Below are 57671 nucleotides of genomic sequence, written 5' to 3' on the forward strand. Positions count from 1 at the left end.
TTCCATTAAGGAGTGGTGGTTTATGCATCAACGACAGTTATCAATTAGTCTCTACTTGAACTATTTTGTCCATGGCATCGGCTTGATTATTTTAAAGCAAAATATGCAAGCGCTAGGGCAGCATTGGCAAACACCGTTAGCGACAGTTTCCTACGTTATTTCAGGAATCGGGATTGGTCGATTATTCGCTTACTTTATTCTGGGCAACTTATCAGACCGGTTTGGCCGTAAAGTGTTCGTCAACATCGGGATGGCGAGCTACCTGATTTTCTTCCTCGGGATGGCCGTAGTGACCAACATTCAGGTTGCTTATGGGTTGGCAATTTTAGCCGGGGTGGCGAATTCAGCCCTCGACTCGGGCACGTATACCACGTTTATCGAGATGGGTGGTCGCCAGGGTTCTGCTAATGTCTTACTGAAAGCGTTCATGTCAGCTGGGGAATTCTTGTTACCACTGCTGGTTGCCAACCTTGAAGCCCAGCAACTTTGGTACGGGTGGTCGTTCATGTTGGCGGCGGTCATTTTACTCATCAACGGCGTTTTACTTAATCGGCAGCAGTTTCCCGTTCGTAACCAAGCTAATGCTTCGGCCTTGGCCGTTCGTCAGCAAATCAGTCACGGTCGGCGTTGGCTGGCCACGATTGGGCTTGCGGGATACGGCTACACGTCGATGGCAATCATGATTCTGTACACGCAATGGATCAGCTTATTCGCGACCCGCACGTTTCATTTTTCGGCGATACTAGCACATTGGTTGTTGTCGTTATACAGCATCGGTTCGATTAGCGGCGTGCTCGTGATTTTCTGGTTATTACGCCGCGGTGTGGCGGAGACCAAATTACTAGTGGCGATGAATGTCGGATCCTTAGTTGCATTGTTGGTGATTTGTTACAGTCCAATCGCTGGACTGTCAATGATTGCGGCACTCGCATTCGGGTTTACTGCGGCTGGTGGTGTGATGCAGGTCGCACTGAACTTATTCATTAAGCTGTACCCGCAAGTTAAGGGACGCGTCACCGGTATTTACTTCACGTTTGGCAGCATTGCGTCCTTCACGATTCCGTTAATTACCGGCTGGCTGTCACAGCAAAACGTGGCGTTGGCAATGCGGTTCGATTTATTGATTGGTGTGGCCGGCATTGGTTGCGTGGGATTAGCGGCCTGGGCAATTCGCAGTCCGAAGTCACTGAGTCAAGAACGTCAGCGAATCAACCACATCGACCAACAGATCGTCCGTCTACTCAACGAGCGGTTTGATACGGTCACGGCAATCGGTGAATTAAAACAACAGCAGCAGTTGCCCGTCCTAGATCAACAACGCGAACAACGGGTGTTACATCAAGTTGCCGCCAAGAGCAAACAAACGGCCCACACGCCGTACTTACAAGCAATTTATCAAGCGATTATGCGCAACTCACGCGCTTACCAGACGGATTTGCACGATTTACACAAGGAGGAAATTAATCATGATTAACTACGTCACTGCCGGAGAATCGCATGGCCCGCAATTGAGCGGCATTTTAACCGGGATTCCCGCCGGACTTTCATTAGATATCGACGCCATCAATGCGGGGTTAGCCGCGCGACAGGGTGGGTTTGGCCGCGGTAATCGCCAACAAATCGAACACGACACGGTTCAAATTACCGGTGGGGTGCGACATGGTGTGACACTAGGTTCGCCGATCGCGTTAACCATCACCAACCGCGACCACGCGCACTGGTCAGCAATCATGGATCCACTTAGTCCTGCGACTGCGACCAATACGTTACGACAGGTGACACGGCCACGACCCGGTCATGCGGATTTGGTTGGTGGCATGAAATATGGGCACCGCGACCTGCGCAACGTGTTGGAACGGTCCTCAGCTCGTGAAACGGCCATGCGGGTGGCCATTGGTCAGATTTGCAAACAGTTGTTGGCGCAGTTGGACATTCAGCTAATTGGTTACGTGCAACAGATTGGCGCGACACAAATTCCAGTCGATGGCACCCTGACTGTCAGCCAACTACAAGCACGAGTGAGCCAAAACGATTTGCGGATTGAAGCTAACGATCAAGTTGAAGCGCTGCATGACCTCATCACGGCGACTAAGAAAGCCGGTGATACCCTCGGGGGCGTGATTCGCGTCGTTGCAGAAAATATTCCTGCTGGCTTAGGGAGCTACACAAATTGGGACACCAAGTTAGATGGGCAGTTGGCAGCTGCTGTCATGGGCGTCAACGCGATGAAAGGCGTCGAGATCGGTGATGGTTTTACGGCTGCTGGGCAATACGGAAGTCAAGTGATGGATGAAATCGACTGGGATACGGCTGCCGGCTGGTCCCGTTTGACGAATCATTTAGGCGGCTTTGAAGGCGGAATGACGAATGGCATGCCAATTGTGATCAAAGCCGCAATGAAGCCGATTCCAACCCTTTACAAGCCATTACAAAGCGTCGACATTGCGACTAAAGTTCGTCAAAAGGCTAGCGTTGAACGTTCGGATACGACGGCCATCGTGCCAGCCTCGTTGGTGGTCGAGAGTGTCGTCGCAATTGAACTGGCACGGGCGCTGACCGCCACGTTTGATGGGAGTAACTTGCAACGGCTGCAGCGGATGTTGGCCGACTACCGCGACGAACTTCGGCAATATTAGGACGACAATATGGAAATTCATACATTAGGTCCCACAGCGACCGATAGTTACGCGGCAGCGCGGACTTATAACCAACGTGTCTGGCAGGGGCAGGCGACGATTGTTGGCCATCCCAGTTTTGAATCGATTTTGACGAATCTGAATGCTTACCAGGGTGCGCAACTCGTGATACCCGCGGCCTTCAAATCGCCAACGCTGCATGCAAGCTGGGGTGATGTCCACTACGCTTTGCTGAATCAATTGACATTGTGCGATTGTTTTATGACCAAACTGGATCCCTTAGTGGTTGTCCAACGGTTAGATGCCGACAACCAGATTGGCTATACGCACGCCGCAACAGCACAATTGCTCAAACGATTAGTCCAGCGGGTGACAGTCCAAACTGCTGCCAGTAAATACTTAGCGTATCAGGCCTATCAAGAAAATCAGGCCGCCTACGTCTTAACCAACGAAAAAAATGTGACATTAACGCACAATGAACGCCAACTCGCGCGCCTGACACCATCGATGGTGTGGTGCGTCTATCAAATTAATTAGGGATGATGATTGATGATGAAAACATTAACTGGAGCGCCCAAAATCGGCCTCCACGGGACATTAGCGGTTCCTGGCGATAAGAGTTTATCGCATCGCAGTCTGATCTTAGGGGCCATCAGTCAGGGGACAACGACGCTCCACGGCTTTTTACCCGCTGCTGACTGTCTGTCCACTCTGACTGCACTGCAGGCGTTAGGCGTCCCGATTCACCGCGATGGGACGACGGTTACGATTACTGGGCGCGGGTTACACGGGTTATCCCAACCCAAGCAGCCGCTAGATATGGGAAATGCGGGAACGGCCACTCGGCTACTAGCCGGTTTGTTAGCCGGACAACCGTTTGCAACGACACTGATTGGAGATGTTTCACTGAGCCGTCGTCCAATGGAACGCGTCCGGCAACCTTTGCAGGCGATGGGTGCTCAAATTGAATTGACGGCGGGACATTTGCCAATGAGGATTAATGGGCAACGACTACACGGTGGTCATACCGACATGCAGGTAGCTAGCGCGCAAGTCAAAAGTGCCCTGATCCTTGCGGCATTACAAGCGGACGGCCCCAGTACGATCGTCGAACAATTACCGACTCGTGACCATACCGAACGATTATTACGTCAATTTGGTGGCCATATCGAAACTGCGGCGGATGAACGTACGATTACCGTAACGCCACAACCACAATTGCAGGGTCAAACGGTGCAGATTCCCGGCGATTTTTCTTCGGCAGCGTTTTTTCTGACAGCCGCCAGCATCGTGCCAAAAGCCCATATTCGCTTGACCCAGGTCGGACTAAATCCAACGCGCACGGGTCTACTGAATGTTTTGCAGCGGATGGGTGGCCATGTTACCGTAACGCCGTAAACTCAAACCACTGAACCAGTGGGAGATATTGAAGTATCCTGTGCGCAGTTGCATCCGATTCAGCTGACGGCTGTCGATATTCCAGCCATTATTGATGAACTCCCATTAGTGGCCTTGTTAGCTGCCACGGCGGATGGTATCAGTACGGTTAGTGGTGCTGCAGAATTGCGCGTCAAGGAAACGGACCGGATCGCGACTATCGTGACTGAGTTGCAAAAACTCGGTGTGGCAATTACGGCCCAACCGGATGGATTTACGATTGATGGTCGGGCAACTTGGCGCCAACCAAAAGAGAATTTGGATAGTCATGGTGATCATCGAATTGGCATGATGATGGCGATTGCGGCATTACGGTTCCCTCAACCGACGCAACTCGCAGGTGCCGAAGCAGTCGACATTTCATACCCGACCTTTTTTGAAGATTTAGCACAGCTTTGTCAGGGGGTGCGTGTATGACAACAGTCTTAGTCAAGGGGATTGGTTTAATTGGTAGTTCATTGGCATTAGCAATCAAACAAGCTCACCCGGAAATGCGGGTACTCGGGAGTGACTGCGATGTCGCCAGTCTGAGCTATGCCCAACAGCAAGGCATCGTTGATGCGGCCGTTAAGGATTGGCAGGCTGCCGCACTGCAAGCGGATGTCATTTTGTTGGCGGGACCGGTCAATGTCATCGTGGCAGACTTAAAAACGCTCGCGACCTTAACACTGAAACCCAACGTGCTGGTCACGGATGTTGGTAGTACCAAACAACAAGTTGTACAAGCCGCACAGCCGTTACAACAACGGGGGATCAACTTTATCGGTGGTCACCCGATGGCAGGGTCGCATAAGTCAGGGGTGACGGCCGGTCGCGCGGATTTGTTTGAGAATGCCTTTTACTTTTTGATTCCTGGTCGCACGTCCGATACCGTCGTGACGCAATTACAAACGTTACTGTCGGCGACGCGGGTTAAATGGTTGACGGTGACGGCGCGCCAACACGACCGAATCGTGGGCCAGTTGAGCCATTTGCCGCACGTGGTTGCCGCCGCACTCGTCAATCAGACCCAACAGGTGTTGGCCGATTCACCATTAGGCTTGCGACTCGTTGCCGGTGGCTTTAAAAGCATTACCAGAATTGCCAGTTCTGATCCGACGATGTGGACGGCGATTTTGGCCACTAACGCTGAACTTGTAACCAGTGAATTGCAGGGTTATATTGACCAATTGAGTGACATTAAGACGGCCATCACTCATCAAGATGCGACTCGTGTTCATGAGTTTTTTGCGACGGCCAAAGTCACCTGTGACCGACTTGGACCCGAACAACTGGGTGGGCTACCTAACTTTTATGACCTGTTTTTGAATGTGCCGGACCAGGTTGGGGCGATTGCGGATGTCACTCAACGTTTGGCAGCTGCGAAGTTGAGCTTGGTGAATATTCATATTTTAGAAATTCGAGAAGAAATCGACGGCGTTTTACAGCTGACGTTCAACGATGCCGTTGCACAAAATGAGGCGGCAACTTTATTAACAACAGCCGGATACCAGATCGTGAGGAGGAATTAATTAATGATGCAAGCAATTTTAATTGGATTTATGGGTAGTGGCAAGACAACGGTCGGCCGGATTCTAGCGCGCAGTCTAGCAACTGCCCACGCGGATTTGGATGACTTGATCGTCCAACAAGCGGGGCGGCCAATTACGACGATTTTTGCTGAACAGGGTGAGGCCTACTTCCGACAGTTAGAACACCAAACCCTGTTGCGTGCGCTTCAAGCAACCGGGGTGCTTTCAACCGGTGGCGGTACACCGACGATTGCGATGAATGCGGTTAGTCTAAAACAAAGTACGGTACCCGTCATTTGGTTAACTGCAAATGATGACACGATTATTCAGCGGGTCCAACAAGATTCCGGGCGGCCACTAGTCAATCAATTAGACCAGACAAGCCTACTCGCGCTCAAACGGCGTCGCCAAGCGTTATATGCCGATGTCGCCGACTTAACGATCGCCACCGACCAATTGACGCCCGCGCAAATTGCTGAACAGATTCAGGACTGGCTCAGCGATCAGCGTGCGGTACGGCAGGCTGAATAAGTATCACGGCTTGTGCGTCATGAATAATGGTTAAAAGATCCCAATTCTTAAGTTCAAAAGCAGCCAGCTGAGGCCCGCTGGAAACGGCTCGAGTTTACGTAAAATTTCAGCGATAGAAACGTCCTATACCGGCCTCCAGGCATTTCTGACAACGCTGGAACGCGATGGACACAGATTTAAGCCGAGAACCCACGTCTTAAATACTGGTCTTTCACGTTAGCTGCAGTATGGATGAAACGTGTTCGGGTCAGACTGGGACTGAGGATTAGCCTAGCTAGAGCGCCAAGCGGAAATTCACCGCTTAACGCTCTAGCTAGGCTAATCCTCAGTCCCAGCCCGTCTGAACCTCACACTCTGAAAAACGCTGAGCATTGTCAGAAATACCTTCCAGCCTGGATGGTATTCGAAAGGCAGATATGTGTGGACCCAACCTTTTAATGGAATGGTCGTTGACACTTAATAACAGCCATTTTGATATTCGCCGGTAAGACAAATTTCACTAATTTTCATTAATATTCAAACTGACTTATCCGTGCTGTAAAACGATGAACCATCAGCATAGCTGAACATTAACGGAACTTTCTTTGTCGACGCAACCGTTAAAACCTCAAATTCTACACTGATGGCAATTTTATCGTCTGATTTTTAGCCTAATTTCCATTGAATCAAGTGATAATCTTCAGACTTACTGGTAAATGAGCACCACAAATTATCATCAATGTTGTTGTTCAAAGTTCGCATGAAGGGCCCGTCTTTTAATATTCAATGGTCAATTGCACCCAGATAAGTGGTCGTTCATCTGCCATTCGAGTGGCTTCCCGACTGTAGGGGCTGGCGGACAATGCTCAAGGGCGAAATTCTTCTTGTCCGGGCGGGTTTCCCGGGCTAGAAGAAGACTCGTATTTGAAATTGCACAGTGGGTTTCTGCGTGAGTTCAAATCGATATCCGCCCTGTTCCAGCGTTGTCAGCCGGCCCCGGAAGTCGGACTAGGAAGCGCATCGGCTGACGAACAGTAATCCAACAAAATGGTACGTTTTAACCATCTTTAGTGCCAGCTCACAATGTATCATTGCCATTAAATGACTAATATCGATCACATCATAACCGCGCTTGCTCTAAATTAGCGCGGTTTTTGTGCGGTGAGTGAGCAACTAGGTCGGACAGTAGCTAGTAAAGGCTAATCAGTGGATACGATGAATTCACGTATTAATCCGCTTACATATTGGGTGGATGTGGTATACTGAAAAATGTCGATTAATCTGCTTTTCGTGGTGCCATGACCGCATTAGCGATGGTAGGTCAGCAGCTGACTTAGCGAGAACAGTGATTAATCCGGATGAGAACAAAATACCATTAATCTAACCGAAACGATTAAATGAACGATTATTAGAGGAGTTTTTTATGTTAAACGGGATTCTACCATTATATAAACCACGCGGAATGACTAGTTTTGACTGCGTTGCAAAAATTCGGCGGTTGTATCAAACCCGCAAAGTTGGTCACTCTGGGACGCTGGATCCAAGTGTGGACGGTGTCTTGCCGATTTGTATCGGGAATGCGACCAAGGTCGTGCAATTTCTAGTGGCTTCTGGTAAAGAATATCAGGGCAGTATTACACTGGGCTTCGCCACAACGACTGAAGACTTAGATGGTGATGAAATCGCTCGTCAAGCTGTCGATGCCCCGTTTTCTGATGCCGCGATCGATGACGCACTCGCCCAAATGACGGGGGAGATCACGCAGATCCCGCCCATGTTTTCGGCGGTCAAAGTTAATGGACGGCGGCTCTATGATTATGCCCGGCATGGTGAGACAGTCGAACGGCCGCAACGGCACGTGACGATTACTAGCTTCAAACAACGTCAGCCCGCAACTTATGATTCAGAAGCCAAGACGCAGACGATTTATTTCACGGTCGCCTGCAGTAAAGGGACCTACGTCCGCACGTTAGCCGTTGATGTGGGCCGGGCACTCGGGGTTCCAGCCGTCATGAGTGACCTGACGCGCCTCAAGAGCGGCGGTTTTACCCTTGATGAAACGGTGACTTTTGAAGAAATTGCGGCGCATGCAGATGCCGGGACAGCTGGCGAATTGCTAGCACCTATCGACAAAGCGCTCAGTCAATACCCACGGGTGACTCTGACTGATGAACAGTGGCAGCGTGTTAAGAACGGTGCCCCAATTTCAGCCGCTGAGGGGCAACAATCCGCACCAGATGCGAACACGATGGTTGCGTTAGTTTACCAAAACAGCCTAAAATGTCTATATAGTTATCGACCGGACGAACAGCGGTACAAGCCGTTTAAAATGTTTGCGGTCAATTAAGGAGTTTTTGTCATGCAGGTGATTAATTTAAAGTACCCCGTGGCGGCGAGCCAAATTCCCGCTGGGCCAATTGTCTTGGCGCTCGGCTTTTTTGACGGCGTTCACCGCGGACATCAACAAGTTGTCGCAACTGCGCGTCAAGCCGCCCAAACTCAGGGGGCCAAGCTCGCAGTGATGACGTTTGACCAGCATCCCTCGGTCGTTTTTCAGCACACGGATCCGCAACAGGTGCGATATTTGACCACGATCGACCAAAAGACCACGCTGATGGCTGAACTAGGCGTCGACATTTTATACGTGCTGCATTTTGATGCAACGGTCGGTGCCATGCCACCGCAAACGTTCGTCGATCAGCTGATTGTGGGGCTACACGCCACCACCGTCGTCGCAGGCTTTGATTACACGTATGGTCCGGCTGATATCGCGAATATGCAACGGCTCAACGACTATGGCCGCGACCGGTTTAACATTATCGAAGTGCCCAAAGCGGAATTGGATGCTGAAAAAATCAGCTCTACACGCATTCGACAGGCATTGGATGACGGCCAAATTGACGTCGCCAACCGTTTATTAGGCTATCAATATGAAACTGCCGGTGAGGTCGTCCATGGTGAAGCCCGTGGAAGGACGCTTGGATTTCCGACTGCCAACGTGGCGCATGATTCGAATACCAGAGTGCCGGGAATCGGCATTTATGCGACGATGGTCAAAACGGGCAGTCAATGGGTGATGGGGATGGCCTCAGTTGGGCGCAACGTCACGTTCGGCGATCATCGGCCGATTACCGTTGAAATTTATTTGCTCGATTTTCATGGTGACTTATACGGTCAGCATTTGACCGTTCGGTGGGGTCACCGAATGCGCGGGGAAATTAAATTTTCCGGCGCGGATGCGCTTGTCGAGCAGTTAAAACATGACGAACAAGCGACGCGTGATTATTACGACGCACACCCATTCCAAGCAACACCACGGTTACAAGTGACAGCACAATCAAATTCATTGGAGGCATAGATGATGGATACAAGCACAATTTTTCAACACGGCACACTCGGTTTACTCGTTCCTGGTTTATTTGATGGCACGATTACGGCTGGTGAACTCTTAACGCATGGAGACACGGGCATCGGGACGTTGGACGGGTTGAACGGAGAGGTCATTATTTTGGATGGCCATGCTTATCAGGCACGTGAAGATGGTCAGATCCGCGAGATTGCGGCTGATGAGACCTTGCCATTTGCATCGGTGCACTTTGAAAAGCCAACGATCAGTGCACAACTTGCTGACCTGAAGCAAGCTGACTTTGAACAACAAGTGATTCGTGATTACCGGTTGACCAACGTCTTTGCTGCGATTCGTGTCGACGGGACGTTTGCTAAGGTCAAGACCCGGGTTGCGCCACGGCAGGAACCGCCTTACAAGACATTGGTTGAAGCAACGGCGACCCAACCAGAATTTACCGGTGAAAACGTCGATGGCACGATCATTGGCTACTATGCACCACACTTGTTCCAGGGCGCGACGGTAGGTGGCTTCCATTTGCATTTTCTCAGTGCTGATCACCAATTAGGCGGCCACTTACTGGGCTTTGAAATTGCGCAAGCGACGTTGAAAGTGCAACATTTTGCTGATTTCCACGTGCACTTGCCAATTGATAATGAAGCTTATTTACAAGAACAATTTGATAATGAAACGATCGACCACGCCATCAATAAGGCGGAACGCTAGACTAGTCAACGACGGCGCTTGGTTGAAATCAAGCTCAACTCTCGGAAACGAATAATTTCTGGGAGTTTTTTAGTTGGCGCTTTGTTTGAAGGTTGGCTTGCTAATTTAAAATTGCTGATAATGCTTGAACGACCGAGACAAGCGGTGCGTTTAAGACCGTCAACTCGGGACCGACAAACTAGCAAACACGATACAGGCATCCCGCTTGCATTGCCTAATTAAAGGGTGTATATTAGCACTCGAAGGTTAGGAGTGCTAAAGCTGATCAAGGTGAAGCCAGCCTTTACATGGCAATGGTTTTTGAAATGAAATCAGTGACATTCTTTTCCAGAAATACTTTGTCTTCCCTTGACTTTCGTCGGGGGGGTTGTTATATTAGTAATTGTGTTAGCACTCCATTAAGTTAAGTGCTAAAAAGAGGTGATGATCACGTTAACTGAACGACAAAGCCTAATTTTAACGGCAATTGTCCGTGACTATACCGAGGGCGGTAATCCAGTCGGCTCCAAAACGTTGGTTCAAGAACTACCGATGAAGGTCAGTTCGGCAACGATTCGTAATGAAATGGCGCATTTGGAAGACTTAGGGTTAATCGTCAAAACGCATTTGTCTTCAGGTCGGATTCCATCGATCAAAGGGTATCGCTACTATGTTGATCATATTTTGAAACCCGAAAAGGTTGATAGCCAAGACTTGAAGGTGATTCAACATTCGCTAGGTGGCGAGTTTCATAAGATTGATGAAATCGTGGCTCAGTCAGCGGATATTTTATCACAGCTCACGAGTTACACGACTTTTACGTTGCGACCAGAGTTAAAGGACAGTCGCTTAAGTGGATTTCGATTGGTGCCATTAGGTAATCACCAGGTCATGGCTATTCTGGTGACGAATAACGGTGATGTCGAGAACCAGACGTTTACGATTCCTAATGATATTTCGGGAGACGAGCTCGAGCCAGTCGTTCGCTTTATCGATGATCAACTGGTTGGCCTGCCGTTACAAGACGTCCTCCGTCAATTGAATCATGAGATTCCAATGAAGCTTGCACAGTACTTGCAAGATCCAGATGGGTTCTTAGATATCTTTGGCAGTGTGTTGTCCAAGGCAGCTTCTGAGCGCTTCTATGTTGGCGGTAAGTTGAATCTATTCAACTATACTGACCAGCAGAGCCCTAAGGAATTAAGGTCATTGTACTCGTTACTGGATCAAACAGATCGCTTAGCTAATGTGATTGGCCCACCTGGTCAGCACATTCAAGTGCGTATCGGTAATGAGATCACCAACGATTTGCTGAAGAACTACAGTTTAATCACGGCGACTTACGATGTTGATCAGCACGGTCAAGGGGTCATTGCACTGCTTGGACCGACTGCAATGCCGTACTCGCGGATGATTGGACTGATGGGCGCGTTCCAGCGTGAACTGGCCCGCAAATTATTAGATTACTACCGGTACTTTGACGAGTGACGGACAGGGAGATGAAAACATTGGCAAAAAAATCAACGCGTGCGACGTCTGAGGAGACTCAGTCGACGTCCACTGATTCAGCGACAACTTCAACTGCCAGTGAAACTGCAAAGGCAGCAACGAGTGCAACTGAGCAAGCCGAGCAAACTGCAAAAGCCACTCAAGTTGACCCACAAGCGCAGCAAATTGCTGATTTAAAAGCGCAGTTAGCTGATAAAGACGATCAATTACTACGCGCACAGGCCGAAATCGTTAACATGCAAAACCGCAACAAGAAAGAACAAGCGGCGTTGCTCAAGTATGACGGTCAGGCTCTCGCAAAAGACGTTTTACCCGTTCTAGATAATCTGGAACGGGCGTTGGCAACTGAAGCGGACGATGAAGCGGCCCAACAGTTGAAGAAGGGTGTTGAGATGGTCTATGGTCATCTACAAGATGCTTTGAAGAAACATGGGGTCACTGAAGTTGCGGCTGCGGGTGAAAAGTTTGATCCAAACGTTCACCAAGCTGTTCAAACAGTGCCGGTCGATGATGATCACCCAGCTGATACGGTGGTTCAAGTCTTACAACGGGGTTACCTGTTGAAAGATCGGACCCTCCGTCCAGCGATGGTCGTTGTGGCACAATAAATCAAAAAATAAAATTAATTTAAAAGAGGTTTGTTAATTTATGGCAAGTAATAAAATTATCGGGATTGACCTCGGGACTACTAACTCTGCGGTAGCGGTTCTTGAAGGTACAGAACCTAAAATTATCACGACTCCTGAAGGTGGCCGGACGGTGCCATCAGTAGTTGCTTTCAAAGATGGCGAAACTCAAGTTGGTGAAGTTGCTAAGCGGCAAGCGATCACCAACCCAAATACGGTTGCTTCAATCAAGCGTCACATGGGTGAAGCAGGGTACAAAGTTTCTATCGAAGGTAAAGACTACACGCCACAACAAATTTCAGCGATGATCTTACAATACATCAAGGGCTTTGCTGAAGACTACCTTGGCGACACAGTTGAAAAAGCGGTCGTTACGGTACCTGCTTACTTTAACGATGCACAACGGCAAGCCACTAAGGATGCTGGTAAGATTGCCGGTTTAAACATTGAACGGATTATTAACGAACCAACTGCCGCTGCTTTGGCATATGGTTTGGATAAGACCGACAAAGATGAAAAAATCTTAGTTTATGACCTTGGTGGTGGGACTTTTGATGTCTCCATCTTGGAATTAGGCGACGGGGTCTTCGAAGTGTTATCAACGAATGGTGATACTCACCTTGGTGGTGACGACTTTGACCAAAAGATCATCGACTGGTTAATTGCCAACTTCAAGGCTGACAACGGTGTCGACTTGTCACAAGACAAGATGGCCTTACAACGGTTAAAGGATGCTGCTGAAAAAGCGAAGAAGGACCTCTCTGGGGTTTCTGAAGCACAAATCAGCTTACCATTCATTTCCGCTGGTGCCAGTGGCCCATTGCATTTGGAAACCACGTTAACGCGTGCCAAATTCAACGAATTGACTTCTGACTTAGTTGAAAAGACACGGATCCCAGTTGAAAATGCGTTGAAGGATGCTGATTTATCCGCTAGCGACTTAGACGTTGTTATCTTAAATGGTGGTTCTACTCGGATTCCAGCCGTTCAAGAAGCCGTTGAAAAGTGGACTGGCAAGGAATCTAACCACTCCATCAACCCTGACGAAGCGGTTGCTTTAGGTGCCGCAGTTCAAGGTGGTGTGATTACCGGTGATGTTAAGGACGTTGTTTTACTTGATGTAACGCCACTTTCACTTGGTATTGAAACCATAGGTGGGGTCTTCACTAAGTTGATCGATCGTAACACGACGATTCCAACTAGCAAATCCCAAGTCTTCAGTACGGCAGCCGATAACCAACCAGCTGTTGACATTCATGTCTTACAAGGTGAACGGCCAATGGCGGCTGACAACAAGACACTCGGTCGGTTCCAATTAACGGATATTCCGGCTGCGCCTCGTGGGGTTCCTCAAATCGAAGTTAAGTTCGATATTGATAAGAACGGTATCGTGAACGTTTCTGCTAAGGATATGGGTACGAACAAAGAACAAAAGATTACCATCAAGAGTTCATCGGGTCTTTCTGACGACGAAATCGATCAAATGGTCAAGGAAGCCAAGGAAAACGAAGATGCCGACAAGAAGCGTAAAGAAGAAGTTGACTTGAAGAACGAAGTTGACCAATTGATCTTTACGACTGACAAGACTTTGAAGGAACTTGAAGGTAAAGTTTCTGAAGACGAAGTTAAGAAGGCACAAGATGCTCGCGATGCTTTGAAGAAGGCACAAGACGATAACAACATTGACGAAATGAAGGCCAAGAAGGATGATTTGAACAAGATCGTTCAGGACTTATCCGTTAAGTTGTATCAACAAGCTCAAGAAGCTCAGGGTAGTCAAGCTGGTGCTGACGGCAGTGCCGCTGGTAACACAGATTCAGCCAAGAGCGGTGATGACAACACGGTTGACGGTGACTTTGAAGACTTGGATAAAGACAAGGACAAGAAGTAAAATCGTCAGAACAAAAGGCCAAGGCCACGTGGCTTTGGCCTTTTTAGTTCAAATATGCTAGTATTAATGAGACTTAATTTAAGGTTCATTAGGAGGTTACAATGGCAGAGCAAGACTTATATAAGGTTCTGGGTGTTGAAAAGGATGCCAGTCAGGACGAAATCAAGAAAGCGTATCGGAAGCTTTCGAAGAAGTATCATCCTGATTTGAACCATGAACCTGGCGCGGAAGAAAAATTCAAAGCAGTCAACGAAGCGTACGAAACACTCGGTGACGCCCAAAAACGGGCTCAGTATGATCAATTTGGGTCAACTGGTGGCCAACAAGGCTTCGGCGGTGGTGCCGGTGGGTTTGGTGGTCAAGACTTTGGCGGCTTCGGTGGCGGTGGCTTCGAAGATATTTTCAGTTCGTTTTTCGGTGGCGGTGCTGGTGGCTCACGGCGAGCTAATCCAGCTGGTCCGCAACAGGGACGCGACTTACAATATGAGATGTCACTGAAGTTTGAAGATGCCATCTTCGGCAAGAAGACCACGATCACTTATAATCGCGAAGAACAATGTAAGACTTGTGAAGGTACTGGTGCTAAGCCAGGGACTTCGCCAGTAACTTGTTCGAAGTGTCATGGTGCTGGGTACATTCAAGTTCAGACGAATACCCCACTTGGTCGGATGATGAGCCAACAAGTCTGTGACGTTTGTCATGGGACTGGTAAGGAAATCAAGGACAAGTGTGCCACTTGTGGTGGGACTGGCCATACTGAACAAAGCCATTCCATCAAAGTGACGGTTCCAGCTGGGGTTGAAGAAGGCCAACAAATGCGTCTTCAAAACCAAGGTGAAGCCGGGACGAACGGTGGTCCTTACGGGGATCTGTTCATCATCTTTAGAGTTGAACCTAGCAAGGATTTTGAACGGGATGGCGCGACCATCTACTTCAAGTTGCCAATCGACTTTGTTCAAGCGGCCTTGGGTGATGAAGTTCAAGTCAAGACGGTTCACGGTGACGTTAAGTTGAAGATTCCGGCTGGAACTCAGACGGGAACGACTTTCCGGCTTCGTGGCAAGGGTGCGCCACGTTTACGTGGTAACGGGAACGGTGACGAACGGGTCACGGTCAACATTGAAACGCCTAGCCATTTGAACAAAGGCCAAAAAGAAGCGTTGAAGAGTTTTGCCAAAGCCAGCGGTAAAACGGTCGCCGGTAACGGCAAGAGTTCACTCTTCGATAAGTTACGCGGTGTTTAACACCAGTCAATTCATTCCAGAATCGTACAAGTAGCAGTCGATCATCTTTCATGAAAATGAAGGGTGACCGACTGCTTTTTTTCGTGGCCTTGTAAAGTGAGACCACTCTGTTTATTAACTAACTTTTCAGTAGCGCGGTTTTTGCTCAAACGGTTACATTATCCTGTCATCTCGTGAATCGTGAGTGCTAGAATTAGTCAAGGAGGTGAAGTAATACGTCGTTAAAGTGTGGGGGCCTAACGTTGATGTTACAAAACCGTTACAAATATGTCATGTTCAGACACGCAAATGCAGGTTTTTGTTCTTTTTGAGGTATCGCCCGTACAAGCACCTGTTCGGTTGGTACACTGATATTTGAACTTAGCGTCCTATTAGCAAATAGCGCTAATATCACCAATCAGTTCGTAATTGATAGCTAATGGGGAGGTTCATCATTGTGAAGCGAAGCAAACTTTTAGTCACAGTTTTGCTTGGACTGCTGATTGTTGGTGCTGGGGGCGGCTACTATGTCTATCATACCGAGCGACAGGCCGCAATTGCTAAGAAACAACAAACCAAAAAGGCGCGTAACAAAAAAGCAGCCTTGAAAGACAGTATCTTGAGTCAAAAGGTTAATCAGACCTCGTTTTCAAACAACCAGGATACGAATCAACAGATTACTAAAATACTCAATCTAAGCCATTTTGTTGGTTCAGCCTTGGTCGTCAAGAACGACCACGTCATTTACCAACGGGCCTTTGGTTACGCGAACAAAGCGAAAAACGAACGTAATCAAGTCGATTCTAAGTATCAGATTTTATCGATTCAAAAATCGATGACGGCCGTTGGTATTATGCAGCTCGTCAAAGCGGGGAAAATTAAGTTGACTGACCCGATTTCGATGTACTATCCAACACTCAAGCACGGTCGTCAAACGACGATTCGGCAGATGTTGGATATGACCACGGGATTTCGACTTAAGAACGGGTCAAAGGAGTACTTGCCGGAGAATAAAGTCATTGATTACGCGAAACATAATGTCTACTATTATCCAGACAAGAATGGCATCTCGAATTACTCATCGGTCAATTTCTTACTATTGGCGGGTATTATTCGTCAAGTCACGGGGGAAAGTTATCAACATTTCTTCACGGAACGGTTTATTGATAAGTTGGACTTACAATCGACTGGTTTTCTGATTCATGGTCAAGGCCAACGCGCCACGACCGGATATCGCGGACCGGCTGATCAAACGGTTCCAGATTATCAAGAAACAATGCCAGAAACTAAGGCACAGATGGCCAATGAGTTAGGCACAGGACAAGTTTATATGAGCGTTCACGACTTATTTACAGTCGAAAGCGCGATTTTGAAAGGTAAATTGCTTCCTAAAAAGGATGTGGCAATTTTACACACCCGGACTGCAACTGGTGAATATGGTGGCGGGGTTTATAACATTAGCAATGGGATCCGGTCGCACGGACTGGGCTATGGTTATGAATCAAGCGTCTTCTTGTCACCGGATGGCAAGACCGGGGTCGTCTTAATGAGCAATTATTATCGGAAAGCTGCACCAATTCAGCCTGCAGCTAATAAAATTTTTGCCGATTTAATGAATGGTAGTATCAAATAACGTATTTCGTGATATTAGGGGAGGTGAAAGCATGTTTGCAAAGTTGAAAGCTTGGTTTCAACGGCCGGTTGTTCAATTCATTGCACTTACAGTCTTCTATTTTGCTGTCATGCTTGCCTTGGTTTATCTGTATGGGTATAGCGGAATCAACCAAGCGAAATTTATTTACAACGAATTTTAATTAGGTACCGTAACAGTATTGTTTGGGGGGAGTTTTAATTATGATTAAGAATATCATTACAACCATCGATGATTATGCACGGACACAACCCGACAAAGTGGTCTATGACGTGCAGGGGACCACACACACGTATGCTGAACTAAAGGCATACTCTGATGCTCTGGCGGCGCATCTTGATACGCTAGATTTACCAGCTAAGGATCCAATCATTGTCTTTGGTGGTCAGACTTTTGAAATGATTGCGACCTTCTTGGGCGTGGTCAAATCCGGCCGGGCGTATATTCCAATCGATACGCATTCACCAAATGAACGGCTCACGATGATTAATGAGATTGCCAAACCAGCAGCCGTCATTGCGGTGGTCGATTTACCAACGGGGGTTGGGACGACACCGGTGATTACGCCAGACCAATTGGACGCGATCTTCGCAACGCCGGTCGATTATCAGGCGGACCACGTCGTTAGTGGCGATGATAATTACTACATTATCTTTACGTCCGGAACGACGGGGATGCCGAAAGGGGTTCAGATCAGTCACGACAATCTGGTCAGCTACGTGGATTGGATGTTAAGCGACGACTTTGGGTTACCAGACCAACCGAATTCCTTATCACAACCACCGTATTCCTTTGACTTGTCAGTGATGGATGTCTATCCAACATTGGCTTTAGGGGGCACGTTATACGCGTTGCCAAAAGCCGTGACTGATGACTTCAAACAGTTATTTGCCGCGCTACCAACGTTGCCGATCAATGTCTGGGTCTCAACGCCTTCCTTCATGGATATCTGCTTGTTGGAACCACAGTTTAACGCCGAGAATTTACCAAGTTTGACGTACTTCTTATTCTGTGGTGAGGAATTGACCCACAAGACAGCGGCGGCCTTAAAGAAGCGGTTCCCAGATGCCCGGATTTTTAACACTTATGGGCCAACGGAAACCTGTGTCGCGGTCACCCAAATCGAAATCACCAACCAAGCACTCGCCAAGTACGACCGGTTACCAATTGGTTATGCGAAGGCAGATACGCAGATGTTGGTCGTTGATGATAATGGCGAGCCAGTACCGAATGGGACGGAAGGTGAGCTGATCATTGCCGGGCCATCCGTTTCTAAGGGGTATTTAAACAATCCTGAGAAGACGGCCAAAGCGTTCTTCGAATTGGACGGGCAACGTGCTTACCATTCTGGTGATATTGGCACGATGGACGCGGACGGGTTATTCCGTTACCGCGGCCGGGTCGATTTCCAGATTAAAATGCACGGTTACCGAATCGAATTAGAAGAAGTCGACCACTTCTTAGCACAACAACGTCACATCAAACAAGCTGTGGCCGTACCAAAATATGATAAAGAGCACAAAGTGACCCAAATGATTGCCTATGTCGTGCCAAAGCCAAATGACTTTGAAAGTGACTTTGCGTTGACGACCGCGATCAAGAAGGACCTGCAAGGAATGATGATGGAATACATGATTCCACAACGGTTCGTCTATCAAACGAGCTTGCCATTAACGCCTAACGGTAAGATTGATGTCAAGTCGATTATTAAAGAGGTTAACCCAGAATGATTTCATTTGACCCGTACGGTAACCCAACGTACTTTGTGCTGCTCTTTATCGCGTTGGTGCCGTTAATGATCGGTTTGTTATATGGTCGGCGTTCACACTGGTACGAGTCACTGATTTCCTTCATTTTCTTGATGTTAACGTTTGGTGGGGTCAAGTGGCGTACTGGGATTGCGCTAATTGTATATCTGATTTATCAAATCGCCCTGGTCTGGTTGTATTCCAAGTATCGACAACGACCAGATTCACCGAATAAAGGGTGGGTGTTCGTCGTCAGTGTGATTTTAGCGATTATTCCACTAGCCGTCGTCAAAATCACGCCAGCGGTCGCCCACGGTGCGAATTCCATCATCGGTTTCTTGGGGATTTCCTATCTGACGTTCAAAGTCGTTCAGATGATCATGGAAACGCGTGATGGTGTGATTAAGGAGTTCCATCCCGTCCTGTTTGGGCAGTTCCTACTGTTCTTCCCAACGATTTCTTCCGGGCCAATTGATCGGTATCGGCGGTTTGTCAAAGATTATGACAGTGTACCGAACCGTGAAAAGTACTTGGGATTAGTCGAAAAGGGGATTCGCTACATTTTCTTAGGATTCCTGTATAAGTTTATCTTGGCTTATATTTTTGGGACGCGGATGCTACCAGTTGTCGAACACGCAGCACTGCAAGCTCACGGGTTATCCTGGGCGCTAGTCGGTGTGATGTATGTCTACAGTATGGACTTGTTCTTCGACTTTGCCGGCTACAGTTTATTTGCCGTTGGGGTCAGCTACCTGATGGGTGTTGAAACGCCAATGAACTTTAATCAGCCGTTCAAGTCGAAAAATATCAAGGACTTCTGGAATCGTTGGCACATGACGTTGTCCTTCTGGTTCCGCGACTTTATCTACATGCGCCTCGTCTTCTTTATGATGAAGCACAAAGTCTTCAAGAGTCGGATCACGACGGCCAATGTTTGTTATGTCATTAATATGTTGATCATGGGGTTTTGGCACGGGGAAACGTGGTACTACATCGTCTATGGGCTATTCCATGGCTTTGCGATGGTCATCAACGATGCTTGGTTGCGCTACAAGAAGAAGCATCAAGCGCAGTTGCCATCCAACAAATTCACCGAATACTTCGCGATTTTTCTCACGTTCAACGTCGTTTGTTTCAGTTTCTTGATCTTCTCAGGATTCCTGAACACGTTATTCTTCGGCGGCCGGCCATAAATTAAGTACACTTAAGGGAGCGTAATAACTATGGATGATACAAAAGCAACAGTTTTATCAATTTTAGCGGATTTAACAGGGGAAGACGTTTCAAGCAATATGGACGTCAACTTGTTTGATGAAGGAATCCTGGACTCAATGGGTTCTGTTCAATTATTATTGGAACTTCAAAATCAATTAGGTATCGAAGTGCCGGTCTCTGAATTTCAACGGTCAGAATGGGACACACCGGCTAAAATCGTATCCAAGGTTGAGAACTTGCAATGAAGGTCTCCACACGCCTTTTTAAGATTTTTGGGCCAATTATTTTGGCAGCTGTCTTATTATTGGCCGTACTGCTTTCACCGTTCTCATTCGGATTAAATCACATCTCCAAGGAGACCGAAAAATCGGCTGCCGTCTCACTTTCGTCCAATGTCTTAAAGGGCCGATTAGTGAAGCGCCAAGCCTTGAGTGATGGTTATGTGCCATTCTTCGGTTCATCGGAATGGTCGCGATTTGATCCCATGCATCCGTCCGTACTGGCAGAAAAGTATCACCGGAGTTACCGGCCATTCTTGCTCGGTGCCCGGGGGACCCAGTCACTGACCCAGTATTTCGCGATGCAGTCCGTGAAAAAGCAGATTACAAATAAGAAGGCTGTCTTTGTAATTTCGCCACAATGGTTTGTCCCACAAGGTACGCGAAAAGATGCCTTTACGTACTACTACTCACCATTGCAGACCATCGACTGGCTACAAGATGAGCATAATTCCGAAATGGACCGTTATGCGGCACAACGTCTGCTACAAATGCCGTCTGGTTCATCGGACCGAGTTTTGGAAGGTGCCTTAGCCCGCGTGGCCGCTGGGTTCAAGCCAACCAGTGCCCAAATGGCTTATATCAATTATAAGGCTCGGGTGCTCGGTAGTGAGGATGAATTCTTCTCACGCTTTGGAATTTCAGGCAAGAACTTGAATACGGTCAATGCGCAAGCCAAGAAGCTGCCATCGACGTATAACTTTAACCAATTGGACCAGTTAGCTGGAAAGATTGGGGCTGCACAAACGACTTCTAATGATCTGGAAATTAGTAATCAATTCTGGAACACGAAGCTCAAACGTAACTACAAGCGCCTTAAGGATTCGCAGCGTCACTTGAATTACACGAAGTCACCAGAATTTGCCGATTTCCAATTAGTCTTGAATCAGTTCGCGAAGACGCATACTGATGTCTTGTTCATCATTCCGCCAATCAATCAGCGCTGGGCCTCATACACCGGCCTGTCCATGAAGATGATTGGGCAGTTTGATCAAAAGATTCAGTATCAACTTCGTAGCCAAGGGTTTAATAACATCTTGGACCTGACCCAAGATGGCAATCAAGATTACTTCATGACTGATACCATTCATCTTGGTTGGCGGGGCTGGTTAGCGGTCGACCAAAAAGTTGATCCGTTCCTAACCAAGAAGACGAAGCCTGTTCATTATCACATTAATGACAACTTCTATTCGAACAAATGGCAGGAACTTAAGCCCAGTCAAATCAACAGTTTCAAATAAGCTGTCGTAACTGAAAAGCGCCGCTGCAAGGACTCGCTGAGTCGAATTGCAGCGGCGCTTTTGTTGGTTGAGTCCATGTGATGATGACCAAACGAGGCCGGGACGATGTCGACAGCAGTCGTAAAACCAGTAGCTGGGATGGCGGCTGATTTGCACTGACGGTGCCAGTGAGCGTCGCAAACGGTCGTGGATGACGGTCACGGCAATAGAAAAATTGTGATTGTGTCGGTAACTTGGTATAATTGATAGGATTAGGACTTAGGAAGAAAGTAGGAAAATCAATGGATAAAGCGACAATGAAAGATCGACAACAACATATTCGGAATTTTTCGATCGTCGCCCATATTGATCACGGCAAATCAACGTTGGCGGACCGAATCTTGGAATTAACGGATACGATTTCCAAACGTGAAATGCAGGACCAAGTGCTGGATTCAATGGACTTGGAACGTGAACGTGGGATTACGATCAAATTAAATGCAGTGGAATTGCACTACCAGGCTAAAGATGGGGAGACTTATATCTTTCATCTAATCGATACGCCAGGACACGTCGATTTTACGTATGAAGTTTCGCGAAGTTTGGCGGCCTGCGAAGGCGCAGTGTTAGTCGTCGACGCAGCGCAAGGGGTCGAGGCTCAGACCTTGGCTAACGTCTACCTCGCCATTGATGATGACTTAGAAATTGTGCCAGTCATCAACAAGATTGACTTGCCGTCAGCGGAACCGGAAAAGGTCCGTAAAGAAATTGAGGATGATATTGGAATCGATGCTGAAGATGCCGTTTTGGCTTCAGCTAAAGCGGGGATCGGAATTGAAGACTTACTGGAACAGATCGTGCATAAAATTCCAGCGCCCCAGGGTGATTTAGACGCACCGTTGAAAGCCTTGGTTTTTGACTCAGTGTATGACGACTACCGTGGCGTGGTGTTAAGCGTTCGAATTCATGAAGGTATTGTTCGGCCTGGTGACCGGATTCGCTTGATGAACAGTGGTAGTGAATACGAAGTGACTGAAGTCGGTGTCAACTCGCCCAAACCATTAGCTCGCGATTATCTGATGGCCGGGGATGTTGGTTACATTACCGCCAGTATCAAGGATATCCAAGACACCCGGGTCGGGGATACGGTGACGAATGCCAAACGGCCAGCTGAAAAGCCGCTCGCCGGTTACCGGGAAATGAATCCAATGGTGTACGCCGGGATTTACCCAACTGATAACGCCAAGTTTACGGACTTACGCGAAGCCTTGGAAAAGTTAAAATTAAATGATGCGGCACTCGAATTTGAAGCTGAATCATCGCAAGCGTTAGGTTTCGGGTTCCGTTGTGGTTTCTTGGGACTGTTGCACATGGATGTGATTCAGGAACGGCTCGAGCGGGAATTCAACCTTGAACTGATTACGACGGCGCCTTCCGTAACGTACCACGTCTTAATGACGGATGGCACAGAAAAACAGGTTGAAAACCCTGCCGAAATGCCGGAAGCGTCTGCCATCAAGGAAATTCGCGAACCGTACGTCAAAGCCCAGATCATGGTGCCTAACGATTATGTTGGTGCGGTCATGGAACTGGCCCAACGCAAACGGGGCGAATTTGATACGATGGAATATCTGGATAGCAACCGGGTCAACGTGGTCTACCACATTCCGCTATCGGAAATTATCTTTGACTTCTTTGATAAGTTGAAATCCAATACTCGTGGCTACGCTTCGTTAGATTACGATTTGGATGGCTACCGTGCCAGTGACTTAGTCAAAATCGACATCTTACTGAACGGGGACCAAGTCGATGCGTTAAGCTTTATCGCGCACCGCGACTTTGCGCCAGCACGTGGTCGCGAAATCGCATCTAAGCTGAAAACCATCATTCCACGCCAAAACTTTGAAATTCCAGTACAAGCAACCATCGGCTCTAAGGTGATTGCCCGGACGAACATCAAAGCTTACCGTAAGGACGTTACCGCCCATCTCTATGGTGGTGACCGCACCCGGCGGATGAAGTTACTTGAGAAACAAAAAGCCGGTAAGAAACGCATGAAAGCCGTGGGGAAAGTTGAAATCCCACAAGAAGCCTTCATGGCAGTTTTGAAAACCGACGAGGAAGAAAAGCCGAACTGATAGGGTTCCGCCGCGGCGGAGCTCTTTTATTTTGGGGATTTGCCAACATTGAGACTGGATTGTTTGGCGAAATAGACATAAGCAGAATAAATGTCTATTATTTATCGGGGGTTACGCATACTACGAGTTAATTTGTTATGAAGACTGAGGCAAAATCAGAAGAAAAATTCGTGAAATTTGGCAGGGAGGCATCACGAACACAAACAAAAACCGCCAGCAGTCCAAAACCTGCCAGCGGCTAATCCAAATGTTCGATTTAATTAGCAAATAACGCTAACCCCAAATATCTTGCATGTGTGGCAACTGTAATAGACCGTCTGTGGTCGGATCGGTTGTCCCGATGGTTTGCATATGCCAGACACCTTGATCATCTTTAGTGGCGACGACTTTTTTACGTTTGCCTTCTTGATTTTTATAGAAACAGTTCTCGCTATCCGCACCAATTTCGCGTGCTAACACTTCGTTAGGTGTCACGTAGCCGTCGCTGGTTTCAAATTTTTCGATTTGGTCGACACTGGTCAACGGTTCGTGCCCGCGCCGATAAATTCTTTCAATTAGTACCATCAGTAAATCCCCCTCAATATTGATAACCTGACTGATTTATTAATATTTTACCATATCCCTGAAGCACCGAAAACCAAGCGACCACGCTTTGAGAAAATATTAGGATTTTAGGCGGTTTTCTTGCCAAACCAACCGCAAATTGATACACTGTCTGTTTAAAGTCTGCTATAATTAAGGTTAGAAATAAAACGTAGCGACAATTAATTAATTAATTTATTATTTAATCAATTTCACGTTGTGAAGGAGAGATCGACGACATGTTAAAACGCACGAAACAGTTTCTGCGATCAATACATTATGACTACGATAAAACATATATTAGACCGCTGATGGTGCCAGACAGCGTTTACGTGTTGAAATTCGGTAAGGATCATCGTAATAATCGGGTGGTCGTTAAGTACAGCCATACTTGGACTGGGCGCGTTAAGATTAACGAGATCGCCGTCCGTCTGCATAAACAAAAGCATCCACGAATTTTTAAGCACGAAGCGGATATGATCAAGTATTTGAACAAGCATTTAACGAAAAAAGCCACGAATGATGACTAAGTTAACTTGAAGACGGGACTGGTGTAATTTAGCACCAGCCCCGTTTTCGATATAAAGGCCAATATTTACTGGAAAGGAGAACGACGGGAGACCACCCATGTCGCTGGTTTGCGACTGGCCAACCAGGTCATGCAGGTCCAGCTTAACCGATAGCGTGTCCCCGCAATTAATGATGATGACAAATCGGATGCAATCTTTTTTAAGTTCGCGGCCAACGACTGAAATCGCGGTCTCTTTACTCGGTAAGCAGTTGCGTCTGCAAACCGCGAGTGGACCGTTAACGGCGTGGATTACCGAGACTGAGGCGTATTTGGGCGCCAACGATGCCGGGGCACACGCTTATCAAAATCGCCAAACGGCCCGTAACCGTGCGCTTTGGCAACCAGCAGGGACGATTTACATTTATCAAATGCGCGCGTTGTATTTGCTGAATCTCGTGACCCAAGCAACTGGCACGCCCGAATGTGTGCTGATACGGGGAATTGAACCAGCTAGCGGCGTCGAGCAGATGCAACACAATCGGCCCGTTCCACTGGCTAATTTGACCAACGGACCAGGGAAATTGATGCAGGCACTCGGTTTGGATAAAACGTTGAACGGTCAGCCGTTGCAAAAGGCGACGCTCTCGCTAGATTTAGACCAGGTCCGGCAGCCACGTCAAATTATTAAGACACCCCGAATTGGCATCGTTAATAAGGCGGAATGGACCAGTGCGCCGTTGCGGTTCTACGTTGCTGGCAATCCGTTTGTGTCTAAAATTGGCCGGAAAACGATTGACTCACACACCCATGGCTGGCAGTAAGCCCGATTGTCAAACGGTTTGTGCTTGTTATATAATTGTTGCTGATGGGAAATGCGGCTGTTTAGGGAGTCTTGGCCGTTTGAGTGAGTGACCCAAGATTGTGGCTTGAGCTGAAGTTTGTGCGATGCAATCAAATCTATTTTCTGGGACATCCAGACGCTCTCGCCAAAGTAATCAAAACAGGCGCGCCATTGCCTTTAATTCAAAATTAGTCGCAAAGTGTGCAAATATTCAACCTAAAGCGCATCACCGTAATTCACTAAAATGAAATCACACAAAAGGAGCACGTCATTTATGAAATGGACTGAAGTAACCGTTAGTACTTCCAACGAAGCCGTTGAGGCGGTTTCGAATATTTTGATGGAAGTTGGAGCCAGTGGTGTCAAAATTGATGACGCTTTGGATTATCAGAATTTAAAACCCGATCGGTATGGTGAAATTATCGACCTGGATACCATTCCCCACGTCACCAGCGGCGCACAGGTTTCGGCCTATTATCCCGAGACGGTGTTCGTGCCTGAAATTCTGCCAACGATCAAACAACGCGTGAGCCAGTTGAGCGATTTTGGTCTAAATCCGGCTCCCAACGAGGTAAGTATGACGGCGCTGTCTGATGAAGACTGGGCAACGGCGTGGAAAAAATATTACCATCCTGTACGGGTGACTCGGTATTTGACGATCGTGCCGAGCTGGGAAGACTATCAACCTGCACAATCCGGCGAACTCGTCTTACGGCTCGATCCTGGTCGGGCGTTTGGGACGGGGACTCATCCGACCACTAAGCTCTGCCTGCAAGCCCTAGAGACCGTCATTAACGGTGGTGAGCACTTGATTGATGTCGGTACGGGTTCTGGCGTGTTAAGCATCGCGGCCAAGGCCATGGGAGTCGGCGCTGTCGAAGCTTATGACTTAGATGACGTCGCCGTTGCTTCTGCACAAACCAATCTTGATTTGAATCCAGTTGCCAAAGACGTGAAGGTTGCCGCCAATGACTTGTTGGCTGGCATCGACACACAAGCAGATATTATTGTCGCAAATATTTTAGCTGAAATCATCATTCCACTGGTGCCACAAGCTCGTCAGAACTTAAAACGGGGCGGTTATTTCATTACCTCTGGAATTATTGATGATAAGTTCCAAACGGTCCTAACAGCGTTGACGGATGCTGGTTTCCAAATTGCACAACACACGCAGATGGGCGACTGGCACGGTATTGTGGCTTATCTGCCAACGGATGAAGATTAGCGAGGACTGGACATGCAACGATATTTTTTAAACGCCCCAATCGACGCGCGCGTTGGTCAGACCTTCACGATTGACGGCGATACGGTCAAGCATTGGGTTAAAGTCATGCGGGCACAACCCGGCGACGCGGCTGAATTTGTGACTGACGCACATCAAGTCGTGATTGCGACGTTGCAAAGTACCACTGGCCAAACGGCGGTCGCTAAGATTACCGCAGTGACAACGCCTCAGGTTGAATTACCGGTACCAGTCACGATTGCCTGTGGCCTGTCGAAGGGTGATAAACCCGAGCAGATCGTGCAACGGGGAACTGAGCTCGGCGCGAGCGCCTTCGTGTTTTTTGATAGTTTGTGGACGGTTGCCAAGTGGGCGCCGAATAAACGCGAACGCAAATTAGCCCGGCTGGCGAAAATTGCCCAGGGTGCGGCTGAACAATCGCATCGAACCATGATCCCGACTGTTCAATATGAAGCTGACCTAACGAGCGTGCTGGCCCACGTGACTTATGACCAGGGCGTTGTTGCCTGGGAAGAGTCCGCCAAGCAGGGTGAAAGTAGCCAGCTGGTCCAAACTTTGAAGCATATGGCGGCACCGCAGCGATTACTGGCGATTTTTGGGCCTGAAGGTGGCCTAGCACCGCAAGAAGTTGCGCAGTTAGAAGCGGCCGGGGTGACCCCAGTTGGATTAGGACCACGGATCATGCGTGCCGAAACTGCGCCACTTTACTTGTTAAGTAGTGTTTCTTTTTGGTGCGAACTAGTGTAATTTTATGGTCGGTGGTGTACAATTAATAATCATAGTCATTTGGCAATAAAGCGTAAGCGAGGGAGTTAGTTTGACGGAAAAGTTTCGTAAGTTTAATGGCCAGTATTGGCTGATTGCGCTTGTCGTTGGAATCGTATTACCATGGTTACTGAAACTCTTAAGTGTCAGTCGTTTTCATCAAATCGTTTGGCTACTCTTTGTCGTCGATTTCCTGTTAGCTGCCATGGTGGGTTGGCAAATTCGCCGTACCGCACGGACTGGTTGGCTCGTCTGGTTATTTCCAGTCGGCTGCTTTGTTGGGCTGTACTTGTTTTTCCCAACCTATGTCTATTATTTAGCATTAGTTGATTTAGGCATATCCTACTTAGCATACGGGTTGACTGGTCCCCGCGCGAGTTTGCGTTAAAACGGTTGTCAAGGCACGTTGGGTGGGAACCTCGCGTGCCTTTTATCAAATAGAATCTTTGTGGAAGTCGTGGTGATAAAATGCCCAAACAGCCTACATGGACTGCTCAGGATGTCCTGGACATGGTCCAAGAGTATATGAATAGTGATCACGTGGCACTGGTTAAACGTGCGTGTGATTTTGCAACCTACGTGCATAAGGATCAGTATCGCCAATCAGGTGAGCCGTATATTATGCACCCGATTCAGGTTGCTGGAATTTTAGCCGAGTTAAAAATGGATCCGGAAACGGTGGCATCGGGTTTCTTGCACGATGTCGTTGAAGACACCGGTGTAACATTAGGTGACGTCGAGGAATTGTTTGGCCATGATGTTGCCGTGATTGTCGATGGCGTCACGAAGCTTGGTAAGATTCGTTACAAGTCGAATAAGGAACAGCTGGCTGAAAATCACCGGAAACTGTTGCTTGCGATGTCCAAGGATATTCGTGTGATGATCGTCAAATTGGCAGACCGGTTACACAATATGCGGACATTGCAACATTTACGTCCTGATAAGCAGCGGCGAATCGCCAATGAAACCTTGGAAATTTACGCGCCAATCGCAGACCGCTTAGGGATTAGTACGATTAAATGGGAACTAGAAGATATTTCCTTAAGATACTTGAACCCCCAACAGTACTATCGAATCGTTCATCTGATGAATTCACGGCGCGAAGACCGCGAAAAATACATTGAGATCGCCATTCAGGATATTCAAAAGGCGCTCCATGACTTGGAATTGCCTGAGGCGGAGATTTATGGCCGGCCGAAGCATATCTATTCGATTTATAAAAAGATGCGTGACAAGCACAAGCAATTTAGTCAACTTTATGATTTGTTGGCGATTCGGGTGGTCGTTGATTCCATCAAGGACTGTTATGCGGTGCTTGGTGCGATTCATACGCAGTGGAAACCCATGCCTGGTCGTTTTAAGGACTACATTGCGATGCCAAAAGCCAACATGTACCAATCGTTGCATACGACAGTTGTCGGTCCAGAAGGCAAACCGTTGGAAATCCAAATCCGGACCTTTGAAATGCACCGTGTGGCTGAATATGGGGTTGCGGCACACTGGGCTTATAAGGAAGGTAAGCGTGACGAGGTTCAAGAAACACAATCTGGTAACAAGTTGAACCTGGTTAAGGAAATTATCGAATTACAGGACGAAAGTAAGGACGCCGCCGACTTTATGGAAGGCGTCAAAGGCGACCTCTTCAGTGACCGGGTCTACGCGTTTACGCCTAAGGGTGATGTGACTGAATTACCAAAGGGTGCTGGACCACTCGATATGGCTTATTCGATTCACACCGAAGTCGGCAATCATACGACTGGTGCCAAGGTCAATGGTAAAATCGTGCCGTTGGATTATCAGATCAAGAACGGTGACATTGTTGATATTTTAACGTCGACTAGTTCGACTGGTCCTAGTCGTGACTGGCAGAAGTTAGTTTATACGCGCCGGGCCCGTAATAAAATCAAGCAATTCTTCCGGAATGCTGATCGGGAAGAAAATATTATTTCAGGTCGCGAGATGCTCGAAAAGCAGCTACGTGATTTAGAATTCAACCCGAAAGAAGTTATGACCAAGGAAAAGATGACCGCGGTCGCACAGAAAATGCATTATTCAGGTGAAGACGACTTATTTGCCGCCCTTGGTTTTGGGGACATTCAACCTGTGGGAATCGCCAATCGGTTAACGAGTGACGTGCGCAAAGAGCGGGAAGCAACCCGCCAACGCGAACGAGAAGAAGCGATTCTGGCTGATTCAACCGAATCTTCGACTAAGAAGAAGTCGAAAGACCAGCAGCATGAAGAACAGGAAAAACAAGAACGTAAACGTCAAAAAGTTTCTTCTTCAGGCGGGGTCATTATCCAGGGTGTCGACAACTTGCTGGTTCGCCTGAGCCACTGTTGTTCGCCAATCCCGGGTGATGATATCGTCGGTTATATTACCAAGGGCCGTGGGGTCTCCGTTCACCGGGTCGACTGTCCAAACGTCAAGAGTGCCGAAGCAAATGGTGAGCGCTTGATTGACGTGGAATGGGAGAATCCTGAGGGTGATCGGACTAATTATAATTCCGACCTCGAAATTCAAGGCTATAACCGCAATGGCATGTTGAACGATGTTTTGAAGGTTATCAATAATCACACCAAGTTCTTAACGAACGTCAATGGGAAAGTTGACCATAACAAGATGGTGATTATTAGCGTTTCGTTGGGCGTTCGAAATCTCGAGCACTTGCAACGAATCGTGGATAGTCTGAAAAACGTTCAAGATGTTTACGTCGTCGAACGGAAGATGTTTTAGGAGGTTACAATGCGAGTAGTTGTTCAACGCGCACGACAAGCTCAAGTCACGATTGATGGCCAGGTTAAAGGGGTCATTGACCACGGTCTAGTGCTATTAGTGGGATTTGAAGATGGTGACGGCCAAGCCGAACTCGACTATCTGACCCACAAAATTTTGAACTTGCGGATTTTTAGTGATGATGCGGGTAAACTGAACCTAAATGTCCAACAAGTTGGTGGTGCCATTTTATCGATTTCGCAATTTACGCTCTATGCGGACACGCGCCACGGCAATCGCCCGAGTTTTACGGATGTTGGTGATCCTGATACTGCTAGCAAATTGTATGATACATTCAATCAACAACTTGCTGCCGGCGGGGTTCAAGTGGCAACTGGGGAATTCGGTGCTGATATGCAAGTGTCATTAACGAATGATGGTCCCGTGACGATTTGTTACGATACGGACCAACGCTAACCATTAAGCTGAAAGACCAATTACGGTACTTTCGGCTTTTTGCGTCACCCAACTAATTTTAGGAGGAGAATCATGCGCGAATTTTTATGGGACTTAGACGGAACTTTGCTGGATACGTACCCGGCAATGGTCAAAGCCTTTCAACGGGCAGTGACTGAATTAGGGGGCACGATTACCGCTGAAGCAACTTATCAATTAATGCGGCAACAGTCCGTCGGTTATGCTGAACGGACCGTTGCCAAGCAATATGGCTGGGACTGGCATGAACTGCGGGCGGGTTATCAACGTTTTGAACCGCAATTGCAACAACATCCAGCTGCGTTTGATGGTGCTCAGGCAGTCCTGGAACGCGTCGTCGCAGTTGGTGGTCATAACTATTTGATGACTCATCGGAATGAACAGGCCCAAGTTTACCTACAAGAAGCAGGATTGGCGCAGTATTTTACGGATGCCGTCACTGCCGCGCAGCCCTTTCCACGCAAACCAGATCCCGCTGCATTGAATTATTTATTAGATAGGCACCAAGTTGACCGCCGACAAGCAGTCATGGTAGGTGACCGTAACTTGGATATTGATGCGGGCCACAACGCTGGCATTGCCGGCTACTTGTTTGATATTGACCGGCTGATCCATGTGACTAGTACGCCTGAGGTTCAAGTCACTGATTTGAATGAACTGTTACCACTGGTCCGCTAATTTGTGCCTATTTTGTAGATCAGTTGAATAAGACAATATAAAAGCCTCGTTACTAGCGACATTTAACATGTGGTGCTAGTAACGGGGCTTTTCGTGTTGAAATGATGCTCATGCCGGTTGACGGTGATGGCAGTCTAGGCAACTTGAATTACACTGCAGCTAGTATTGGTCTAGGATATGGTCCACGGCCGGTCCATAGGTCTCACCAAACAAGTTGAGGTGTGCGAGCAAGTAGTACAGCTGGTAGCGTGGCAGTTGCTGCTGACTACCGGGGGCTAATGGATAGGCCGCTTGATAGCCACGATAAAAATCTTCGTCGAAACCACCGAAAATGGTCGTCATTGCGAGATCTATCTCACGGTCACCATAAAAGACATCTGGGTCAATCAACGCCGGGGTGCCTGTCGACGTAAACAGATAATTGCCGGACCATAAATCACCGTGTAATAGGCTCGGCTGAACTTGATGCATGTAAGGGTCTGCTAGTAGTTCTTGGCGGAGCCGTTGATAATGGTGTTCACGATTTGTAGACCACAAGTGGTTCTGTGAAGCCAACTTGACTAATACATCTAAGCGTTGTTCCGTGTAAAAAGTGGCCCAATCGGACTGCCAATGATTAATTTTGGGGAGCTTTCCGAATGTAAAGTCATGGTCGAGACCAAATTGTGCTTGATGCTGCTGGTGAACGGCCGCAACGGCTTGACCGAGGGCGTACTGACTACCAGTACCAGAGTCTAACCAACTGAGCAATAGGTAGCCATCATCGTCAATCGTCCCGGTGGCAATCACTTGTGGGGTGGTGATGACAGCACCTAGTAAACGTAACCCAGCGATTTCATGGGCAAAAAAGCGTTCATCGCGCTGTGGTTGGACCTTCAAAAAATACGACTGGTCCGCCGTCTCGATTCGAAACGCGGCGTTAATATCACCACCACTGACTGGAATGGCGCGGGTGATCTCGGACACGGGCAGTTGCGCTAACCATTTTGTTGTTAATTGCATCAAAAGAACCTCCTAACAAAGCTCAAGCTGAACATATCATGCTAATTATTTGTCATGAATCATGATTGAAACGTGCCGATTGGGCAGATTGTTGTTCGTCTGCCGGTGATTGTCTTAGTCCGACCTCCGGGGCTGGCTGACAACGCTGGAACAGGGCGGACATCGATTTGAACTCACGCAGAAGATCACTGCGCAATTTCAAATACGAGTCTTCTTCTAGCCCGGGAAACCCGCCCGGACAAGAAGAACTTCGCCCTTGAACATTGTCAGCCAGCCCCTCCGGTCGGGAACCCGCTCGAATGGCAGATGAACGACCGCCTATCTGGGTACAATTGACCACTGATTATTAGATGACTGGTCCTTCAGGCAAACTTTTAGTTGGTATCGGTAAAGACTTATAGCGTTTAATTATTGAGACGATTGCCTGAATATTATTTACTCATCTCAATGCCACAAATTTCAATGGCAACTAGCCAAATCAGTCGATAAAAATGCCGCCGCTTAAAATTCAAGACTTTGTTATCTCAGACGACTAGCAAAAGTCCTGACAAGTTCAATGAAGCCGTGTATCCGAAGCATTAAAATATGGGTAAGAAAGTTTAGCGATTATTAGCAAACTGTCTGACACTTAAATATCAAGATGACCGTGTACAATGGAACCAACGACTAATCATACAAAAGGTTGGGTCCGCACATGTCCGCCTTTCGAGTACTTCAGCAGGAAGGTGTTCCGGCCATTGCCCAGAATGCCTGGAAGCCGGCCTAGGACGTCTCCACAACAGCAAGTTTACGCTAAGTCGCACTTTTTCCAGCGGGTCTCAGCTGACAGCACTTGAACTTAGAAATTGTCATGATTTAATCATTCTTAATGCTAATTCGCAATCAGCATAACACGTTCGCTGATGGTCTGTTTATGATTACTATAACGCAGTCGGTTGTGAAGCACAATTGAAGTGGACTAGTTGTGTCGTTTAAAGAGAGACGACCTCGGCAACAGTACCAATTTGTTAGTACCAAGTCCTATTGAGAAACATTAAAAAGCCGCTTCAAGAATCAACATGGATTCTTGAAGCGGCTTGAAGTGTGCAGTAATGCTGGTCACGTCTATAAGGCAAGCTGTGACTAACTGTGACTAAGATTATTGGTTTGCAAAGTAAGTACTGAGACCAGCATAGACGGCGTGTGCGACTTCTTGTGGATACTTCTTAGAACTGATCGTCTTGAAGTCGGATTTATCATTGATATAGCCGAGTTCCATCAAGACGGATGGTCGCGAGTTATCACGGATAACTAAGAAGTCACCGAATTCAGTCCCTTTACTTGGGAGCGGCAGACCTTCAACTTTACTATTTAACGCCTTGGCTAATGCCAGCGAGGTGGACTTGTGATAGTAATAAGTCGTAATCCCAGATGCGGTATTTTTTTCCGGTGAACTATCAAAGTGGAAACTAATGAAGGCATCCGCATGCAACTTGTTGGCGATGGCCGGACGTGCGCTGAGTCCAACGTATTTATCACTATCCCGTGTCAGGACGACGTGGGCACCAGCAGCCCGTAGCTTTTTAGCCACTGCTTTAGCGACCCGTAGCGTATACGTTTTTTCCATCTTGCCCTTATTGGAGAGGGCGCCGGAATCGGAACCACCGTGGCCGGGGTCTAAAACGATGGTAGCGTCCGAAATCTTAGTGGTCTTCGCTAACTGACTGTTGTGTTCATTGACGAGCCAGCTGGCGATCCAGCCAAATTTATGATCAGCGTAGCGAACGTATAACCAATTATTCTTGCGTTTCATAATGTGGACTTTTGTCCCTTTGGCCGTGGTATCTTCGATGGCATAACTCATCCCGGGACCATTCCGGATATTGACGTTCGCGATATTAACGGTGGCCGTATTGTTGGTCGCTAGTAAGATCACGAATCCAATTACCAGGCCAATAAAAATCACGGTCACGGTAATTTGACGCCAAAATTGTTTAAGAACTTGCATGGATTGTCACCAACTAAATTTAAGATAATTGCAATTTAAAGTGCTGCAAATAGTATACCAAAAAAATCAGCACGCGACGAAAACTTGGCAGAAATTTAACGAGAGTCGTTGACTTTTAAGCGAATTTCGTGTAACTTTAACCATATATTAATCAATCGACCGCAGAGAAAGTAAGAGCATTGTGCCACACTTTAACCAGAGACCGGTAGTGCTGAGAATTCCGGATAGTGAGCAATGAGGAGACGCTTTTGAGGTGAACGGCAGCGTTCCGCCTGTGATTACAGACGTTATCAATTAGTACTCAATAAAGGTGGTACCGCGCAATTGCGCCCTTGGTAAATAATCAAGGGCGCTTTTTTTGTCGATTGCAATCAAATGGAGGAACCAATTAATGAGATATCAACGGCCTAAAGGCACCGCCGACATTTTGCCTGGCGATAGTGAAAAATGGCAATACGTTGAAGCAACGGCCCGCGCCGTCTTCAAAACTTATCAGTTTAAAGAAATTCGCACACCAATGTTTGAAAACTTTGAAGTCTTCTCACGTTCAGCTGGCGACACATCAGATATCGTGACTAAGGAAATGTATGATTTTCACGATAAGGGTGATCGGCACATTACGTTACGGCCAGAAGGTACGGCCGGCGTGGTCCGTGCATTTGTCGAAAACAAATTATATGGGCCACAAGTTTTAAAACCTTATAAAGTCTATTATATGGGACCAATGTTCCGCTATGAACGGCCACAATCTGGTCGGTTACGTGAATTCCATCAACTCGGGGTCGAAGCCTTTGGGAGTGAAAGCGCCGCGCTAGACGTTGAAGTAATCGCAATGGGATTCAACTTGCTCAAGAAGTTTGGCCTCAACGACTTAAAATTAGTTATCAATACGCTGGGAGACCAACAGACGCGTGATGACTACCGCCAAGCACTGATCGATTACTTGGAACCACACTTTGACGAATTGAGTGATGATTCTAAGGAACGGCTCCACAAGAATCCATTGCGGGTACTGGATAGTAAGGCACCAGAAGATCAACAGTTCGTGGCCGATGCGCCATCGATCCTAGATTATTTAACGCCTGAAGCTCAGGAGCACTTTGATCAGACCAAGACGTACTTGGATGCGCTCGACATTCCATACGAAATTGACGCAACGATGGTCCGCGGGTTGGATTATTACAACCACACGATTTTTGAAATCATGACGCATTCCGAAGCACTCGGCAAAGGTTACACGACGATTTGTGCTGGTGGCCGGTACAACGGGTTAGTCAAGGAACTCGGTGGCCCTGAAGTCTCAGGTGTTGGCTTTGGTTTGGGTGTCGAACGCCTGTTAGTGTTGATGGACGCCGAAAACATTGAAGTCCCAACTGATGACCAACTTGATGTTTACGTCGTTGGTATCGGCGACGAAGCTAGCGCGACGACTTTGAAACTCGTTCAGGCGTTACGGGCCGCTGGCTACAAGGCTGAACGGGATTACTTGGACCGCAAGCCAAAAGCACAGTTTAAGAGTGCTGACCGCTTGAATGCCCGTTACACGATGACGGTTGGTGAAGCTGAATTAGCCGAACAAGCCGTTAATTTAAAGGCGATGGCAACTGGTGATGAGACCAAGGTTGCAATGGCCGATATTTATCAAGATGCTCACCAAGTTTTAGATAAGTAATAAGGGACGGCAAGTTTGCCGAAAGAGAAGAAGGAGGAAGCATGTTATGAAACGAACCACATATGCAGGCCTTATTAATGAAGATTATTTAGGCCAAACGGTCACCTTACAAGGTTGGGTCCAAAAGCGGCGTGACCTTGGTAATCTGATTTTTATTGATTTACGGGACCGTGAAGGCATTGTTCAATTAGTGTTCAGTCAGGAATTCTCAGCGGATGCATTAGCAGTTGCCGATGAATTACGGGGCGAATACGTGATCGAAGTCCAAGGAACGGTGGTTAATCGGGACGCCAAAGCTGTGACTGACCGGATGAAATCAGGTAAGGTGGAAGTTGAAGTCCACGATGCTAAGATTTTAAACAAGGCCAAGACACCGCCATTTTATATTCAAGATGACATCAATGTGTCGGATGAATTACGGTTGAAATATCGCTACTTAGACTTACGCCGGCCTGAAATGCAACGGAGCTTGAAGATTCGTAATGGCATTACCCAAGCGGTGCACAGTTACTTTGATGCCAATGGCTTTTACGACATTGAAACGCCATTCTTGACCAAGTCAACACCTGAAGGGGCCCGGGACTACTTAGTGCCATCACGGGTGCACCAAGGCCATTTCTATGCCTTACCACAATCACCCCAGTTATTTAAGCAATTATTGATGGGTGCCGGCTTTGACCGCTACTATCAAATTGCCCGTTGTTTCCGGGACGAAGACTTACGTGGTGACCGCCAACCAGAATTCACCCAGATCGATATGGAAACGTCTTTCTTGAGCGCTGAAGAGATCCAGTCATACACCGAAGGCTTGATCAAACAAGTCATGAAGCAGGTCAAAGGCATCGACATCAAGACGCCATTTACCCGCCTCACTTGGCAAGAAGCAATGGACCGGTTTGGTTCTGAAAAGCCAGACGTGCGGTTCGGTATGGAATTAAAAGACATGAGCACAGCGGTCGCTAAGGCTGGTTTCAAGGTCTTTGATAATGCACTTGAAAATGGTGGTATGGTCAAGGCGATTGCCGTTCCTGGCGGGGCTGACCATTATTCACGTAAGCAGATCGATGCCTATACAGACTATGTCAAACGCTTTGGCGCAAAGGGCTTAGCCTGGATGAAGGTCACTGACGACGGCTTCAGCGGTCCAGTGGCGAAGTTCTTTAAGAATGACGGGGACTTTGAAGCGATTACGACTGCTGCCGGGGCCAAAGCGGGCGACTTGTTGCTATTTGCTGCGGACAGTTTCAAAGTGGTTTCTGACACGCTCGGCTATCTGCGGAAGGCCATCGCCAAGGAACTTGATTTGATTGACGAAAATCAATACGCCTACTTGTGGGTCGTTGACTGGCCATTGTTCGAATATGATGAAGGAATCGAACGCTGGGTTCCAGCCCACCATCCATTCACGATGCCAAATGAAGAAGATGTGCACTACTTAGATGAGGGTGAAGACCCACACCAAGCTCACGCACAATCATATGACATTATTTTAAATGGTTATGAATTAGGTGGCGGCTCGATCCGTATCCATACTCGTGAACTTCAAGAAAAGATGTTCCGGGCATTGGACTTCACGCCAGAACGAGCCAAAGAACAATTTGGCTTCCTACTAGATGCGCTTGACATGGGCTTCCCACCTCATGGCGGTTTGGCAATCGGTTTAGACCGGTTCGCCATGCTGCTGGCTGGTAAGGATAATATTCGTGAAGTGATCGCGTTCCCTAAGAACTCGAAAGCTTCCGAACCAATGACTAGTGCACCAGCACGAGTTGCTGATCAACAATTGACCGACTTGGATTTGACGATTATGCATCCTGTGACGGATGATGATGACGACGATTCAGTTGAATAATCATGATGGAAAGGACGTTCAGTAATGGACGTTCTTTTTGATTAGTGTTAGATTTATATTAATATTTAGTTGGAGGGATTCTCATGGAAACAGCAATTTTTGCGGGCGGATGTTTTTGGTGCATGGTCCAACCGTTCGACAGTCAGCCTGGCATTGAAAGTGTCGTCTCGGGTTATACCGGCGGACACACGAAAAATCCGACATACGAGCAGGTCAAATCACACACGACCGGGCATACTGAAGCGGTCAAAATTACCTTTGATCCGGCAGTTATCAGTTATGCGGACCTTGTGACCATTTATTGGCATCAAACGGACCCCACGGATGCAATGGGCCAGTTCCAAGACCGTGGTGATAATTATCGGCCAGTCATCTTCGTCAATAGTCCTGAGCAGCGCGAAATCGCGGAAGCGTCTAAACGGGCATTACAAGCCAGTGAACGGTTCGATAAGCCAATCGTGACTAGTATTGAAGACGCCCAGCCATTTTATCCGGCTGAAGCTCGTCACCAGCGTTTTTACAAAAACAATCCGGTCGTGTATGCCGAACAAGAAGCAGGCGGCCGCGCTGATTTTATTGCCAAGCAATGGGCGGATGCACCAAAAGTGGATTAGTTACGGACAAAACGGGACTTTTGACGCGCAATGAGGCCCCCAGTCAGTGGACATGATCAGAAGTTGATTTAACGTGCGTCGACTTTGATAATGTGATTTCACTGAGAAACGTGAGACTTCTAGCAGAATACTGCAAAAGGCCGGTCGTCCGCGGTTAGGCGTGTTACAATAACGGAAGCAAAAACGTAAAGGAGCGCACACTATTCATGGATGATTTTCAGCAGTTATCCAAGCATCATCGTGACGTGGTCAAAGCGTCGACGGCTTTTATTTACGCCATTTTAGTTTCAATCGCCATGAACTATTTCTGGACGCCCGGGCATATTTATTCATCAGGGATTACCGGGTTGGCTCAATTAATCAATAGTTTAATGACTAAGTTTCTTCCGATTCAGGTCTCGACCGCGGCATTACTGTTTATTTTGAACGTGCCGATGTTCATTATCGCATGGCGTTCAATTGGACATAAATTCACGCTATATACGTTCTTAGCCGTAACGTTGTCCAGTATTATGATTAAACTGATTGTCCCAGTTGGCTTAACCCATGACCCGATTATTTGTGCGATTTTCGGGGGTGCGGTCAACGGTTTTGGGACTGGGACGGCGCTCAAAAACGGGATTTCGACCGGTGGGCTAGATATTATTGGAATCGTGTTACGTCGCAAAACTGGGCGTAGCATCGGGACCATCAACATGGCCTTCAACTCGATTATCGTCATCGCGGCCGGCTTTGTTTACGGGTGGCCATACGCGTTCTACTCCGCATTGGGCTTGTTTGTCAACGGCCGCGTCATGGACATGACCTATACTCGTCAACAAAAGATGCAGGTGATGATTATTACCAGTCGACCGAAAACGGTGATCGATAGTGTTCAAAACCGCATTCGTCGCGGGGTGACCATCGTCCATAACGCTGAAGGGGCTTATCAACACGATGATAAGACGATTCTCTTTACGGTTATCACGCGTTATGAGATGGGTGAGCTGAAGGCGGCGATGGCGGAATCTGATCCGCACGCCTTTGTCAGCATTTCCGACACTGTCAAGATTTTGGGGCATTTTTACGAGCCAAAACCATAGTCATGGGTATCAACACGACTTATCAGCTATGATGAAGTTAAGCGCCGCGCATTTAGCAGTTATTACGGTCTAAAGGCGCGGCTTTTTTATTGTAAATTTTTGTGCCAGCAGCCGGCTATCAATGGTTACCAGGTATTCGAACCGACCCAAAGGACTAGCTTGGAAATAACAATTTGTTATATAATACACACGCATTGTGCTAGTTGTTATTTAGCACGAATCATGTTCAAAGCATGCCAATTTTTTAGTTCAAAGCAGCCAGCATAGAACCACTGGAAACAAAGCGAGTTAGCGTAAAACTGCAGTTGTAGGTTCGTCATACAGCGGCTTACAAGTATTCTGGACAATGGCCGGTGAGGACACAGATTTAAGCTAACCTCCCACGTCTTAAATACTGGTCCTTCACGTGAGCTGCAATATGAATGAAACGTATCGTATGCATTGACATGGCAATGAAGGGAAGACAAGCGTGAAAAAAATAATTTATATTTGGTTAGTGCGGATCGTCTCATGGTTGGCACACTTCAAATCAACGGATCAGGTGATCTATCTGATGAGCTTTGCCGATAATTTAGACTTCATTCGACAGTTAGCCGATCGATTGCCACAGCGGGTGATGGTCTATTATTTACCGGGTGCGCAAGCCGGTGCTAAACAGTTGGCAGCGGAAGGCATCGCAACGCAGCCGTTTCAAGACTCGATCGGCTTTGCCTTGCACGGGGTACCCGTTTTGACCCGGGCAGCCGATATTTATCTGGATAACTACTATGCGTTTACCGCTGGTCTGACTAGACGGCCAAATCAGCGCATGATCCAGCTCTGGCATGCGGCTGGGGCGGTGAAGACCTTTGGGTGGGGCGACCCGCAGACGGTCAAACGTTCGGCTGGCGACCAACGGCGGTTTCAAGCCGTCTATAATCAGATTACCGATTACGTTGTCGGTGCGGACAAGATGGGGCAAGTCTTTGCGGACAGTTACCATGTCCCGATGGCACGGATGCGGGTGCTCGGGTATCCGCGTTCAGACCGTTATCGGCAGTTAAAATGGGTTCAGAAGACGGCTGCGGCTATTTATCAGCGTTACCCAGATTTTAAACAACAGGAAGTTATTTTGTATGCGCCAACTTATCGGGCGGGGGTGCAATTTGCATTGCCAACGGATTTTGACCAATTGCAGTTGCGGGCCAATCAACGGCTGATTATCAAATTGCATCCGCACCTCGCCAGTCAGGAGCGCGACTTGCAAGCCCGCTTTCCTGACCAGGTGACGTTGGTTCCAGAATTTAGTACGGATGAATTGTTGACGGTCGCAAGCACCCTTATTAGTGATTATTCATCGGTCGTTTTTGACTATGCGCTCTTACCAAATTGCCAAAAAATGATTTTTTATGTCTTTGATTGGCAACATTATGAACGAGAAGTTGGCTTACAAGCGGATTTCAAGGAGTGGGCGCCGGGGCCAATGGTGACGACGATGGCCGAGTTGAACCAAGTCTTGGCAGCGCCGGCACAGCCGATGCAGTTGACTAATTTTAACCAATTATGGAACACGCGCAATGACGGGCATGCCGGTGAGCGAACATTGGCTTATTTTTATCCGCATACCACGACGCACGAACAGTGAATCGATTTGGGCAATTAAGCGCAGATGCTCCTGCTTGTGGCGGAAAATGTGTATAATGATTGTATATGCGACGTTCAGGTGTAGACCAGTAACGTCAAACTAGCGTAAAGGATGGGACCGAAAATGTTGAGATTAGGGTCACACGTTTCGATGAAGGCACCCGACATGTTACTGGGGTCAGCCAACGAAGCAGTGAGTTATGGGGCCAACACGTTCATGATTTATACGGGTGCACCGCAAAACACCCGGCGTAAGCCAATTGAAGAGTTGAAGATTGACGAGGCACAGCCGGTGATTGCTGCCAATGATTTGCAGCAAATCGTGGTCCACGCGCCGTACATTGTTAATCTCGGTAATACGAAGAAACCCGGTTATTTTGAATTTGCGACGGAATTTCTCTACCAAGAAATTCAACGGGCCGATGCGGTTGGCGCGACACAACTGACCTTGCATCCCGGAGCCCACATTGGCGCGGGACCGGACGCAGCCATCGCCCAAATCGTTAAGGGACTCAACACCGTGATTCGGCCAGAACAACACGTACAAATTGCGCTGGAAACAATGGCTGGTAAGGGAACCGAGGTTGGTCGGACGTTTGAAGAGTTGGCGCAAATGATCGATGGCGTGACTTATAATGAAAAATTATCGGTAACGTTTGATACTTGTCACACGAGTGATGCCGGCTATGCCATCAAGGACGACTTTGATGGTGTCTTGAATGAATTTGATCACGTCATCGGGTTAGACCGGCTGGGCGTGGTCCATTTGAATGATTCCAAAAATCCCCAAGGGGCGCACAAAGACCGCCATACGAATATTGGGATGGGGACGATCGGATTTGATACGCTCAATTATGTCGCCCATCATCCACAACTGGAAGCAGTCAGCAAGATTTTGGAAACACCGTATGTCGGTGAAGATAAGAAACATCAGCTACCGCCGTATAAATATGAAATCGCGATGCTTCGGGCGGGCCAATTTAATGCCCATTTGATTGAAGATATTGAAGCACAACGTTAATTAATCAGAATTGAACGATAATCGATTGCGATTATCGTTTTTATTTTCATTTAGGAGGAAATTAATCATGACACTTAACAAACAACGCGTCTTAATCGTCGGCGGAACGTCTGGGTTTGGATTAGAAATCGCGCGGCAAGCGCTGCAAGCGGGTGCGCAAGTTCATCTGATTGGGCATACAGCTGAGCATGTTCAAGCTGCTTGTACGACGTTGGCAGCACCGGACCGCGTGACAGGAACTGCTTTGGATGCACAGGATCACGACCAATTGACGGCGTTCTTCACTGCACAATCACAGTTTGACCATATCGTTTCCATGCTTGGTGGGGCCATGGGTGGCGGCTTCTTAGATAATTCAGTCGCGGCAATTCGTAAAACGATTGAAGACAAGTTCTTCGTAAATTTACAACTGGCCCAGTTGGCTAGCAAGCACTTGGCGCTACATGGCAGTCTCATCATGACTTCTGGAGCGGGTGGTCGACCGGATAACGCTTCTGGCGCCATTGTTGGGAATCAGGCCATCAATACGCTGGTGGCTGGGTTAGCCGTTGAGATGGGCCCAGTCCACCGCGTTAACGCCGTGGCACCAACATGGACGCCGACCGGGCTTTGGCGTGGATTATCGGCTGACCAGTTATCGGCTCAGACTGCCGCGGCTAGTCAGGGCAATCCTTTGAAACGGGTGGCCACGCCAGCTGAAGTCGCTTCCGCCTATGTGTATTTGATGCAGAACCAGTTTGTGACGGGCCAAGTCTTACATGTTGATGGTGGCGTCGACTTGCTTTAGCGTGGTGTGCCGCTTAATTGATGGCACGAAAAAACCGTTACCTTCAAATGATGAAGGCAACGGTTTTGTATTAACCAAGTCTAATTTTCACCAGTGCCATCAGTGTTTAGACTTTCAGTAATCAAGGTAGCGGTCTCTTCAATCGACTTGTTGGCAACATTGATTACGAGGCAACCAATTTTTTTGAAGATTTTATCGGCGTAGTCCAATTCAGCTTTGATTTTATCGGTATTGGAATACATCGTATCGGGATTCAAGCCGTATTGGACCATCCGCTGACGTCGAATATCATTTAATTTGTCGGGATCGTTAGTCAAACCAAAAATCTTCTTCGAATCCACTTTCCAGATTTCGTCGGGAATTTGGGCTTGTGGCACGAGCGGTAAGTTGGCAACTTTTAAGTTTCGGTTGGCCAAGTATAATGATAGTGGCGTCTTAGAAGTCCGTGAGACCCCTAATAAGACCACGTCGGCTTCCAGAAAGCCACTCGGATTCTTACCATCATCATAGGTCACGGCAAATTCAATCGCGTTGATCCGGTCAAAATAATTCGTGTTGAGCGCGTGGACCGTCCCAGGATGATTTGACGGCTGAACGTGTGTGATTTGTGAGAACGTGTCTAGCGCGGGCGTGATGACGTCATAGTAGGGCAAGTCATGTGCTTCGCAGTAGTGGTTAACGACTTGGCTCAAGCGCCGGTCCACGAAGGTGTGGAAGATAGCTGCATGTTCCTTGAGTGCTTGGGCGAGCACCGTTTGTAGTAGCGAGTCGGTCCGGACAAATGGAAAACGTTGATAACGAATTTCATAGTCTGAAAATTGGGCCGCTGCGGCGAGTGCCACGTTATGCGCCGTCTCACCAATGGAATCTGATAAAATAAAGACTTTAATTGCTGACATATGATAACCTCATTTCGGTTCAATAATAACCTTAGTGTAGCATAGCACGTCAGTCTTGAAAACGATTTACTGTCCGGAGTATCGAGGCTGCTTCCGGATTTATTTTAAGGAAATTGTAAACTTTGGTTGACGGCCTTTTTCAATTTATGTATAATTTACTAGAACAGTTGCGTTATGTGTAAGTATGCATAATTTAACGGTTACTTTTTGAGCTCGGAGGGAGGGAATTTAACATGGCAAAAACAGTCGTTCGTAAAAACGAATCTCTTGATGATGCTCTTCGTCGCTTTAAACGTACCGTTTCAAAAAGTGGTACTTTACAAGAATACCGCAAACGGGAATTCTACGAGAAACCAAGTGTGAAGAAGAAGTTAAAATCTGAAGCAGCACGTAAGCGTAAGAACCGTCGTCGTTTCAAGTAATTAGTAGTTTACTAATTCACCCAACGAGGAGGGAAACCAATGAGTTTATTAGATACGCTCAATGGTGATCTGAAAGCTGCGATGAAGGCGCGCGATAAGCAAACCCTCAGCGTTATACGGATGCTTAAGTCAGCGGTAATGAATGAACAAATTAACGCTGGCCATGATTTAACGGCTGATGAAGAAGTGAGCGTGTTATCACGTGAACTGAAGCAACGGCGCGAATCATTAAGTGAATTCGAAAATGCGGGTCGTCAGGATTTAGCTGACGGCGTTAAAGCAGAAATTGCAATTGTTGAGAAGTATATGCCAAAACAATTGTCGGACGAAGAAGTTCAACAGATTGTAGCGGACACTATCAAGCAAGTCGGAGCAACCGGTAAAGGTGACTTCGGTAAGGTGATGGGGGCCGTTATGCCAAAGCTTAAAGGCCAGGCAGATGGCAAGCTGATCAACCAAACAGTTAAATCATTATTGAATTAACGGTTAGCCGGGGATTAATTCCTCGGCTTTTTTGGTGCGCTGAGAATTGTTGCGTTGGTCACTAAAAGGCGGTTTGAACCGTCACAATTTCAGTGATAACGACAACAGTCGGACTGTTGATAGCAGTATGTTTGAAGGCGTCCATTCTGTACGCGTTGTGCTAGTTGTTATTTAGCATTATAGATGATTAAATCATGCTGTTTTTTAAGTTCAAGTGCTGCCAGCTGAGAACCGCTGGAAACAAGGCGAGTTCGCGTAAACATGCAGTGGTAGGCGCGTCCTACACCGGCTTCCAGGTATTCGAAAGGCGGACATATGCGGACCCGATTTCTTGTTGGATTAGGCGTTGGTTCCTTGGCCCACGGGGATTTTGATATTGAACTGTCAGACTGGTGTCTAATGATTGCTGAACATTCTTAATCATACTATCAGACAAGCAACACCACTGAACTTGTCAGCATCTTCTCTAGTTGCCTGATACTTCAAAACTTTGAATTCTAAATGACGGCCATTTTATAGACTGAATTCAATGCTAGTTACCGTTGAAATTAGTGGAATTGAGATTAATGAATAATATTCCGGGAATCTTCTCAGTACTCAAATACCATAAAGCATCAACGATACCGATTAAAGCTTTGCCTGAAGTCCTGGTTACTAAACATTGAGTGGTCAATTGTACCCAGATTGGTGGCCGTTCATCTGCCATTCGAGCGGGTTCCCGACTGTAGGGGCTGGCTGACAATGCTCAAGGGCGAAATTCTTCTTGTCCGGGTGGGGTTCCCGGGCTAGAAGAAGACTCGTATTTGAAATTGCGCAGTGGTTCTCTGCGTGAGTTCAAATCGATGTCCGCCCTGTTCCAGCGTTGTCAGCCAGCCCCGGAGGTCGGAATATGGCGCGCCTCGGCTGATGAACAGGACGCCAACTTGGCATGCTTTAATCATGATTCATGACAGATTCACTAGCGCAATGCGTAATCGGTTACCATTCATGTTCGGAAGCGTGTGCCCCGTCGAATCCAATGGACGGTGGCCTTGCGCTGGTAGCAGGCGGGCTTTTATGCTATGATTAACTAACAAATACCTGCCGAAATCAGCGCGGTTATCACGCTAAACGCGGGTGCCATTACCAGCTAATGGTAATTAAATCTGTCAATAAAGGAGTCCATGTTTTTGACCGAAAACTCAAAATATGAACAAAAATTTCTCATTGCTGATCCAGCCCAATCAGTGGCACTGTTAGGACCTGAGGATGCCCACCTTGCATTACTAGAGGATGGGTTGCATGTCCAATTACACGTGTTCGGTGATCAGATGACGATTAGTAGTGATGATGAAGCAGCCGTTCATAACACACAAGCAGTCCTAGATAATTTAACGAGTTTAATTAAACAAGGCATTCAAATCGGTGCGCCGGATGTGATTAGTGCCATCAAGATGGTGAACCGCGGGACCTTAGATTATTTTAAAGACCTCTATTCAGAGACGTTGATTAAAGATAATCGGGGCCGACCGATTCGCGTGAAGAATTTTGGCCAACGGCAGTACGTACAAGCGGTGGCCAAGAGTGATATCACCTTTGGCATTGGCCCAGCCGGGACCGGGAAGACTTACTTGGCGGTCGTCATGGCCATTGCCGCTTTAAAACGGGGCGACGTTGAGAAGTTGATTTTGACAAGGCCAGCTGTTGAAGCGGGTGAAAGTCTGGGATTCTTACCTGGTGATCTGAAAGAAAAGGTCGATCCTTATTTACGGCCAATTTACGATGCGTTGTATGATATTTACGGTGCTGAGCATACCCAACGGTTGATGGATCGCGGTATTATCGAAATTGCACCGCTTGCTTACATGCGGGGGCGGACGCTGGATCATGCGTTTGTTATTTTGGACGAAGCGCAAAATACGACTAATGCGCAAATGAAGATGTTTTTGACCCGCTTAGGATTCGGGGCTAAGATGATCGTCAATGGCGACATCTCTCAAATCGACTTGCCACGTCACACCAAGAGTGGCTTGATTCAAGCTGAGCAAATTTTGAGTGGTATCAGTAATATTTCATTTGTGAAGTTTACGGCGGATGATGTGGTCAGAAATCCAGTCGTCGCTAAAATCATCACCGCATATGATAAGGTGGAACAACGGTAGGGGGCACTTATGGACTTAGAATTATATGATCAAACCTCAGCGGGCGCCCAGCCAGAACAATTACAACTCATTCGTGATTTAATTGATTTGGCCGGCAAAACGTTAAAATTACGGGACGATACGGAAGTTTCCGTGACGCTAATGAATAATGATGACATTCAAAAAATTAATGAACAGTATCGGGGCGTTGACCGCCCGACCGACGTCATTAGTTTTGCAATGCACGACGACGATGATGACGACTTGATCGTGATGGATCCGGAGCTGGCAGCAGAACTGCCGTTAAACCTGGGTGATATCATGATTTCCGTTGATAAAGTCAGTGAACAGGCCGCCTTTTTGCAACATTCCGAAGCCCGTGAATTAGGGTACTTAGTGGTTCACGGCTTTTTGCATTTAAATGGCTACGACCATCTACAGCCAGCGGATGAAACTGAAATGTTCACACTACAACGGCAGATTTTGGATGCTTATGGGCTCGAAAAATAGACCAGACCGGCTTCAGGTTGGGAAAAACCATTCATTTTGGCAATCGTGGTTACATGCTTGGAATGGGCTCAAAACGGTTGTGATTGAAGAACGGAATATGCGGACACACCTGGTATTGGGCGCTGTTGCGTTGATTGCTGGCTGGTGGGTTCACTTGACCGTCAACGAGTGGTTATGGCTGGCGCTCGCCATCTTTTTGGTGATGCTCTGTGAGATCAACAATACGATTGCTGAGAATCTCTCAGATATGATTACAGGCCCAAGGTTTAGTCCGCAAGCTAAAAAAATTAAAGATATCGCGGCTGGCGCAGTTGTCTTTGCGGCTGCGTTTGCCGTGCTCGTCGGTTTGATACTCTTTGCGCCCAAACTCTGGCTGGTGCTCAGTCACTGGCTCGGCTGATTGGGTGTAGCTCCTTCGGCAAATAGTGAAAGGAATTAATTATGGCAGAACAACAAGCATTTCATTCCGGTTTTGTGGCGATTATTGGTCGTCCGAATGTCGGTAAATCAACGTTACTTAACCGGGTCGTGGGCCAAAAGGTCGCAATCATGTCTGATAAGGCCCAAACAACGCGGAATCGGATTCAAGGCATCTACACCACTGCAGACACACAGATGGTCTTTATCGACACGCCTGGTATTCACAAGCCGCACAGTCGCTTAGGTGATTTCATGGTCAAGTCGGCGCTATCAACATTAGGTGAAGTCGACGCCGTGCTCTTCATGATCAACGCGGACGAACGCCGTGGTGCCGGTGATAACTTTATTATTGACCGTTTAAAGAATGTCAAACAGCCAATTTATTTGGTGATTAATAAAATCGACCAAGTCCATCCTGACCACTTACTAGAAATCATGGATCAGTACAAGGATGCGTTGCCGTGGAAAGAAGTTTATCCAATTTCGGCCTTGGAAGGTAACAATGTTGATGAACTGTTAGCGACCCTGAAAAAGCAGTTGCCAGAAGGTCCGCAATACTATCCTTCTGACCAAGTGACGGACCATCCCGAACGCTTCATTATTTCAGAGTTGATTCGTGAAAAAGTCCTAGAATTGACGCGCCAAGAAGTGCCGCATTCAACTGCTGTCGTGATTGATTCGATCAAACGGCAGGACGAAGAAAAGATTCACGTTCAAGCGACGATCATTATCGAACGGTCCTCACAAAAAGGCATTATCATCGGTAAAGGTGGTAGCATGCTGAAGAAGATCGGCTCGATGGCGCGCCGTGATATCGAACACTTGCTTGGAGACAAGGTCTACCTTGAATTATGGGTGAAGGTCCAAGAGAATTGGAAGGACCGGCAAGACTTGCTGGCAAGCTACGGCTACCGGCAAGATGACTACTAGAATCGTTAGGTGATCGCATGGCCCAACAGATGGTCACAAATTTTAATGGTATTTTACTTTTTCGACGCGACTACCGCGAACGTGATATGCTCATCAAGTTTTTGACGGCCGAATATGGCAAGAAGATGTTCTTCATTCGTGGCGCCCGTCGTCGTGGGTTTAAAATGGCCGCAGAGCTCTTGCCCTTTACCATGGGTGAGTATGTCGGTGACTTGCGTGATCAGGGGCTGTCGTATATTAATAGCGTCAAGCACGTCCAGTATTTTGAGCATATTAGCCAAGATATTGCACTCAACGCTTATGCCACCTATGTCATGAACTTGATTGATGTTGCGTTTCCGGATAATGAACCGGTGGGGCGCTGGTACCAACAATTGACCAGTGCGCTACAATTGATTGACGCAGATGTCGCGCCAGCCTTGGTCGCCAATGTGATTGAAATCCAATTATTGGCGCCATTTGGAGTCGCTCCGGAACTACGCTGGTGCACGGTCTGTGGCCGTACCGACTTACCACTGGATTATTCTGAAAGCTATGGTGGCCTGTTATGTCAGCAACATTGGCATCTGGACCCGCACCGCTTGCATGCGAGTGCGGCAGCCATTTTTTACTTGCGGAAGTTCTCGGTATTAGATTTAGCCAAAGTCCATTCAATTAAGGTCAAGCCACGGACAGCGGCAGAGTTGCGCCGGATTTTAGATGAAATTTATCAGAACTCAGTCGGTGTGCGGTTGAAGTCCAAACGTTTCATTGATCAGATGAGCAGTTGGTATCGACCGCTCACGCCGCGCAAGAGTGAGGATTGACAAACGCGCAGTCATCGGCTATGATGATGAAGAACTGAATAGTTAAGTGTTGATGAGAGAAGGTTAACGGAATTTGATTTCAGTGAGGCCGTGGTGGTGTGAAACGGCTAATCAAAGACGTTAATTGGCGCTTTCGGAGCTTTAATACCGTATAATTAAGCTGCTGAGGTTACTCAGAAGTAGGGTGGAACCGCGAAACCAATCGTCCCTATGTCGTTATTGTTGACGACAGGGGACTTTTTTTGTGCCATCTTTGGTCGAAAATGGGACCACCATGCGAAGCCATCAGCCGTTCAGTCACTAATTTTTGGGAGGATTATAATGAGCAAAAAGTTATCAGTGCAAGAAATCATCTTGACCTTGCAGAAGTTTTGGTCAGATCAAGGCTGCATGTTAATGCAATCTTACGATACAGAAAAAGGGGCCGGAACGATGAGCCCGTATACGTTCTTACGTGCAATCGGTCCGGAACCATGGAACGCTGCTTACGTGGAACCATCCCGGCGGCCAGCTGATGGTCGTTACGGGGAAAACCCGAACCGTTTGTATCAACATCACCAATTCCAAGTGGTCATGAAGCCTTCACCAGAAAACATTCAGGACTTATATTTACAAAGTCTAGAACAATTGGGCATCAATCCGCTCGAACATGATATTCGTTTCGTGGAAGATAACTGGGAAAACCCATCCATGGGTTGTGCCGGTGTTGGTTGGGAAGTTTGGTTGGACGGAATGGAAATCAGTCAATTCACGTACTTCCAACAGGTCGGCGGCTTAGAAGTGGATCCGGTCACTTCTGAAATCACCTATGGGTTGGAACGGCTTTCTTCTTACATTCAAGACGTCAACTCCGTCTTCGATCTGGAATGGGGCGACGGCGTTAAGTATGGCGATATCTTCTTGGAACCAGAGTTTGAAAATTCCAAGTACGCCTTTGAAGAAAGCAATGAAGATTTATTGTTAATGCTATTTGATGAATATGAAAAGGAAGCCAAGCGCCAAATCAAAAATGGGCTGGTTCATCCAGCGTATGACTACTGTCTCAAGTGTAGCCACACCTTCAACTTGATGGATGCGCGTGGTATGGTTTCAGTGACGGAACGGGCTGGCTACTTGGACCGAATTCGGAACATGGCGAAGTCGATTGCCAAGGAATTTGTGGCGCAACGTGAAAAACGTGGCTTCCCATTATTAAAACACGCACAGGAGGAGACGAAATAATGGCGAAAACTTATTTATTAGAAATCGGTTTGGAAGAAATGCCGGCCCACGTCGTTACACCGAGTGTGTTACAACTTAAGGAACGCATGACCAAGTTTTTGACCGACGCACGGCTTGATTTTGAAGACATCAAAACTTTTTCAACCCCACGGCGCTTGACGGTTCAAGTGTTAGGATTGGCTGATAAGCAGGCGGATGTGAAAAAAGAAGTCCGCGGTCCGGCTAAAAAGATTGCCCAGGATGCAGATGGCAACTGGACCAAAGCTGCGATTGGTTTCTCTAAGGGTCAAGGTGCTTCGACGGACGATATCGTCTTCAAAGATGTTAAAGGCACCCCATATGTCTTCGTTCAAACTTTCAAGGCGGGCAAGACGGCCGCAGAAGTGCTGACTGCAGGCATCAAGGATGTCATCACTAAGATGAACTTCCCAACGATGATGAAGTGGTCGACGTTTAGTTTCAAATACATTCGGCCTATTCGGTGGATCGTTTCATTGTTAGATGATGCGATCGTGCCGGTTGAAATTTTGGATGTCACCGCTGACCGGGTCTCCCGTGGCCATCGTTTCTTGGGCCACGACGTTGAAATCGCGACGGCGCTGGATTACGAAGATGACTTAGCGAGCGTACAAGTCATTGCGGATGCTGACAAGCGAAAGGCCAAGATTCGTGAACAAATTGCCGATTTGGCACAAACCCACGATTGGCAGATCAAAGTTAACGAAGATTTGTTGGAAGAAGTTAACAACTTAGTTGAATTTCCAACGGCCTTCGCCGGTGATTTTGATACCAAGTACTTGACGATTCCGGATGAAGTCTTGATCACGTCGATGCGTGACCACCAACGCTTCTTCTACGTCACGGATGCGGACGATAACTTGTTACCACACTTCGTTTCGGTTCGAAATGGGAACACGGATCACCTTGAAAACGTGGCGTTAGGTAACCAAAAAGTCTTAACGGCGCGGCTGGAAGATGCAGCCTTCTTCTATCATGAAGACCAGCAACACTCGATTCAAGAATACGTGGAACGACTCAAGAAGGTCAGCTTCCATGACAAGATTGGGACGATGTATGAAAAGATGCAACGGGTCATGGTTATTAGTGCCTTCTTAGCTGACCGGTTTGGATTGACTGAAACTGAAAAGAACCAGTTGCATCGTGCTGCCCAGATTTACAAGTTTGACTTAGTGACTGGCATGGTCGGCGAATTCCCTGAATTGCAAGGGGTCATGGGCGATAAGTACGCCGTGCTCAAGGGCGAAGATCCAGTCGTTGGCCAAGCGATTCGCGAACATTACATGCCAATTAGTGCGGATGGCGACTTGCCAAAATCCAAGGTTGGGGCTGTGCTTGCGATTGCCGACAAGGTTGATTCAATTTCAAGTTTCTTCGCTGTTGGTTTAACCCCAAGTGGGTCAAATGATCCGTTTGCATTGCGTCGTCAGGCCTTTGGGATCGTTCGGATCGTTCGTGACCAAGGTTGGGACTTCCCAATTCGTCAAATCGAAACAGCTATTCAAAAAGAATTGGCTGCTAATGATGCGACCTATAATCTGGACTTTGCTAAGCAAACGGCACCGGTCGCTGATTTCTTAACGGACCGGGTCAAGCAATGGTTTAGTAATCACAAGTTGCGTTACGATATTGTGGATACGGTCATTAAGGGGAGCCGCCAAGACATTCGTGAAATGTTCAAGGCAGCTGACGTCTTAAATGCGCATCAAGATGATCCACAATTCAAGGATACGATTGAAGCCTTTACACGGTTGCTACGGATCACGGCTAAGGCGAAGTTGGATGCTGGCGATTTGACGGTCGATCCAAGCTTGTTTGAAAATGACGCGGAACAAAAGTTGTATGATGCCGTTGAAGACTTGAAACAAAAAGTAACTTCAACGATGTCCATGGAGGACCGGTTCACGGCATTAGCCAGCTTACGGCCGCTAATCGTGGATTACTTCGAACAAACGATGGTCATGAGCAAGGACGAACAAGTTCGTGATAATCACTTGAAACAGCTCTTGACGATTGCACAAATGGTTAATGTCATGGGTGACTTGAACCAATTAGTTGTGAAATAATCGTTCACGAGGGATAATACTAGGAAGTTGTTGCTGAAAAGTGACGACTTCTTTTTTTAGTCGATTATTTGTCATGAATCATGATTAAAACGTGCCATTAGTTGGTTTACTGTTCGTCAGCAAATATTCGTCCTAGTCCGACTTACAGGGCCGGCTGACAACGCTGGAACAGGGCGGACATCGATTTGAACTCACGCAGAAAACCACTGCGCAATTTCAAATACGAGTCTTCTTCTAGCCCGGGAAAACCGCCCGGACAAGAAGAATTTCGCCCTTGAGCATTGTCAGCCAGCCCTTCCAGTCGGGAAACCGCTCGAATGGCGGATGAACGACCACCTATCTCGGCGCAATTGACCAACGAGTATTAGGCGACTGGTCCTTCAAGCAAACTTTGAGTAGGTATCGATGATGATTCATGCACTTAAATACGTGAAAATGGTCTAAAGATTATTAACAGCTTCAATAGCAACCGGACTTTTAGTTAGGCGATAGAATAGCTTTCGTTTAGAATTCAAAGCTTTGTAATCTCAGTCGACTAGAGACAACTTGCGAAGTTCAGGGAAGCAACTGGCTGTTTTCGAACTTAAGAATCGGCACGTTTTAATCATATTTCATACTAATGAATTACACGACAACACGTATTTTTATAACAAATTCTAGAAATATGTCTAATAAGCAGGACTTATTATTGCACTGCTGTCAAACTTGTGGTACTATATATTCTGTAAAAGTTCGCACGTTCAAAAGTCGCATCGCGTTTTCATGATGCGACTTTTGATTGCGCAACGGTTTGGTTAGTTTGTCAGACAGGTGTGTGCAGAAATGGGGTGGCAAAGTGGCCAATCGAATTCCTGAAGAGAAGGTTGAACAAGTTCGTTCAGCCGTTAATATTGCGGATTTCATTGGACAATATGTTCAGTTAAAAAAAGCAGGTAAGAACTTATTTGGACTCTGTCCGTTCCATGAAGAACGAACGCCATCGTTTTCGGTAAATGAACAGAAACAGATTTTTCACTGTTTCAGTTGTGGTCGCGGTGGGAATGTCTTCAGTTTTATTATGGAACTCGAAAATCTTTCCTTTCCAGAAGCAGTCGTCAAGGTCGCTGATTTTGGCCATATTGAGCTGCCAGCAACTTATACCGCGCAATCGCAACCGGCTGCACCTAAAGATCAGCAACAGGCGGATCTGCTCAAGTTGTATGCGGATAGCGCGAAAATGTATCAACACATCTTGGTCAATACCGAACTGGGGGAACCCGCACTCAAATATTTACACGAGCGGGGCCTAGATGATGAGACGATTCAAACTTTTGGAATTGGGTATGCGCCCGCCAATCAACTCTTACTGGATTTTTTCAAAGAACATCAGACGGATTACCAGCTGTTACGGCAATCGGGATTGTTCATTGAAAATCAGAACGGAGACTTACGCGACCGGTTTGTGGACCGTGTTTTATTTCCAATCAAGGATGCCAGCGGGCGCGTCATCGCATTCTCTGGTCGAATTTTAAAGCAGTCACCGAGTGAGCCTAAATATTTGAATAGTCCGGAAACGAAACTGTTCAATAAACGCTCGGTACTGTTCAACTTTGATTTGGCGCGTGGTCCGATTCGACAACAAAAATCCGTCATTTTATTTGAAGGGTTTATGGATGTGATTGCGGCTTATCGTTCTGGGATTCAGAACGGCGTCGCGTCGATGGGAACCAGCCTAACAGACGAGCAAATTTATATGCTTGAACGAGTCACGGATACGCTCTACGTCTGTTACGACAGTGATATGCCTGGGCAAAAAGCGACCGATCGTGCCCTGAAATTATTAGGGAGCAACAGTCGCTTAACGCTGGGTGTGATCCAGATGCCGGATGGAATGGACCCGGATGAATACCTGCGTGCCAATGGTCGCGACAAATTCGTGCAGGTCTTTGAGGACGGTAAGCAAACGCCGACCGCCTTCGAGATGCAGTATTTAAAACACGATTTGAATTTACAAAATACGCCTGACCAACTGACGTACTTGCAGGCAGTCTTAGAACAGCTGGCCAAGTTATCGTCGAGTGTTGAGCAGGATTTATATTTAAATCAGCTGGTTGCTGAATTTGATTTAGACAAAAACGATTTAAAAGCGCAATTACGGTCGTTGGTCGGCAAGCAGGCCGTGCAACGCAGTGGTCGTGGTGCTCAAAACATGACGCCACCACCAGAGACGGCGCCACTCGCACCATCACCGGCAACGGTCGACGGTGGGACGAACAACAATGCACCTTTAAGTCGAGTTGAAAAGGCAGAGCGACTTTTGTTATACCGGTTGCTCAATGACCATGATGTCTGGTTGCGAGTCATGGCGATTGCCGGTTTCCATTTCGTACATGACCCTTATCAGCAGATTTTTGTCTATGCTGAGGCTTATTTTAAAACGCACAATCAATTTGACTTGGGCAACTTCACGGACTTCATGGCTGATTCTGACTTGCAACCAGTCGTGACCAGTCTAGAATTCATGGATGTTGCCAGTGAAACGTCGAAGGAAGAAATTGCGGATTTAGTCAACGTGATTATGACCCAACAACCACTGGTATTACAGATTAATCAGAAGAAGGCTGAACTGACGGCTGCTAAACAAATTGGCAATCATGATCTGGTTCAGCAATTAACCTTAGCGCTCATTGAACTTTATCGAAAACAACAACAAGCACAACAAGCTGATTACTTTTAGCTTGCGTGTTATAATTAAAGTTGGCTCGGTATTTTCACTAGGGTGCTAGTAGATGCATACGAAACTAGGAGGCTACTACATGGCAAAGGCAAAAGCAACGACAGAATACGATAAGGCTGTTAAAGCATTAATCAAGGACTACAAGAAGTCCGGTAGTATTCAGTATGATGAATTATCCGATAAAATCGCAGCGCCTTATAAGTTAGACGCGAGCGGAATCGACAAATTATTGCAAAAAGTTGAAGATGCTGGGATCAGTGTCGTTGACGAAAAGGGTGATCCGGATGCACGGGCGGTCAAGAGTGTGAAGACCGTTTCGAAGAAGGAATTGAGTGATGCAGGCTCTGCTTCTGGTATTAAGATCAATGACCCAGTTCGGATGTATCTCAAGGAAATCGGTCGGGTCGACTTGTTGACCGCCGATGAAGAAGTTGCCTTAGCCTTACGAATCGAACAAGGTGACGAATCAGCCAAGCAAGAATTAGCGGAAGCTAACTTACGGTTGGTGGTTTCAATTGCCAAGCGGTATGTTGGTCGGGGGATGCAATTCCTCGATTTGATTCAAGAAGGTAACATGGGCTTGATGAAGGCCGTTGAAAAGTTCGATTATCGCAAAGGTTTCAAGTTCTCGACTTATGCCACTTGGTGGATTCGTCAAGCGATTACGCGGGCGATTGCTGACCAAGCGCGGACGATTCGGATTCCAGTTCACATGGTTGAAACGATCAACAAATTGATTCGGATTCAACGGCAACTCCTCCAAGACCTTGGGCGTGAACCAACGCCTGAAGAAATTGGGGCCGAAATGGACATGCCAACTGAAAAGGTTCGTGAAATCTTGAAGATTGCCCAAGAACCCGTTTCGTTGGAAACCCCAATTGGTGAAGAGGATGATTCACACCTTGGTGACTTCATTGAAGACCAAGATGCAACTTCACCAGCGGATGCTGCGGCATACGAACTCTTGAAGGAACAATTGGAAGGCGTCCTCGATACGTTGACTGACCGGGAAGAAAACGTCTTACGGTTACGGTTTGGTCTTGATGATGGCCGGACCCGCACGTTGGAAGAAGTCGGTAAAGTCTTCGGTGTGACCCGTGAACGGATTCGTCAAATCGAAGCCAAAGCATTGCGGAAGTTACGCCACCCATCACGTAGCAAACAATTGAAAGATTTCTTGGAATAACAACTAGATATTTGCGCCTGACTGTCAGCTGAGCTGGTGGTCAGGCGCTTTTTTTGAACGACGAAGAATTGACCATGCTTTGATCACGGTACAGGGCACAGTTACTGCAAAAAATTAGCCAGGACAAGGCGATGACCCAAAACAGGTCGTCTTGTTCTGGTTAATTCTTAATGCGCAGCCGGTCGCATCCATTCCACAAAGTTAGGCGCGTGTTCAGTGAAGAAGTTGACGAAGCGGCCAGTCAAGAAGACTGCAATCAACGTCCCTTCACGAACGCCGGCGAGTGAGTGCGTGAAGGTCAGTGCTAAAATCAATGAAATGGCAATCAAGGTAAAGTCATTGTAAACTTTGACTTTGGCGAATTTCAGTTGGTGAATCAACGCAATTGCATTTGGGAGTCCTTCGCCGGGCATGATGATAGCGTGTGAATTGACTTCCAGGAAAACGCCAAATGCCAGTAAAATCGTACCAATGAAGACGAGAATCAGTTGCGCGATATAGGTTTGGTTGGGCAAGTGCTGGAAAAGGGTGACAAAGTTGTCAATAAACCAGCCAAATAGGCAACCCGGAATTAACTGCAGCAAGTTCCGCCATGAAAATTCACGACGCAGGACGACTGCTTCCAAGAAGACCAACACGAACATAAAGATAATGGTAATCTGGCCAATTGAGGCGCCGGTGATGTTACTCAAAACATTTGGAATGCTGGAAATTGGCGAAGTACCGAGCAGGGACAGCTTTGAGAGCGCCACACCGGCAG

At 47.3% G+C, this 57671-nt stretch carries 50 protein-coding genes and 1 pseudogene (1 of these 51 running past the window's edge); 46 read left to right on the forward strand and 5 right to left on the reverse strand.

Features of this window, described 5'->3' with window-relative positions:
• Window positions 1-22: 22 nt before the first annotated feature.
• The 20 genes and pseudogenes from KGF70_RS05555 (at window position 23) to lepA (ending at window position 23644) form a co-directional block, all read left to right on the forward strand.
• On the forward strand, window positions 23-1474 hold the full coding sequence (locus tag KGF70_RS05555; protein WP_216767780.1) for an MFS transporter: 1452 nt from the start codon (window positions 23-25) through the stop codon (window positions 1472-1474).
• Window positions 1467-2636: a chorismate synthase gene (gene aroC, locus KGF70_RS05560; protein WP_216767745.1), complete on the forward strand. Its 1170-nt coding sequence runs from the start codon at window positions 1467-1469 to the stop codon at window positions 2634-2636. The genes KGF70_RS05555 and aroC overlap by 8 nt, the downstream gene beginning before the upstream one ends.
• Window positions 2637-2645: 9 nt before the next feature.
• Window positions 2646-3173 (forward strand): amino acid biosynthesis protein, encoded by a 528-nt coding sequence (locus KGF70_RS05565; protein ID WP_088771166.1) that lies wholly within the window; start codon window positions 2646-2648, stop codon window positions 3171-3173.
• Window positions 3174-3185: 12 nt separating this feature from the next.
• Window positions 3186-4490, forward strand: a pseudogene (aroA, locus tag KGF70_RS05570) (3-phosphoshikimate 1-carboxyvinyltransferase).
• The gene (locus KGF70_RS05575) at window positions 4487-5584 is read left to right on the forward strand and encodes a prephenate dehydrogenase (RefSeq protein ID WP_216767746.1); all 1098 of its coding nucleotides are present in this window, start codon (window positions 4487-4489) and stop codon (window positions 5582-5584) included. The pseudogene aroA and the gene KGF70_RS05575 overlap by 4 nt, the downstream one beginning before the upstream one ends.
• Window positions 5585-5590: 6 nt before the next feature.
• Window positions 5591-6115 carry a shikimate kinase gene (locus KGF70_RS05580; protein WP_105922319.1) on the forward strand — a complete coding sequence of 175 codons (525 nt, stop codon included), beginning with the start codon at window positions 5591-5593 and terminating at the stop codon, window positions 6113-6115.
• 1402 nt (window positions 6116-7517) lie between these two features.
• Window positions 7518-8441: a tRNA pseudouridine(55) synthase TruB gene (gene truB, locus KGF70_RS05585; RefSeq protein WP_216767747.1), complete on the forward strand. Its 924-nt coding sequence runs from the start codon at window positions 7518-7520 to the stop codon at window positions 8439-8441.
• 12 nt (window positions 8442-8453) lie between these two features.
• Window positions 8454-9452, forward strand: a complete 999-nt coding sequence (ribF, locus tag KGF70_RS05590) for a riboflavin biosynthesis protein RibF (RefSeq protein WP_105960980.1) — start codon at window positions 8454-8456, stop codon at window positions 9450-9452.
• Window positions 9453-9455: 3 nt separating this feature from the next.
• A complete protein-coding gene (gene budA, locus KGF70_RS05595) occupies window positions 9456-10166 on the forward strand; it encodes an acetolactate decarboxylase (protein ID WP_050338500.1) in 711 nt (236 codons plus the stop codon).
• Between the two features lie 423 nt (window positions 10167-10589).
• Window positions 10590-11633 (forward strand): heat-inducible transcriptional repressor HrcA, encoded by a 1044-nt coding sequence (gene hrcA / locus KGF70_RS05600; protein ID WP_003638945.1) that lies wholly within the window; start codon window positions 10590-10592, stop codon window positions 11631-11633.
• Between the two features lie 20 nt (window positions 11634-11653).
• On the forward strand, window positions 11654-12262 hold the full coding sequence (grpE, locus tag KGF70_RS05605) for a nucleotide exchange factor GrpE (RefSeq protein ID WP_050338501.1): 609 nt from the start codon (window positions 11654-11656) through the stop codon (window positions 12260-12262).
• A gap of 40 nt (window positions 12263-12302) precedes the next feature.
• Window positions 12303-14171 carry a molecular chaperone DnaK gene (gene dnaK / locus KGF70_RS05610; RefSeq protein ID WP_216767748.1) on the forward strand — a complete coding sequence of 623 codons (1869 nt, stop codon included), beginning with the start codon at window positions 12303-12305 and terminating at the stop codon, window positions 14169-14171.
• Window positions 14172-14272: 101 nt separating this feature from the next.
• Window positions 14273-15415, forward strand: coding sequence for a molecular chaperone DnaJ (dnaJ, locus tag KGF70_RS05615; RefSeq protein WP_003638942.1), 1143 nt, complete (start codon window positions 14273-14275; stop codon window positions 15413-15415).
• Window positions 15416-15833: 418 nt separating this feature from the next.
• Window positions 15834-17027, forward strand: a complete 1194-nt coding sequence (locus KGF70_RS05620; protein WP_152705317.1) for a serine hydrolase — start codon at window positions 15834-15836, stop codon at window positions 17025-17027.
• A 31-nt stretch (window positions 17028-17058) separates the two neighbouring features.
• Complete coding sequence (locus tag KGF70_RS05625; RefSeq protein ID WP_003638940.1) at window positions 17059-17208, forward strand: teichoic acid D-Ala incorporation-associated protein DltX; 150 nt, start codon at window positions 17059-17061, stop codon at window positions 17206-17208.
• Window positions 17209-17248: 40 nt separating this feature from the next.
• On the forward strand, window positions 17249-18775 hold the full coding sequence (dltA, locus tag KGF70_RS05630) for a D-alanine--poly(phosphoribitol) ligase subunit DltA (RefSeq protein ID WP_216767749.1): 1527 nt from the start codon (window positions 17249-17251) through the stop codon (window positions 18773-18775).
• Entirely contained in the window at window positions 18772-19986 is a 1215-nt protein-coding gene (dltB, locus tag KGF70_RS05635) for a D-alanyl-lipoteichoic acid biosynthesis protein DltB (protein ID WP_216767750.1), read from the forward strand. Before dltA ends, dltB begins: the two co-directional genes overlap by 4 nt.
• Window positions 19987-20010: 24 nt before the next feature.
• Complete coding sequence (gene dltC, locus KGF70_RS05640; RefSeq protein WP_082230227.1) at window positions 20011-20253, forward strand: D-alanine--poly(phosphoribitol) ligase subunit DltC; 243 nt, start codon at window positions 20011-20013, stop codon at window positions 20251-20253.
• Complete coding sequence (gene dltD, locus KGF70_RS05645; RefSeq protein ID WP_216767751.1) at window positions 20250-21527, forward strand: D-alanyl-lipoteichoic acid biosynthesis protein DltD; 1278 nt, start codon at window positions 20250-20252, stop codon at window positions 21525-21527. Before dltC ends, dltD begins: the two co-directional genes overlap by 4 nt.
• Window positions 21528-21808: 281 nt before the next feature.
• Window positions 21809-23644, forward strand: coding sequence for a translation elongation factor 4 (lepA, locus tag KGF70_RS05650; protein ID WP_003638935.1), 1836 nt, complete (start codon window positions 21809-21811; stop codon window positions 23642-23644).
• Window positions 23645-23917: 273 nt separating this feature from the next.
• Here lepA and KGF70_RS05655 read toward each other — a convergent pair whose 3' ends face one another.
• Window positions 23918-24208 (reverse strand): hypothetical protein, encoded by a 291-nt coding sequence (locus KGF70_RS05655; RefSeq protein WP_050338509.1) that lies wholly within the window; start codon window positions 24206-24208, stop codon window positions 23918-23920.
• A gap of 257 nt (window positions 24209-24465) precedes the next feature.
• On the opposite strand from KGF70_RS05655, the gene KGF70_RS05660 reads away from it, so the two are divergent.
• From KGF70_RS05660 to KGF70_RS05695, 8 genes are all read left to right on the forward strand, one after another.
• Window positions 24466-24756, forward strand: coding sequence for a hypothetical protein (locus KGF70_RS05660; protein WP_003638932.1), 291 nt, complete (start codon window positions 24466-24468; stop codon window positions 24754-24756).
• A gap of 187 nt (window positions 24757-24943) precedes the next feature.
• A complete protein-coding gene (locus KGF70_RS05665; protein ID WP_216767752.1) occupies window positions 24944-25558 on the forward strand; it encodes a DNA-3-methyladenine glycosylase in 615 nt (204 codons plus the stop codon).
• Window positions 25559-25852: 294 nt separating this feature from the next.
• Complete coding sequence (prmA, locus tag KGF70_RS05670) at window positions 25853-26803, forward strand: 50S ribosomal protein L11 methyltransferase (protein ID WP_216767753.1); 951 nt, start codon at window positions 25853-25855, stop codon at window positions 26801-26803.
• 12 nt (window positions 26804-26815) lie between these two features.
• Window positions 26816-27568 carry a 16S rRNA (uracil(1498)-N(3))-methyltransferase gene (locus KGF70_RS05675; protein ID WP_216767754.1) on the forward strand — a complete coding sequence of 251 codons (753 nt, stop codon included), beginning with the start codon at window positions 26816-26818 and terminating at the stop codon, window positions 27566-27568.
• A 70-nt stretch (window positions 27569-27638) separates the two neighbouring features.
• Complete coding sequence (locus KGF70_RS05680; protein ID WP_003638928.1) at window positions 27639-27974, forward strand: hypothetical protein; 336 nt, start codon at window positions 27639-27641, stop codon at window positions 27972-27974.
• An 80-nt stretch (window positions 27975-28054) separates the two neighbouring features.
• The gene (locus tag KGF70_RS05685) at window positions 28055-30322 is read left to right on the forward strand and encodes a bifunctional (p)ppGpp synthetase/guanosine-3',5'-bis(diphosphate) 3'-pyrophosphohydrolase (protein WP_050338512.1); all 2268 of its coding nucleotides are present in this window, start codon (window positions 28055-28057) and stop codon (window positions 30320-30322) included.
• Between the two features lie 9 nt (window positions 30323-30331).
• Window positions 30332-30778 (forward strand): D-aminoacyl-tRNA deacylase, encoded by a 447-nt coding sequence (dtd, locus tag KGF70_RS05690; protein ID WP_216767755.1) that lies wholly within the window; start codon window positions 30332-30334, stop codon window positions 30776-30778.
• Window positions 30779-30850: 72 nt separating this feature from the next.
• A complete protein-coding gene (locus KGF70_RS05695; protein ID WP_120768788.1) occupies window positions 30851-31474 on the forward strand; it encodes an HAD family hydrolase in 624 nt (207 codons plus the stop codon).
• A gap of 159 nt (window positions 31475-31633) precedes the next feature.
• Here KGF70_RS05695 and KGF70_RS05700 read toward each other — a convergent pair whose 3' ends face one another.
• Both KGF70_RS05700 and KGF70_RS05705 read right to left on the reverse strand, forming a co-directional pair.
• Entirely contained in the window at window positions 31634-32476 is an 843-nt protein-coding gene (locus KGF70_RS05700) for a fructosamine kinase family protein (protein ID WP_216767756.1), read from the reverse strand.
• Between the two features lie 1138 nt (window positions 32477-33614).
• Window positions 33615-34463: an N-acetylmuramoyl-L-alanine amidase gene (locus tag KGF70_RS05705; RefSeq protein ID WP_101873389.1), complete on the reverse strand. Its 849-nt coding sequence runs from the start codon at window positions 34461-34463 to the stop codon at window positions 33615-33617.
• A 391-nt stretch (window positions 34464-34854) separates the two neighbouring features.
• On the opposite strand from KGF70_RS05705, the gene hisS reads away from it, so the two are divergent.
• The 7 genes from hisS (at window position 34855) to KGF70_RS05740 (ending at window position 43114) form a co-directional block, all read left to right on the forward strand.
• On the forward strand, window positions 34855-36135 hold the full coding sequence (gene hisS / locus KGF70_RS05710) for a histidine--tRNA ligase (protein WP_105920019.1): 1281 nt from the start codon (window positions 34855-34857) through the stop codon (window positions 36133-36135).
• A gap of 46 nt (window positions 36136-36181) precedes the next feature.
• On the forward strand, window positions 36182-37987 hold the full coding sequence (aspS, locus tag KGF70_RS05715) for an aspartate--tRNA ligase (RefSeq protein WP_216767757.1): 1806 nt from the start codon (window positions 36182-36184) through the stop codon (window positions 37985-37987).
• A gap of 83 nt (window positions 37988-38070) precedes the next feature.
• A complete protein-coding gene (gene msrA / locus KGF70_RS05720; protein ID WP_050338519.1) occupies window positions 38071-38601 on the forward strand; it encodes a peptide-methionine (S)-S-oxide reductase MsrA in 531 nt (176 codons plus the stop codon).
• A gap of 206 nt (window positions 38602-38807) precedes the next feature.
• Window positions 38808-39683, forward strand: a complete 876-nt coding sequence (locus tag KGF70_RS05725; protein WP_216767758.1) for a YitT family protein — start codon at window positions 38808-38810, stop codon at window positions 39681-39683.
• 469 nt (window positions 39684-40152) lie between these two features.
• A complete protein-coding gene (locus KGF70_RS05730) occupies window positions 40153-41307 on the forward strand; it encodes a CDP-glycerol glycerophosphotransferase family protein (protein WP_216767759.1) in 1155 nt (384 codons plus the stop codon).
• A 123-nt stretch (window positions 41308-41430) separates the two neighbouring features.
• Entirely contained in the window at window positions 41431-42327 is an 897-nt protein-coding gene (locus tag KGF70_RS05735; RefSeq protein ID WP_021336677.1) for a deoxyribonuclease IV, read from the forward strand.
• A 67-nt stretch (window positions 42328-42394) separates the two neighbouring features.
• On the forward strand, window positions 42395-43114 hold the full coding sequence (locus KGF70_RS05740; protein WP_216767760.1) for an SDR family oxidoreductase: 720 nt from the start codon (window positions 42395-42397) through the stop codon (window positions 43112-43114).
• Window positions 43115-43194: 80 nt separating this feature from the next.
• Here KGF70_RS05740 and KGF70_RS05745 read toward each other — a convergent pair whose 3' ends face one another.
• A complete protein-coding gene (locus KGF70_RS05745) occupies window positions 43195-44013 on the reverse strand; it encodes a pyruvate, water dikinase regulatory protein (protein WP_216767761.1) in 819 nt (272 codons plus the stop codon).
• A gap of 233 nt (window positions 44014-44246) precedes the next feature.
• Between KGF70_RS05745 and rpsU the strand changes: the two genes are divergently transcribed.
• From rpsU to rpoD, 11 genes are all read left to right on the forward strand, one after another.
• On the forward strand, window positions 44247-44435 hold the full coding sequence (rpsU, locus tag KGF70_RS05750) for a 30S ribosomal protein S21 (RefSeq protein WP_003638914.1): 189 nt from the start codon (window positions 44247-44249) through the stop codon (window positions 44433-44435).
• Between the two features lie 39 nt (window positions 44436-44474).
• Window positions 44475-44918: a GatB/YqeY domain-containing protein gene (locus KGF70_RS05755; protein ID WP_003638913.1), complete on the forward strand. Its 444-nt coding sequence runs from the start codon at window positions 44475-44477 to the stop codon at window positions 44916-44918.
• 1163 nt (window positions 44919-46081) lie between these two features.
• Window positions 46082-47059 carry a PhoH family protein gene (locus tag KGF70_RS05760; protein ID WP_033619327.1) on the forward strand — a complete coding sequence of 326 codons (978 nt, stop codon included), beginning with the start codon at window positions 46082-46084 and terminating at the stop codon, window positions 47057-47059.
• 9 nt (window positions 47060-47068) lie between these two features.
• Entirely contained in the window at window positions 47069-47548 is a 480-nt protein-coding gene (ybeY, locus tag KGF70_RS05765) for an rRNA maturation RNase YbeY (RefSeq protein ID WP_003638911.1), read from the forward strand.
• Complete coding sequence (locus KGF70_RS05770; RefSeq protein ID WP_088771183.1) at window positions 47532-47948, forward strand: diacylglycerol kinase family protein; 417 nt, start codon at window positions 47532-47534, stop codon at window positions 47946-47948. Before ybeY ends, KGF70_RS05770 begins: the two co-directional genes overlap by 17 nt.
• A gap of 41 nt (window positions 47949-47989) precedes the next feature.
• Window positions 47990-48898, forward strand: a complete 909-nt coding sequence (gene era / locus KGF70_RS05775) for a GTPase Era (RefSeq protein ID WP_003638909.1) — start codon at window positions 47990-47992, stop codon at window positions 48896-48898.
• A gap of 17 nt (window positions 48899-48915) precedes the next feature.
• Window positions 48916-49704, forward strand: coding sequence for a DNA repair protein RecO (gene recO, locus KGF70_RS05780; protein WP_050338527.1), 789 nt, complete (start codon window positions 48916-48918; stop codon window positions 49702-49704).
• 321 nt (window positions 49705-50025) lie between these two features.
• Entirely contained in the window at window positions 50026-50925 is a 900-nt protein-coding gene (glyQ, locus tag KGF70_RS05785; protein WP_050338529.1) for a glycine--tRNA ligase subunit alpha, read from the forward strand.
• The gene (glyS, locus tag KGF70_RS05790; RefSeq protein WP_216767762.1) at window positions 50925-53009 is read left to right on the forward strand and encodes a glycine--tRNA ligase subunit beta; all 2085 of its coding nucleotides are present in this window, start codon (window positions 50925-50927) and stop codon (window positions 53007-53009) included. Before glyQ ends, glyS begins: the two co-directional genes overlap by 1 nt.
• 835 nt (window positions 53010-53844) lie before the next feature.
• Entirely contained in the window at window positions 53845-55725 is a 1881-nt protein-coding gene (gene dnaG, locus KGF70_RS05795; RefSeq protein WP_216767763.1) for a DNA primase, read from the forward strand.
• 79 nt (window positions 55726-55804) lie between these two features.
• Window positions 55805-56911 carry an RNA polymerase sigma factor RpoD gene (gene rpoD / locus KGF70_RS05800; RefSeq protein ID WP_003638904.1) on the forward strand — a complete coding sequence of 369 codons (1107 nt, stop codon included), beginning with the start codon at window positions 55805-55807 and terminating at the stop codon, window positions 56909-56911.
• A gap of 167 nt (window positions 56912-57078) precedes the next feature.
• On the opposite strand, the gene KGF70_RS05805 is transcribed toward rpoD, so the two are convergent.
• Window positions 57079-57671, reverse strand: partial view of a YitT family protein gene (locus tag KGF70_RS05805; protein WP_216767764.1) — the 3' portion only. 55 nt of this gene lie beyond the right edge of the window; only the last 593 of its 648 coding nucleotides appear in the window; the start codon falls outside the window, past its right edge — the gene reads right to left on this strand; its stop codon occupies window positions 57079-57081.

The sequence above is a fragment of the Lactiplantibacillus sp. 7.2.4 genome (assembly GCF_018991185.1).
Taxonomy (GTDB): Bacteria; Bacillota; Bacilli; order Lactobacillales; family Lactobacillaceae; genus Lactiplantibacillus; species Lactiplantibacillus pentosus.

Coding starts and splice junctions, on each gene's coding strand:
- KGF70_RS05555 (WP_216767780.1), top strand. CDS start 23: ATGCATCAACGACAGTTATCAATTAGTCTCTACTTGAACTATTTTGTC.
- aroC (WP_216767745.1), top strand. CDS start 1,467: ATGATTAACTACGTCACTGCCGGAGAATCGCATGGCCCGCAATTGAGC.
- KGF70_RS05565 (WP_088771166.1), top strand. CDS start 2,646: ATGGAAATTCATACATTAGGTCCCACAGCGACCGATAGTTACGCGGCA.
- KGF70_RS05575 (WP_216767746.1), top strand. CDS start 4,487: ATGACAACAGTCTTAGTCAAGGGGATTGGTTTAATTGGTAGTTCATTG.
- KGF70_RS05580 (WP_105922319.1), top strand. CDS start 5,591: ATGCAAGCAATTTTAATTGGATTTATGGGTAGTGGCAAGACAACGGTC.
- truB (WP_216767747.1), top strand. CDS start 7,518: ATGTTAAACGGGATTCTACCATTATATAAACCACGCGGAATGACTAGT.
- ribF (WP_105960980.1), top strand. CDS start 8,454: ATGCAGGTGATTAATTTAAAGTACCCCGTGGCGGCGAGCCAAATTCCC.
- budA (WP_050338500.1), top strand. CDS start 9,456: ATGGATACAAGCACAATTTTTCAACACGGCACACTCGGTTTACTCGTT.
- hrcA (WP_003638945.1), top strand. CDS start 10,590: ATGATCACGTTAACTGAACGACAAAGCCTAATTTTAACGGCAATTGTC.
- dnaK (WP_216767748.1), top strand. CDS start 12,303: ATGGCAAGTAATAAAATTATCGGGATTGACCTCGGGACTACTAACTCT.
- dnaJ (WP_003638942.1), top strand. CDS start 14,273: ATGGCAGAGCAAGACTTATATAAGGTTCTGGGTGTTGAAAAGGATGCC.
- KGF70_RS05620 (WP_152705317.1), top strand. CDS start 15,834: ATGGGGAGGTTCATCATTGTGAAGCGAAGCAAACTTTTAGTCACAGTT.
- KGF70_RS05625 (WP_003638940.1), top strand. CDS start 17,059: ATGTTTGCAAAGTTGAAAGCTTGGTTTCAACGGCCGGTTGTTCAATTC.
- dltA (WP_216767749.1), top strand. CDS start 17,249: ATGATTAAGAATATCATTACAACCATCGATGATTATGCACGGACACAA.
- dltB (WP_216767750.1), top strand. CDS start 18,772: ATGATTTCATTTGACCCGTACGGTAACCCAACGTACTTTGTGCTGCTC.
- dltD (WP_216767751.1), top strand. CDS start 20,250: ATGAAGGTCTCCACACGCCTTTTTAAGATTTTTGGGCCAATTATTTTG.
- lepA (WP_003638935.1), top strand. CDS start 21,809: ATGGATAAAGCGACAATGAAAGATCGACAACAACATATTCGGAATTTT.
- KGF70_RS05655 (WP_050338509.1), bottom strand. CDS start 24,208: ATGGTACTAATTGAAAGAATTTATCGGCGCGGGCACGAACCGTTGACC.
- KGF70_RS05660 (WP_003638932.1), top strand. CDS start 24,466: ATGTTAAAACGCACGAAACAGTTTCTGCGATCAATACATTATGACTAC.
- KGF70_RS05665 (WP_216767752.1), top strand. CDS start 24,944: ATGCAATCTTTTTTAAGTTCGCGGCCAACGACTGAAATCGCGGTCTCT.
- prmA (WP_216767753.1), top strand. CDS start 25,853: ATGAAATGGACTGAAGTAACCGTTAGTACTTCCAACGAAGCCGTTGAG.
- KGF70_RS05675 (WP_216767754.1), top strand. CDS start 26,816: ATGCAACGATATTTTTTAAACGCCCCAATCGACGCGCGCGTTGGTCAG.
- KGF70_RS05685 (WP_050338512.1), top strand. CDS start 28,055: ATGCCCAAACAGCCTACATGGACTGCTCAGGATGTCCTGGACATGGTC.
- dtd (WP_216767755.1), top strand. CDS start 30,332: ATGCGAGTAGTTGTTCAACGCGCACGACAAGCTCAAGTCACGATTGAT.
- KGF70_RS05695 (WP_120768788.1), top strand. CDS start 30,851: ATGCGCGAATTTTTATGGGACTTAGACGGAACTTTGCTGGATACGTAC.
- KGF70_RS05700 (WP_216767756.1), bottom strand. CDS start 32,476: ATGCAATTAACAACAAAATGGTTAGCGCAACTGCCCGTGTCCGAGATC.
- KGF70_RS05705 (WP_101873389.1), bottom strand. CDS start 34,463: ATGCAAGTTCTTAAACAATTTTGGCGTCAAATTACCGTGACCGTGATT.
- hisS (WP_105920019.1), top strand. CDS start 34,855: ATGAGATATCAACGGCCTAAAGGCACCGCCGACATTTTGCCTGGCGAT.
- aspS (WP_216767757.1), top strand. CDS start 36,182: ATGAAACGAACCACATATGCAGGCCTTATTAATGAAGATTATTTAGGC.
- msrA (WP_050338519.1), top strand. CDS start 38,071: ATGGAAACAGCAATTTTTGCGGGCGGATGTTTTTGGTGCATGGTCCAA.
- KGF70_RS05725 (WP_216767758.1), top strand. CDS start 38,808: ATGGATGATTTTCAGCAGTTATCCAAGCATCATCGTGACGTGGTCAAA.
- KGF70_RS05735 (WP_021336677.1), top strand. CDS start 41,431: ATGTTGAGATTAGGGTCACACGTTTCGATGAAGGCACCCGACATGTTA.
- KGF70_RS05740 (WP_216767760.1), top strand. CDS start 42,395: ATGACACTTAACAAACAACGCGTCTTAATCGTCGGCGGAACGTCTGGG.
- KGF70_RS05745 (WP_216767761.1), bottom strand. CDS start 44,013: ATGTCAGCAATTAAAGTCTTTATTTTATCAGATTCCATTGGTGAGACG.
- rpsU (WP_003638914.1), top strand. CDS start 44,247: ATGGCAAAAACAGTCGTTCGTAAAAACGAATCTCTTGATGATGCTCTT.
- KGF70_RS05755 (WP_003638913.1), top strand. CDS start 44,475: ATGAGTTTATTAGATACGCTCAATGGTGATCTGAAAGCTGCGATGAAG.
- KGF70_RS05760 (WP_033619327.1), top strand. CDS start 46,082: ATGTTTTTGACCGAAAACTCAAAATATGAACAAAAATTTCTCATTGCT.
- ybeY (WP_003638911.1), top strand. CDS start 47,069: ATGGACTTAGAATTATATGATCAAACCTCAGCGGGCGCCCAGCCAGAA.
- KGF70_RS05770 (WP_088771183.1), top strand. CDS start 47,532: ATGGGCTCGAAAAATAGACCAGACCGGCTTCAGGTTGGGAAAAACCAT.
- era (WP_003638909.1), top strand. CDS start 47,990: ATGGCAGAACAACAAGCATTTCATTCCGGTTTTGTGGCGATTATTGGT.
- recO (WP_050338527.1), top strand. CDS start 48,916: ATGGCCCAACAGATGGTCACAAATTTTAATGGTATTTTACTTTTTCGA.
- glyQ (WP_050338529.1), top strand. CDS start 50,026: ATGAGCAAAAAGTTATCAGTGCAAGAAATCATCTTGACCTTGCAGAAG.
- glyS (WP_216767762.1), top strand. CDS start 50,925: ATGGCGAAAACTTATTTATTAGAAATCGGTTTGGAAGAAATGCCGGCC.
- rpoD (WP_003638904.1), top strand. CDS start 55,805: ATGGCAAAGGCAAAAGCAACGACAGAATACGATAAGGCTGTTAAAGCA.